Raw genomic sequence first — 56,741 nt, 5'->3', positions numbered from 1 at the left:
AGCGTGCGGCGTACCCCTCGATCATCGCGAAAAAAGTGGATTGGTCGCAGTTGTGAAACCCGATCCAGATGCCGAACCGGTCCGATAGCGACACTTTTTCCTCGGTCGCCTCTGAAGGGTTGATGGCGGTGCTGCGCTCATTCTCGATCATGTCACGCGGCATCAAATGCCGCCGGTTCGAGGTCGCATAGAACAACACGTTCTCCGGACGCCCCTTGATCCCGCCATCCAGCACCGATTTCAATGCCTTATAGTCGGCATCCTCACGTTCGAACGAAAGATCATCGCACAATACCAGAGTTCTGCGTGATTGGGGCCGGATGATATCCAGCAGATCCGGTAATGTCGCGATATCCTCGCGGTGAATTTCAATCAGGGCCAGGCTTTCGGGTAATTCCGCATTCGCCGCCGCGTGCGCGGCCTTCACGAGCGAGGATTTGCCCATGCCGCGCGCGCCCCAGAGCATGGCGTTGTTGGCTGAAAAGCCGCGGGCAAACCGTACTGTGTTTTCGAGCAGGATCTGCTTTTGCCGATCGATCCCGCGCAACAAGCCGATATCGACGCGTGAAACACGCACCACCGGTTCCAGCACGCGGCGTGCCGGATGCCAGACAAACGCATCATGCCCGTATACTGAGGGTGGGGCAGGGGGCGGCGGGGCCAGGCGCTCCAGCGCTGCGGTGATGCGGGCGAGCAGATCAATGGTCGTTTCGTTCATCGGGGTTCCTGACTTGACGCGGCGGGTCGGCAAACTATGGTCCCGCGCGACGCAGGACAACCATCGACTTCATATCAGGATACCACGCATGTTCATTGCTACCGCCTATGCCGCCGACGCCGCCCCTGCCGCTGGCGGTATGTCGGCCATTTTCAGTTTCGCGCCGCTCGTTCTCATCGTTATCGTGTTCTACTTCATTCTCATCCGGCCGCAGCAGCAGCAGGCCAAGGCCCTGAAGGGGCGGTTGGCCGGCATCCGGCGCGGGGACAAGGTGGTCACGGGCGGGGGTATCATCGGCCAGGTCGCCAAGGCGGCGGAAGGTGCTGAGGAAATTGAGGTCGATATTGCGCCGAACGTGCGCGTGACGGTGCTGCGCAGCACGGTTAGCACGGTGCTGACCGAAACCAAGGCGGACGCCAAAATCGCTGAAGTCAAGAAGCCGGCAAAGTAAGGCAGCGCTTCTTTTCTGATCGGAAAAGAAGCGCTTACCCAGCGTCGTTAACCCATCAGATGCTCAGCATAGGCATAATGGGCAATCTTATCGAGCCAGTTAGTCACGTAATCGGGCCGGCGGTTGCGGAAATCCAGGTAATAGGAATGTTCCCACACATCGATGCCGAGGAGTGCGGTGCCCTCTTTGGTGGCGAGCGGGTTGGAGCCATTCGGCGTCTTGGTCACCGCGAGCTTGCCGGACGGTGTCAGGATGAGCCAGGCCCAGCCCGAACCGAACTGCGTGGTGGCCGCGGTTTTGAACGCGTCCTTGAACTTGTCAACCGAGCCGAAATCCTCGATCAGCTTCGCCTCGAGCTTGCCGGGGATCTTGCCGCCGTCGGTCGGCGACATCGCCGGCCAGAACAGATTATGGTTCCAGTGCTGCCCGGCATTGTTGAACACCGGCGCCATATCGGCCTTGCCGTGGGTATGGTGGATGATCTCTTCGAGCGTCTTGCCTTGCAATTCCGCGTTCTTCTCAACGAAGCCGTTCAGCGCCGTTACATAGGCCTGGTGATGCTTGTCGTGGTGCAGTTCCAGCGTTTCCTGGCACATGCCGTGTGCAGCGAGCGCCGCGTGAGAATAAGGTAATGGGGGAAGTTCGAATGCCATGATGGCACCTCCGATCCTGGTTGGGATACTGTGTTCGTGCCGGCGCGCGAACCGCACCGGTTGCGTGCACGGTAGCTATGGTTCAGGCCGTGCCGCGTCAAGCTTCGATCGCGTTCGGCAATGACCGACGATGAACTGGCCGCTCTGGTTCGCCGCGCTGACCCAGATCGGTTTCTCGGCGCGATTTTCGCCCCGGCCCCGCACAGGCGCGATCTGCTGCTGCTTTATGCGTTCAACCACGAACTCGCCCGCGCCCGCGAAGTTGCCAGTACTGCGCCGCTCGCGCTGATCCGGCTGCATTGGTGGCGCGAAGTGGTCGAAGGTGCCGGGCGCGCGCACCCGATCGCCCGGCTGCTGCGGGATGCTTTGAACCGTCATGTGTTCGCGCCGGCCGATCTGATCGCGCTGATCGATGCCAGAGAGGCTGAAGCCGAGCCGATCCCCGATCTTTCCGCCTTCATGCGCTATGTGCGCGGCACGTCCGGCCGGCTTGCCGCGCTGGCCGGCGGACTGCTGGGCATCACCAACGATACCGAAGCGTTGGCGCTGGAATCCGTCGGCACGGGCTACGCCATCGCCCGCATCCTCGCCACGGCGGAGGCGCTGAGCCGGCATGGCCGCGATCTGTTACCGCAAGGGGGCATCGATTCGACCGCGCTGGCCCGGACCGCGGCCGGGTTGGTTTCGATCCGCCTGCCGCGCGCGGCCGCACCGATCGGGACGCTTGCAATCCTCGCCCGGCGCGATCTGTCCCGCCTGGCCCGTGGCAGACCGTCCAACGACCGCGGCATCGGCGACCGTCTTGCCGTGCTGTCGGGCCTGTTCATCGGGGCTTGGCCGTAGACGGTGGCGCACTCGCCCCCACACCCCGAAAATGATATGACACGGATATGACCGACCAATCCGATACCACTGAAGGCCCGCGCGGCCTCTCGCCCGTGACCATCGAGCAGGAAATGCGCCGTTCCTATCTCGATTACGCCATGTCCGTCATTGTTTCGCGCGCGCTGCCGGATGCGCGCGACGGGCTGAAGCCGGTCCATCGCCGCATTCTGTATGCCATGGCCGAATCGGGCAACACGCCGGACAAGCCTTATCGCAAATCGGCTCGCATGGTCGGTGAGGTGATGGGTAAATATCATCCGCATGGCGACTCCGCGATTTACGACGCCGCCGTCCGCATGGCGCAGAGCTTTTCGATGCGCGTGCGGCTGATCGACGGTCAAGGCAATTTCGGCTCGGTCGACGGCGATCCGCCGGCTGCGATGCGCTATACCGAAGCCCGCCTCGCGGATGCGGCAATGGCACTGCTCACCGACATCGACCGCGATACGGTCGATTTTCAACCGACTTACGACGAATCCGATTCCGAACCCCGCGTGCTGCCGGCCTCTTACCCCAATCTGCTGGTCAACGGCGGCAACGGCATCGCGGTCGGCATGGCGACCAACATCCCGCCGCACAACCCCACGGAAATCATCGACGCCACGCTGCATCTGCTCGAACATCCCGAAGCGACGCTCGATGATCTGATGAAAATCGTCCCCGGCCCAGATTTCCCGACCGGCGCGATGATTCTGGGCCGGTCTGGCATCCGGAGCGCCTTTGAGACCGGCCGTGGCTCCATCGTCATTCGCGCCCGCGCCGCGATCGAGGAGATCCGCAAGGACCGGCTAGCCATCGTGGTCAGCGAACTGCCGTATCAGGTCAACAAGGCCAATCTGCTCGAACGCATCGCCGAACTGGTCCGCAACAAGGAAATTGAAGGCATTTCCGACCTGCGCGATGAGAGCGACCGGGATGGCATGCGCATGGTGGTCGAACTCAAGCGCGATGCCACGCCCGAAGTGGTGCTAAACCAGCTTTACCGTTTCACCCAGTTGCAAACCGGCTTTGCCATCAACATGCTGGCACTCGATGGCGGTAGGCCGCGTCAGCTCGGCCTGCGTGATGCGCTCGATTGTTTCATCACCTTCCGCGAAGACGTCATTCTCCGCCGCGCCCGGTTTGACCTGAACAAGGCGCGTGACCGCGCGCATATTCTGGTTGGCCTCGGCATCGCGGTCGCCAACATCGACGATGTCATCGCCCTGATCCGCGCCGCCCCCGATGCCGCCGCTGCCCGCGCCGCGTTGATGGCGCGTGACTGGCCGGCCGGCGATGTCCTGCCGCTGCTTGCGTTGATCGACGATCACGGCAACCAGGTTACCGCGGCGGGCACCGTCCGCCTGACCGAAGCGCAGGCGCGCGGCATGTTGGAATTGCGCCTCCAACGGCTCACGGGCCTCGAACGCGACAAGATCCAGGCTGAATTGCGCGAAGTCGGCGAGAAAATCGGCGAACTGCTTGCGATTATCGGCTCGCGCCCGCGCCGGCTCGAAGTGATGCGCGAGGAACTCCATGCCGTGCGCGCCCGCATCGGCTCGCCGCGGATGACCAGCATCGAAGACAGCGTGGCCGACCAGGACGATGAAAGCCTGATCGAACCCGGCCAGATGGTTGTCACGATGACACGCGATGGGTTCATCAAGCGCACACCGCTCGATATGTTTCGGGCCCAGAACCGCGGCGGACGGGGCAGGGCGGCGGCCTCGATGCGCGGTGACGATGTGATTACCCGCAGCTTCAATGCGCATACCCATCAATTCGTGCTGTTCTTCAGCAAAGGCGGCAAGGTGTTCCGCGAAAAAGTCTGGCGTCTGCCGGAATCGGCGCCGGCGGCGAAAGGCCGCGCGATTGTGAATATCCTGCCCGAACTCAACGGCGATGCGGTCACCACCGTGCTGCCGTTGCCGCAGGACGAAACGCTGTGGAATGATCTCCACCTGGTCTTCGCGACCGCTTCGGGCAACGTCCGGCGCAACCGCCTGGCCGATTTCCGCAACGTGCGCTCCTCCGGCCTGATCGCGATGAAGCTGGATGAGGGCGATCATCTGGTCGGCGTCGCCACCTGTCGCGAGGGCGATGACGTGTTCCTCGCGACCCGCCTTGCCCGCTGCATCCGGTTTCAGATCACCGACGACACGCTGCGGGTGTTCGCCGGGCGCGACTCCAATGGCGTGCGCGGCATCCGGCTGGCGGCAGGGGATGAAGTCATTTCGCTCTCGGTCCTCCGCCATGTCGATGCCACGGTCGAAGAACGCGCCGCCTACCTGAAACTCGCCGCCGCCCAGCGCCGCAACGGTGAAGAGACCGAAGCCGAACCGACCGATCAGGGCGAAGTCGCTGATGAGATCACATTGACCGCCGAACGCGCCGCCCAGCTTGCCGAGCAGGAGGATATGTTGCTCACCGTCACGACCGGCGGCTTCGGCAAGCGCTCATCCGCCTATGAGTACCGGGTGACCGGCCGGGGCGGGCAGGGGATCACCAACATCACGCTGGCACCCCGCAATGGTCGCGCCGTGGCGGCAACCTTTCCGGTCCGCGCCGGCGACGACATCATGCTGGTCACCGATCAGGGCAAGCTGATCCGCGCCCCGATCGATCAGGTCCGCATCACTGGCCGCCAGGCGATGGGTGTCACCCTGGTGCGCGTCGACAAGGACGAACAGGTCACCAGCGTGTTCCCGGTGATCGACGATGGCGAGGATGCCGAGGGGAGCGATGTCGACAATGTCTGATCGCCCCCGCTCCGAGCGCACGGGCCTGACGGGCCTGTACCCTGGTACGTTCGATCCGATCACCAACGGACATATCGACATCATCAGCCGCGCCGCCTCGCTGTGTGCGCGCCTGGTCATCGGCGTTGCGCGCAATGCCGGTAAAGGACCGCTGTTTCCGAGTGACGAACGGGTCGAACTGGTCCGCGCCGAAATCGAGCCGATCGCTGCGCGCACCGGTACGATCATCGAGGTACGCGCGTTCGATTCGCTGCTGATCGCCTTTGCAAACGAGCTTGGCGCGCATGTGATCGTCCGCGGGTTGCGCGCCGTATCCGATTTCGACTACGAGTTCCAGATGGCCGGTATGAATGCCCGGCTCGACCAGAGTATCGAGACGATCTTCCTGATGGCGAGCGAACGGCAACAGTTCATTTCGTCACGCTTCGTTAAGGAAATCGCTCAACTGGGCGGCGACATATCGAGCTTCGTGCCAAAATTGACCTTGGAGAGAACCCTTCGCCGGGTTGGCAGAACCACATGATTACACGACGTACCCTGACACGCACCACCCTGGCCGCCGCGGCGGTTTCACCTTTTGCTGGAGTTCTTATGTCCGAGACTGCTGCTGCCGCCGATCTCGCCAACACGATCTATCTGACGCTGCCTTTCGGCCGCGTTACCATCGTTCTGCGCCCCGATCTGGCGCCGAAAACCTGCGCCCAGATCAAGACGTTGACCGGACAGGGGTTTTATAACGGCTGCGAGTTCTTCCGCGTCATCGCCGGCTTCATGGCGCAGACCGGCGACCCGTCGAACACCGGCACCGGTGGCAGCCCGCTGCCCAATGTGCCTGCCGAATTCACCACGAAAGCCAGTTTCCTCACTGGCGCGCTCGGTATGGCCCGGACCAACGACCCCAACAGTGGCAACAGCCAGTTCTTTATTTGCTTTGCGCCGGCAACCTTCCTCGACGACAAATACACCCTGTTCGGCCAGGTGACGGAAGGGATGGAATTCGTCGATCAGATCAAAAAGGGCCAGGGACAGAGCGGCCGTGTGACCGACCCGACCAAGATCATCAAGATGGAGCTTGCGGCCTGAACCTGTTTGCCAAATGTAAAGCCCAGCCGATTTCATGGCTCCGTTGCAAACCGAAACGGCGGAACGCGGCGTGGCACGGATCGGCTGGGCTTGACGAACCGGCCAAGACTTGGTCATTGCAGCGTTACCGCGACGGCGTCGTTTCGCGGTACATCCTGTTTTGGTGAGAGCCTGTAGCTCAGCTGGTAGAGCACGAGACTTTTAATCTTGGGGTCGAGGGTTCGATTCCCTCCGGGCTCACCAAAATTTCAAAGGGTTATGTGGCGTAACTCTCGGATGCGGACTTATGGTTTCCACTGGTCTCGTGTTTCAGGGAAATAACCAACCGGCCATTGCTGAACGCGCCAGCAGTTTTTGCGCTGCGCCCGGGGTGTAATGGGACGCCATCGCAATCGGTTTGTGCCCGGTGATCGCTCTGATCGCGTCTACGGTGGCGCCGCTCCCGGCTAGCCATGACGCCACCGAGTGCCGCAGCCCATGGAAATACAGATCTTCGGGACGCTCCAGCCGCCTCCGGGTTGCGATGAACACATGCTTGAAATGGTCCGTTATCCACCGTCGATCGGACTGACGAATACAAATCTACGCCGTGGTAGGTTGCAGTCTGTCGAGCGAGCGCCGCAGTGTGGGGTGCGCTGGGATGTGCAGTTCGACGCCGGTTTTCTGCTGCTGACTCACCTGGCGCTGCCTGATCCAATCGCCATCATGGTCCGTCCACGTCATCGCCAGGACATCGCCAGGCCGCTGCGCGCTTAAGAGGCCCACCAGCACGAGGCGGCTACAGGCCCGGACTGTGGCCCGATCATTGTCGCAATCGCAGCGACTGACCAGGCGCGATCCGACTCGGCAGCCACTTTTTTTCGCTAGATCGAGCTGGCCGGGTGATCGGTGCGCCAGCCGCGCTCGATTGCCTCGTTCATCAGAATGGCGAGATCATTCCCACTCGATGGTCCCAGGGGGTTTGCTGGTGATGTCGTAGGTGACGCGGTTGATGCCGCGGACTTCGCCGACGATGCGGCCGGCGACCCGGGTGAGGAACTGCATGTCGAAGGGGTAGACGTCGGCTGTCATGCCGTCGGTGCTGGTGACGGCACGGAGCGCGCAGGCGAAGTCGTAGGTGCGGCCGTCGCCCATGACGCCGACGCTGCGAACCGGCAGGAGGGCGACGAAGGCTTGCCAGATGGCATCGTACAGGCCGGCGGTGCGGATTTCCTCGAGGTAGATGGCGTCGGCCTGCTGGAGGATTTTGACTTTTTCGCGATCGACCGGGCCGGGGATGCGGATGGCGAGGCCGGGGCCGGGGAAGGGATGGCGGCCGACCAGGGTTTCCGGCAGACCGAGTTCGCGGCCCAGGGCGCGGACCTCGTCCTTGAACAATTCGCGCAAGGGTTCGACCAGTTGCATGCGCATCCGCGCGGGCAGGCCGCCGACATTGTGGTGGGATTTGATGACGGCACTCGGGCCGCCGGTGACCGAGACGCTTTCGATCACGTCCGGATAGAGCGTGCCTTGGGCAAGGAAATCGGCGCCGCCGAGTTTGACGGCTTCCTGTTCGAACACGTCGATGAACAGGCCGCCGATGATCTTACGTTTTTGTTCGGGGTCCGAGACGCCTTCGAGGGCGGCGAAGAACAGGTCTGACGCGTCGCGGTGGATCAGCGTGATGTTGAAACGGTCGCGGAAGACGCGGATGACATCGTCGGCCTCGCCGGCACGGAGCAGCCCGTGGTCGACGAAGATGCAGACCAGTTGATCGCCGATCGCTTCGTGGATCAGCGCCGCGGCCACCGAACTGTCGACGCCGCCGGACAGGCCGCAGATGACGCGGCCGGTGCCGACCTGGGCGCGGATTTTGCCGCGCGCGACATCGCGGAAGTTGGCCATGGTCCAGCCCTTCGAGAGGCCGCAGACATTGTGCACGAAATTCGCCAGCAGCTGAGCCCCGTGCGGCGTGTGGATGACTTCGGGGTGGAACATCAGGCCGTAGAAACGCCGGGTATCGTCGGCGATGACGGCGAAGGGTGCGCCGTCGCTGGCGGCGACCGTGCGGAAGCCGGGCGGCGGGGCGGTAATATGATCGCCGTGACTCATCCAGACCTGTTCGCGGCCGCCACGGGTCCAGGCACCGTCGAACAAGGTGCAATCATCGGTGATGTCGACGAAGGCGCGGCCGAATTCGCGGATATGGGCGCTGCTGACATCGCCGCCGAGCTGGGCGCACATCGTCATCTGGCCGTAGCAGATGCCGAGTACGGGCACGCCGGAGTCAAAGACGAGTTGGGGTGCGCGGGGCGAGTTTTCATCGCTGACGCTGGCCGGGCCGCCGGAGAGGATGAACCCGCGCGCTCCGAATGCCGCGATACGGGCGGGATCGGCATCGAAGGGCCAGATTTCGCAATAGACCCCGGCCTCGCGCAGCCGGCGCGCGATCAGTTGCGTCACCTGGCTGCCGAAGTCGAGGATCAGAATCCGTTCGTCGGTCAGCTCATTCATGGAGCGTCATGAGCATGACCGGCGCGGTGTTTCAATAGGTGAAGGTCCGATCGGGGGTCAGACCAGATGTTCGGCGAAGAAGGCGAGGCTGCGCTCTTCGGCGAGCTTGTTGGCCTCTGCGTTGAAGCTCGCCCGCGCGTCGCAGCCGAAACCGTGATCGGCGCCCTCGTAGATGAAGACTGGAACCGCAGACTGGGAGGCCTTGATCGCTTCGACATCGGTAAGCGGGATACCTTTGTCGAGCGCGCCGAAATGCAGTTGCACCGGGCAGGCGATGGTCGCTTCCTTGGTCTGCACGATGCCGCCGCCGTACCAGCCGATCGCGGCCTTGAAGCTCTTGCTGCGGGTTGCACCCCACCAAGCGATGGTGCCGCCCCAGCAATAGCCGATGATCCCGGTCGGGCGCGGGCTGAGTTTTGCGGCGGTTGCCTCGATATCGAGCATGACATCGGCTTCGGCGATGGCGGCACGCAGTTCCAAGCCTTTTTTAATCCCTTCGGGCGTGTAGTCGAGCTCGACATTGCGTTCGGCGCGGTCGAACACCGCAGGGGAGAGCACGCGATAGCCGAAGCTTGCCAGGTGATCCGAGATTTCGCGCATGTGCCGGTTGACGCCGAAGATTTCCTGCACGACCACCAGCGCCCGTTGGGATGTTTCGTCGCCGGCGGCATAGGCGTGGAACTTATGGCCGTCGGCCGCGGTCAGTTCGATCATTTCACCCAAGATCAGTCTCCTTGCGGGGTTGCGAATGCGGCGAAATCGCGCGCGATGCGTTCATAGATGGGACGTTTGAACGGGACGGCGAGGGCGGGGATGGCGGCCAGATCGGTCCAGCGCCAGTCGATGAATTCGGGATTGGGATCGGCATCGAGCCGGATCATGGCGTCGGTGCCGGTAAAACGCAGGGCGAACCAGCGCTGGCGCTGGCCGCGATGGCGATTGCCCAGCTTGGCTGCGATATCGGGCGGGAAATCGTAGGTGATCCAGTCGGGGATTTCGCCGATGATGGCGGCTTCGGTGGTGCCGATTTCCTCGCCGAGTTCGCGCAGAACGGCGGTGCGCGGGTCTTCCCCGGCATCGATACCGCCTTGCGGTAATTGCCAAGGGTGGGTGAAGCTCGCCTGATACCCGGCGCGGCGCGCGACCAGAACCTGCCCCGCGCGGTTGAACAGGGCGGCCCCGACGTTGGGGCGATAGGGCAGGGTGGAGGGGTCGATCATCGCGATCCGGCGGGCAGGGCCAGCGCGCTGACCGGGACGAGGGCGATATGGGCCGCGGTGAGGCTCTTGCACCAGGCTGCCAGGGCGGCGATGGCCGGGCCGGTCGGTCGGTTGAGCACACCGAGCGCGTGGCCGTGGGCGAGCGCGATGGTGCCGAGGCGGTTTAGCGCGGCGGTTTCGGCAGCGATGCCCGTATCGGGGTCGATCACGACGTCCGCCACGCCAGTGACAACGCCGGGTGGTGGGGAAACGTTGGGGCTGGTGACGATCATGAAGACGCCGGCCCTGGCGAGCTGGTCCCCCAGCCAGGCGGCAGCATGTTGATGTTTCAGGAATAATTCCGGCACGGTCAGGCCGATTGTATCGGTGACGCCGGCGTAGCCTGCGGTGCGCGACAGAGCCCAGTCGAGCCGTTTCAGATTGTGCGATGCCGCCGAGCCGGCGCGCAGCGCATCGTCGCCGGCGGTGAAGGTGGGTTCGCCATCGACCTGCATCGGCAGGCCGATGATGGTTTCATGGCCGGCTGCGCGGGCGGTGGCGGCGATGGCTGCATCGTGCGGGGCGTAGGGCGACAAGGCGAGCGAGATCTGCGCGGGCAGATCGTGCACTGCGGCAAGGCTCGGCGTCAGGGCGTAGCCGATGCCGGCGATCATGATCGCGACGCGCGGCTGATCGGCCGCCGCGGTGGAACGGGCCGCGTAATAATGCATCGGGGTAACGCCGTAGGGACCTGGATGCGGGATTTTCCACGCCGGATCGACGCTGGAGGCCGCCTGAAGCATCGGGCTCGGCGCGGGTATTCCATTGCCACGCGCGGCAAGCGCCGGGACTGATTTGATCGGGCCCAGATATTGCAAAGCGGCAACGCCGATCACGAAGACAGCCGCAACGCACCCCCAGAACAGTTTGAGTGAGGTGGGTACGCGCGGCATGGCCGGAAGGGAGATCAGTGTGCTGCGTCCGCCTGGCTGGATGCACCCTGCCGGGCCATGGCGCGCGCGAGTTTCAGCGCCATCTGCAACTGATAGTCGGTTGCGGGTTTCTCAGGGTCGAGCTTCGGCCAGCCGACCGGCGGCCGCGGTGCGATGGTTTTGGCCATGGCGGGAAGCACCAGCTTTGGCGGCAGGATCGGCGCCTTCATGCCGGACGGGTTGTGGAACGCGTTCGGCATGTTGGCTTCGCGGATTTTCGGGAATTGATCCTTCGGGTTGCGGCTCTCGTGCACGACCACATCCGGCTGCACGCCGTAATCCTGAAGTGATTTGCCGGACGGCGTGTAGTAGAGGGCGGTGGTCAGCCGCAGTGCACCGTGGTCCGGGATGGTGAAGATGGTCTGCACCGAGCCCTTGCCGAAGGTGCGCGTGCCCATGACGACCGCGCGGCGGTTTTGTTGCAGGGCGGCGCTGACGATTTCGGCTGCGGAGGCGGTGCCGGAATTGACCAGGATGACCAGCGGTGTGTGTTTGACCAGCGTATTGTCCGGATGAGCGTACCAGACTTCGTCATCGGAGCTGTGGCGGCCGTGGGTCGAGACGATTTCGCCGGTCTGCAGGAAATCGTTGGCGACCGCGATACCCTGGTTGAGCAGACCGCCGGGGTTGTTGCGCATGTCGAGCACATAGGCATCGACATGGCCGTGGCTTTCACGGCGGAGTTTGCGTACGGCGCGGCGGATGTCGCGGCTGGCGTTTTCGGAGAAGCTCGCGAGCCGCATATAGCCGATCTTGCCGTAGAGCTTGTCCTTGACCGCCTGGACATGGATGGTTGCGCGCGTGAGGGTATCGACGATGGGCTTGTCGACTCCGGCACGCTTGATGGTCAAGGTGATCTTGCTGCCCGGCGGGCCGCGCATCGCGGTCACGGCCTTGTCGAGCGTGAGGCCGACCATCGGCTTGCCGTCGATCCCGACGATGAGATCGCCGGGTTTGATGCCGGCCTTGGCGGCGGGCGTGCCATCGATCGGGCTGATCACCTTGATAAAACCGGCGGCCTGCGACACTTCGAGACCAAGGCCGCCGAACTGACCGCTGGTTTCGGCCTGCATGTCCTGGTACTGCCGCTTGTTCATGTAGCCGCTGTGCGGATCGAGCCCGGCCAGCATGCCGTTCATGGAATCGTAGATGAGTTTTTTCGACGGTTCCGGCATCACATAATCGGCCTTCACCCGCTGGAAGATATTCTCGAACAGGCCGAGTTGCTGATAGGTGTCGCTGCCGGCCGGCGCATCGGCCAGCGCGCCGCGCACCACCGGGGCGATGATGCCGATTCCGACACCGGCAATAAAGGTGCCGGCGATCAACAAGCTGGTCCGAAACTTCATCCGCGCCATCCTTTTGCCACGCCCGATCTCCTGTGCCTCAACCAATAATGCGCCCTGACCGGAAGTCCAGTACCGGATTTCGCGCCGTCCCGAAACCTACGTGCCGGCGCCGAAATGACCGGCGGGGTCGATCGCGGTGCCGTGTCGGCGCAGTTCCACATAAAGACTTGGCTGATTGCCTGGGTCGTGCAGATCGTATCGTGCCATGCTGCCTACCGGTTGACCAGCCCGGACCGATTGACCGACGCTGACCGAAAACCGCTCGAGCCCGGCCATCACGAAATCGTATCCGCCGCCGCAATCGAGAATGATCAACTTGCCGTAACTCTCGAACGGTTTGGCAAAGACGACCTGGCCGGTACAGGCGGCGCTGACCACGCCGCCTGGCGATGCCGCAAACGTGTCGCCGGTTGCCGGGCCCGCCGCGGTCGGCGCGCCGAAGGCACGGATCAGCCTGCCGGCCACCGGCGCGCCGCGGAGCGGCTGCGGCAGGACGCCGCCCGGTGCGGGCAAACGCGCGGCGGCGGCCTGCGCGCGGGCCTTAGCCGCCCTACGCCGATCGCTTTCCAATCGGGCGATCACGCCGACCAGATCATGCGCATGTGCTGCCGCGATGTTCGCTGCACGCTGTTCCGCGGCGTGCCGGGCGATCGATGCGGCTTGTTCGGCGCTAACCTTCGCAATATCCCTCTGCAGAGCGGCATCACTTGCCTGCTGGGTCGTGATGGCCTGGGTCAGCGCCGCCTGCTGGGCGCTGAGGTCGGCGGTCAGTGCGGCGTAGCGACGCCGGGCCGCGCGCAAGGCGGTTGCACGGGCGCCGATTTCGCGGGTCAGCCCCTGCATCACGAGCGCGCCCTCCGCCGCGCGGCCGGGTGCGGCATCCGCGGCCAGCAAGGTCGCGGCCGGGTGCAGGGCGAGCCGCGCCATCAACGGCAGCAACGGCGCGATGGCCGCCGAATCGGCCTGTAATGCCGAACGGGCTGCGTGTGCCTGGCGCGTCAGATGGTCGAGCGTCCCGACGAGAGCTGCCGTCGCGGTTTCATCGACGCGCAGGGCGGCGGCGGCCGCGACCTCGCGCGTCACCAGCGCCGCCTGCTGCGCCCGCGCCGCCGCCGTAGCACGCAACGCCGCCGCCGCGGCCGCCTGGTGCTGCTGCGCTGCCCGATTGTCCGCATCAAGCCGTGCGCGCGCCCGATCCAGCGACCCGGCGTGCGCCATGCCGGACAGGATGAGCAGTAGGGCGGCGAGTGGGGTTAAGCAGACAAGAAAACAGGCCAGGGGGCTTTGCCCCGTGGACCCCAACCAAAGGCGGAACCTTTGGAATCCAGTCGTTTTTGGTACGGGGAGGGCGGGCACGGGAGCCGGCACGGCAATCGCCTGGCCTTCTTCCTTGTCTGCGTCACCCCTCAATCGCAGCTGTCCCGATCAACGAGGTTCCGGTCATTTCAGCCGGTTGGGCGATGCCGAGCAGGGCGAGGATGGTGGGGGCGAGGTCGGCGAGGCGGCCGTCGTGCAGGGTGCTGCCTGGTGCCGCGCCGGCGAGCAGGACGGGCACGCGGTTGAGCGTGTGGGCGGTGTGGGGGCCGCCGGTTGCGGGGTCGCGCATCAGTTCACAATTGCCGTGGTCGGCGGTCACGATAAGGCTGCCGTGCCGGGCGGCGATGGCGGCGGCGATGCGGCCGAGACAGGTATCGACGGTTTCAACAGCCTTGACGGCGGCGGCGAGGATGCCGGTGTGACCGACCATGTCGGGATTGGCGAAGTTCAACACGATCAGGTCGAGTTCGCCGGTTTCAATGGCGGCGACGACTTTGTCCGTCAGTTCGGGCGCGGACATTTCGGGTTGCAGGTCGTAAGTGGCGACTTTGGGCGAGGGGACCATGATGCGGTCTTCGCCTTCAAACGGCGTTTCGCGGCCGCCGTTCAGAAAATAGGTGACATGCGGGTATTTCTCGGTCTCGGCGGCGCGGAGTTGGCGTTTGCCGGCGCGGGCGACGACTTCGCCGAGCAGGTTCGTCATCGGGTTCGGGGGGAACAGGCAGTGCATGAGTTTGTCGATATGGTCCGAATAGGGAACCATGCCGAGGGCGGCGGCGAATTTTGGGACCAGGGCGCGCGAGAAGCCATCGAAGCCGGGGTCGAGCAGGGCGGTGAGGATTTCGCGTACCCGATCGGCGCGGAAATTGGCGCAAAGCAGGCCATCGCCATCGCTGATGCCGGCATAGCCGGTCATGACGACAGGCTTGATGAATTCATCGGTGATGTCGGCGCGGTAGCTGGCACGCACGGCTTCGACCGGATCGGTCGCGGCGGTGCCGGCGCCATCGACCAGCAGGTCGAAGGCGCGTTCCACCCGCTCCCAGCGGTTGTCGCGGTCCATGGCATAGTAACGGCCGATGATGGTGGCGATTTCGGCGCCGGAGGGAATGGCATCGATCAGGGTTTGCAGACAGTCGGCACCGCTTTCGGGGGCGGTGTCGCGGCCATCGGTGATGGCGTGGATGAACACCGGCACGCCGGCATCGGCGATGAGGGTGGCGAGGGCGGCGACGTGACGTTGGTGGGCGTGCACGCCGCCCGGCGAGATCAGGCCGAGCAGGTGACAGGCGCCTTCGGATTGTCTCAGGGCGGCGATGAAGCGTTGCAGGTCAGGGTTCGCGGCCAGCGAGCCATCGGTAATGGCGGCATCAATGCGCGGCAGTTCCTGCATGACGACGCGGCCCGCGCCGATATTGGTGTGTCCGACCTCGGAATTACCCATCTGGCCGTCCGGTAGACCGACATCGTTGCCGCAGGTGCGCAGGAAGGCGTGGGGCGAGGCTTGCCAGAGGCGGTCGAAATTGGGCGTCTGCGCCAAGGCGACAGCATTGTCGGCGGGGTCTTCGCGCCAGCCGAAGCCATCGAGAATGGTCAGCATGACCGGATGTTTCATGAAGGTCTCCTGGACGGGCGGCGATGCGGTGCCGGCGGCGGGGCGCGTGGCGGCAGGTTCCGGTTGAGCGATCTGCGGTCTATATAACGGTCATGCTGATCGATTCCCATTGCCATCTGGATTATTTCACGGAAACCGAGCGGCCGGCGGTGCTGGCGCGAGCGGCGGCGGCAGGCGTGGGCGAAATGGTGACGATCGGCACCAGCCTTGCGCAGTCGCAGCAGGCCGTGGCGATGGCGGCGGCGGCCCCGAATGTGTGGGCCTGTGTGGGTGTGCATCCGCATAATACGGGCGGGGAGGGCGGTGTGCCGGCTGCCGAGACGATCGCAGCCTTGACGGTGCATCCCAAGGTGATCGGGATCGGTGAATCCGGGTTGGATTATTTTTACGACAGGGCGCCGCGCGACGTGCAGGCGGCGAATTTTGCAGCACATATCCGGGCGGCGCAGCTTACTGGCCTGCCACTTGCCATCCATGCCCGGGATGCCGATGAGGATATCGCATCGATGCTCGAGGCGGCTCACGCTGAGCAGCCGTTTGCGTTTGTACTGCATTGTTTTTCATCCGGCCGGGGGTTGGCCGAACGGGCTCTGGCGATCGGAGGGTATGTATCGTTTTCGGGGATTTTGACGTTTCCGAAATCGGACGAGCTGCGGGCGATCGCGCGGGATGTGCCAGCCGATCGCGTGCTGGTGGAGACCGATTCGCCCTATCTGGCGCCGGTACCGTTGCGCGGTAAGCGCAATGAGCCGGCCAATACGGTACATACGGCGCGCGTGCTGGCCGACGTGCTTGGGCTGAGCGGACCAGCACTCGCGGATTTGACCAGCCGGAATTTTCGCCGCCTGTTCACCAAGGCCGCATGAAGTTTCGCGTCACGCTGCTCGGGACCGGCGGTTCGGCGGGCTTGCCGCAGATTGGTGGCAGCGATGGTGCGGGCGATTGGGGGATTTGTGACCCTGCCGAGGCGCGGAATGCCCGGACGCGGGCCAGTGTCGTGATCGAGAGCGCGGCGGGACGGTTGCTGGTCGATACGGCGCCGGAACTGCGGTTGCAGTTGACCGCGCACCGGATCGGCCGGATCGATGCGGTGCTGTTTACGCATGCGCACGCCGATCATATCGCGGGATTGGACGAAGTGCGGATTCTGAACCGGATCCTGGACGCGCCGATTCCCGGGTACAGCGACGAGCGGACCTGGGCGGAGTTGATCCGGCGGTTCGACTATGCGTTCAAGCCGTGGCAGCCGCCAGGGTTTTTTCGGCCGGTGATCGATGCCCACAGGATCGCGCCCGGTGAAACGCACCGGATTTGCGGTCTGCCGCTCGGGATCATTGGACAAGATCATGGGTTTATCCCTTCGCTCGGTCTGCGGATCGGCGATTTTGCCTACTGCACCGATGTGATGCGGTTCGACGAGGCGGAGTTCGCGCGGTTGGCGGGGATCGATACCTGGGTCGTCGATTGTTTCACGCGCGGGCCGAAACATCCGACCCATGCCAATCTGGACCAGGTGCTGGCTTGGGTGGACGCGCTACGGCCGCGGCGGACGGTGTTGACGCATATGGGGCCGGACATGGATTACGCGGCGTTGCGGGCAGGGCTGCCGGCCGGCATCGAGCCGGGCTATGACGGCATGGTGATCGAAGGAGAGATAATGTGACGCATGACGAAAAGCTGGACCGGTTTGCCGAGATTGCCGTGAAGATCGGCGTCAATGTGCAGAAGGGGCAGGAATTGATCGTCAACGCGCCGATCGAGGCGCGGGCGCTGGTGCAGCGCATTGTCGCGCATGCCTATGATGCGGGTGCCACGCTGGTGGTGCCACTGTTCGCGGATGATGTGATCCAGCGGGCGCGATTTGTCCATGCGGACGAGGACAGTTTCGACTTCGCACCGGCGTGGTTGTACGAGGCGATGGCAAAATCGGTGGGCGATGGTGCGGCGGTGCTGACCATTGTGGGGTCGGACCCGATGTTGCTGGCGGGATGCGACCAGGCGCGGATCGGGCGGGCGCAGCGGGCGACGGCTGCGGCGATGAAGCCTGTTCGCAATCTGATCAGCAGTTTTTCCACCAATTGGTCGATCCTGTCGTTTGCAACGCCCGGATGGGCGGCCTCGGTGTTTCCCGATGAGCCGCGCGATGCGGCGGTGGCGAAATTATGGGATGCGATTTTCGCGGTCAGCCGGGTCGATCGATCCGATCCGGTGCGTGCTTGGCGGGACCATGCGGCGACGCTGCGGCGGCGCTGCGACGTGCTGAACGAGAAGCGCTTTGCCGCGCTGCAGTTTCGCGGGCCGGGGACGGATTTACGGGTTGGCTTGGCGGAGGATCATCGTTGGGCCGGTGGCTCGGTCGAGGCGCGTAATGGGACGGTGTGTCTGCCAAACATGCCGACCGAGGAAGTGTTTACTATGCCTCACAAAATGAAGGTGGAAGGCGTTGTTTCTGCAACAAAACCGCTGGTTAATGGTGGTGCGTTGATCGAAGGGATATGGGTCAGGTTCGAGGCCGGGCGCATCGTCGAGGCGCAGGCTTCGAAGGGGCAGGACGTGTTCCGAGCGCTGATCGGCACCGATGAGGGGGCGGCGCGATTGGGCGAGGTGGCGCTGGTACCGGAGGCTTCGCCGGTCGCGCAATCGGGGCTGATTTTCCGTAACACGCTGTTCGATGAAAATGCTGCCTGCCATATCGCGCTGGGCCAGGCCCTTTCGTTGAACATGGAAGGCGGGTGTGATGCGGCGCGCGGGGCGAACGAGAGTTTGATCCATGTCGATTGGATGATCGGATCGGGGCAGGTGGAGGTCGATGGCGTTACCATTGCGGGAGAAATCGAGCCTGTGATGCGAGCAGGGGCGTTTACGCTGGGGTGATTATCGCTGTAGCGGGTTATGGTGAGCGGTACACTGAAGGGTCACGTGATCCGGGACATCCCAACTCTGATCCATAACCCAATCCCGCCAATCCCACGCGTATGCAGCCGGACGTTGATCGGCCCAAATCGGTCGCTCGCGCGCGCCAAGTGCAGCTATGAATGCGAGGCGCCACAAGATTGGTATATCGTCAATCCAGATGTACTCACGTTGCCGGCTTGGGGTATGGACCGGCACGATTGCCAGCAGGGACCGTTTTGTGACCCGCCCTTCATGATTGAAACTAGCTGGAACCGTTGTGTTTTGCTGCATCATGATACGTAGCCGTTGTATGAAACGCCGTGAAAATTGGTATGCGCCAGCATCATGATGACCCCCTTAAGCTCGACGACCGCACACGATCGGTACACCGCACACGATCGGTACCAGGCTGTTTGAATTGATTTTGGGATTGGTATAGCGCGGTTTTTTATTATTAATCGTGCTGCGCCTGTGCGTGTAGATTCGGATTTTACCTATATGTTTTCGCACGAGTGGCTCTCAGGCGAACACGCGTTCAGGTTCTGTCGTCCGACAGATGGATTTGCGGGCACCCGCTTTCGCGGGCATGAGTCTCCGTCCGGCCTTCAGGAACCAGGAGACATTTGATGGACGAGCGTGACCCGACATCCTTGCGTAGCTACCGGTGGCTGGGAGCGAGCGATTTACGCAGCTTTGGCCATCGGTCACGCATTCGCCAGCTTGGCTTCGACCTTGAGGAGGTGGCGGGCCGGCCGGTGATCGCGATCATCAACACGTGGAACGGGCTGGCACATTGCCATGGGCATTTTCCCGCACGGGTCGAGGCGATCAAGCGCGGCGTGCTGCAGGCGGGGGGATTTCCGGTCGAGGTGCCGGTGATGGCGCTGCCGGAGAATTTCGTAAAGCCGACCACCATGCTCTATCGGAATTTGCTGGCGATGGAGGTGGAAGAGACCCTGCGCTCGCTACCGGTCGATGGGGCGGTACTGATGGGGGGATGCGACAAGACCACGCCAGCGACCATCATGGGGGCGATCAGCGCCGGTTTGCCGGCGATTTTCATGCCGGCCGGGCCGATGTTGCGGGGTAACTGGGGGGGCAGGATTCTTGGCTCGGGCTCGGATATCTGGAAATTCTGGGACGAAAAGCGTGCGGGCAATATTTCCGAGGCGCAATGGGCGGAGATGGAATCCGGCATTGCGCGGTCTGACGGGGTGTGCATGACGATGGGCACCGCGATGACGATGACCTCGCTCGCCGAGGTGTTGGGGCTCACGCTGCCGGGCGCGACATCGATCCCGGCGCCGGATGCGGGCCATGCGCGCATGGCGGCCGCGACCGGGCGGCGCGCGGTTGATCTGGTGTGGGAGGGGCGCAGGCTGACCGATATTCTGAGCCTGGCCAGTTTCGAGAATGCGATTATTGCGAGTGCGGCGCTGGCGGGTTCGACCAATGCGATCATCCATTTGATTGCAATGGCGAGGCGCGCCGGGATTGCGCTTGAGCTTGGCCGGTTCGACGCGCTCTCTGCGGGGGTGCCGGTCCTCGCGAATATCAGGCCGTCAGGCGCGTATCTGATGGAGGATTTTTTCTACGCGGGTGGGCTGACTGCATTTTTGACCCGGCTGGCGGACCGGCTTGATTTATCAACGCCGACGGTGAACGGGGCGACGCTGGGAGAAAACATTCAGAACGCAACGATCTGGAACGAGGATGTCATTCGCCCGGTGGGAAATCCGGTGTCACAGGCCGATGGGCTGGCGGTCCTGCGCGGCAATCTGGCGCCGGACGGGTGCGTGATGAAGCCATCGGCCGCGGAGCCGCGTTTGCTCAAGCACGAAGGACCGGCCTTGGTGTTTGATGATTACGATGCGATGGCACGCGCCGTGGCGGACCCGGCGCTCGATGTTACGGCCGATCATGTCCTGGTGCTGCGTAATGCCGGGCCGTTGGGTGGGCCCGGGATGCCGGAGTGGGGGATGCTGCCGATTCCGGTAAAGCTACTCCAGCAAGGCGTGCGCGATATGCTGCGGATTTCCGATGCGCGGATGAGCGGGACCAGCTATGGTGCCTGTATTCTGCACGTGGCACCCGAAGCATTCGCTGGCGGGCCGCTCGCACTGATTCGCACTGGCGACATCATTGCGGTGGACGTCGCCGCGCGAACGATCGATGTGCGGCTGAGCGCGGACGACCTTGCCGCACGGCGGGCGGTGTGGGCGGCACCGGCGCAGCGGTATCTGCGGGGGTATGGTGCAATGGCAGCCGCCCATATCGGCCAGGCCGACACGGGCTGTGATTTCGATTTTCTCCAGCGGCCCGGCACGGTGCCGGAGCCGGAGATCCATTAGCCTCAGGGTGTTTTTGAAGTGGCGCCGACCGCCTGGTTCTGATGCGCCGTTTTGTGGCCCATCGTCTTGGAGACGTGCGAATGATGTTTCATGTGCGAGGATGTTGCGTGAATGCGGGTGTGCGACGTGTGTTTGAGCGTCCGCTTATGGCCGCTCATCGCAGTCTGATGGCGGGCAGCCGCACCGGCATCTTTCTTGGTCGAATGCGACATCGCAGTCGTGGTGCTCTGGGCGTGTGCGGGCACAATGACCGCGATCCCGGTGAGCAGCACGCTGGCCGCAAGGGCGAGGATCAGTCGGTTGGGTTGGCGAATGGCTTTGCTTGTCATGATGATCTCCTGGTTGATGTACGGGACTTGGGGAAGGTGAAGGCAAAACAAAGTTACAACCAGGCAAGGCCTGATCTGCCAGGTCAGCGCGCGCACAAAGATCGTAGAAGAAATATTATGGAAAGTAAAAATATATTGAGATTGTGGCCTGGTATGCCGGATCACGCTTTTACCCCGGCATGCGGCACGCACAGATCGGCCACAGATCCGCCTGAATTGGCCAACAAAATGCCTGGAGTTAATCGAATTAGTCAGGAATCGTAGACATGGAACACGCTGCCAATCATCGTATTGCAATCGTCGTGCCGGTGCACAACGAGGCAGCCAATATCGAGCCGTTGTTGCGGGAAATCCGCGCCGCAATGCAAGGCTTCGATTATGAGATCGTCTATGTCGATGACGGTAGCTCCGATGCGTCAGCCGCAATCCTGGCAGCCCAGGCGCTCCTGACTACGGATTTGCGGGTCATTCGGCATCGGGCCAGCTGCGGCCAGAGTGCGGCCATCATTACCGGGGTGCGCGCGGCCGACGCGACGTGGATTGCGACGCTCGATGGTGATGGTCAGAACGATCCGGCCGATATTCCCGCGATGTTCGAGGCCGCGCGCCGCGAGGAGCGCCCGGGTGCGCCCGTGCTGGTCGCCGGGCATCGTCAGCGCCGTCAGGACGACGCCATCAAGCTGCTGAGCTCGCGGATTGCCAACAAGGTGCGCGCAAGCCTGTTGGGCGATGCAACGCCTGATACCGGTTGCGGCCTGAAACTGTTCCGGCGCGAGACATTCATGTCCCTGCCCCAGTTTGATCATATGCATCGCTTCCTGCCGGCCTTGGTGATCCGCGCCGGCGGTGTGGTGATATCGCATCCGGTCAGACATCGGCCGCGTCAGGCCGGGGCATCGCATTATGGCACGTGGGGCAGGCTGAAAGTCGGTATCGTCGATCTGGCCGGTGTGGCCTGGCTGCAGCGCCGATGGAACCGGCCGGACATCATGATTGGCGTAACGGCGCAGTCCCATGCGCCGGCTGACGTTGATGAGCGTATTGCGGCGCGGCCACTTGAACACAGCCATTAGGCGCAAACGACATGGTCGCACGCTCGATCGGTCTGAAGCCGTTCGCCAAACCGGCGCTGCTGGTGGTCGGGTTGACAGGTGGGGCGCTCGCTCTGCGGCTGCTGCCGTTTGGCGATATCCTGAAATCGCATGCGCACAGCCACGCCGATATCAGCGACATCGGCCTGTTCATCGGGCTCGGCGCGCTGGCCTGCGCCGTTGGAATACCAAGGCAGATCGTGGCATTCGCCGCCGGTTATGCCTGGGGGGTGACGATCGGCGCGAGTATGGCGCTGGTGGCTCAGGTAATCGGGTGCGCGGCCGATCTGTACTGGGCGCGGTGGATTGCCCGGGATTTCGTGCAGGCGCGCCTGCGCGGGCGGGCCTTGCGGCTCGACCGGTTACTGACGACCAGCCCGTTCATCAGTGCGCTGACGCTGCGGTTGATGCCGGTTGGCAATAATCTGTTGCTTAACCTTCTGGCTGGCGTATCGGCGGTGCCGGCCCGCGGGTTTTTATTGGGCTCGGCAGCCGGGTTCATGCCGCAGACGGTGATTTTCGCCTTGCTCGGCTCGGGTAGCCGGATTGCGCGTGCAACCCAGATCGAGGTCGGCATCGCCCTGTTCGTGGCCTCCACTTTGATCGGTGTGGTGTTGTTGCTGCGCGGGCGGCATAACGATGCCAAGCCTGCCGTCACGATGCGGTCTGCAGGCTGATCAGCGCTACTGGCAAAGCGCCGTCGCGGCCTCGCTATCCGAACAGGCGACGACGCCGGGCGAGCCCGGATCGATCTGTTCGATCGTGATTTCTTTGCCGGCGCTGATCGGGGCGGCGGTGCCGCCAAGCGCTTCGACCTTGGCAAAGAAGAGTGCCTCGTTGGGTTCCCTGCCCTGCCCTGCTGGTCCGTAAACCGCAAATACGCGGTGGCCGGCAGCAAGAGTTTTGATCGCCCGTTTGAAATGCGTGGTGGTTTGCCAGGGTGTGGCGACCGGATCGCCCGATTTGCGTTCGAACGCGAGCATGGCCGGGGCCGCACCGTCGCTGACCAGAAGCATATCGCCCGCGGCCATCCGGCTGTCCAGCAGGGCGGCCGCCTCATCCCAGCGGGGTTTGGTTTCGGCATGGTAATAGGGGGCCAAATTGAGTAGCAACAGCGGAACAGCAAGCGCCAGCGTCGGTTTCTGCGCACGCTTTGCCAGCACTTCGATGCCGAAGCCCGCCAGAATGCAAAACGGTGCAGCACTCCACAGCAGGTAGCGCGGCAGCAGGACCGGATGGATCAATGAGATCAGCGCCAGACTTAGCGGCAGACCGAGGAAGGCGATGATGAGCACGACCAGTGGTGAAGGCTGGCGGCGCAGGCGCCAGGTGCCGAGCGCGGCGAAGGCAAATGCCAACGCGGTCAGGGCAGCGTAGGCCGTCGGCAGGAGACGCATGGTCACCATGGTGGCGTCGCGCAGGCCGTAAAGACTGGCGACATCCGCCCAGCCGGCGCGTGCTGACAGCGGCGGAATCCAGTTGAAGCTGCGCATGACATGGTCATGGACCGCTTTGAGCATCGCGATGTAACCGGGAGCGGCCGCGATAATGATGACGAACTGGATCATGCTCCAGTTGGCCAGAAACCGCCGGCGCGCGGTCACGCGCGGCAGAATTGCCACCACCATTGCGATATTCGCCGTGATCAGCCATGGAATCGCATCGCCCAACGTCCAGAGGGCAGCAAGCGTACCTAATCCGAAGACTGCCCAGGCGGCGCGCGGTGCGCGGCGATCGCGCAGAGGCAGCCCCAAAGCATCGGGTGCCAGCGCGAGGCCAATCAGACCATCGAGGCCGAGCAGAATCAAGGTCATCATCAAGGTGTAGGAGCGGGCTTCCTGGCTGAAGCCGACCTGCAACGGTGCGAAGGCCATCAACAGGCCCGCGAGCACGGCGGCGGCGCGGCCGCCGATTTTCCATGCGATGGCAAAGACGAGCACGGCGTTGATGGCGCCGGCGATTGCCGGGATGGCCCGCAATGCGGCCGGACCAGCGCCGGCGCCGGAGGCGATCATTGCGTGTTCGAGCAGGAAGAAAGTGGGAATATGATGATGACGGAGGGAATTAGCGATGACGCCCGGCAGCGGGAGGGATGAGCGCTGGACCGTGAAAATCTCATCGAGCCAGAATGGTTTGGCGCCCAGATGATATAGCCGCGCGATCAGGCTGGCGATAAAGACGCCAAGGGCCGCCAGGCTGGCACCGACCGCGGTTTGACGGTGTGCGGCGGCGGCATGGTTGGTGGAAGACGGCGACCTGATCATTGCAACGGTTGCACCATAGGCTTGTAACGGAACGACGGCAGAGTGACCCGGCGCCCCGGATCCCTCAGGCCACGGCGTCGCTGTCGCCAAATTGGGCTTCGGGCATGGCAATCCAATGGCTGGTCAGCCAGTCATCGTCGATTGTCGCTTGCGTCGTGCCGACCGGGTCGACAGCCCCCCGCTGTGACGGAATGGCGGTGCGATGACCAACCGGGGTCAGCCCGATGGCGGCAACGGCGAGGTCGAGCAGGGAGCGATGGTGCATAGCATGAGGTTCCGCGATACCGATGCGATCGTTCAACAGTTGAATCATGGCGGAATGCGGGCGGCAAGGCGGAGACTGTGCGGCGCTTACCGCGCGATCAAAGCCAGGGTGCGGTATATTGCATGGACGAATTTACTGTAGGGCAGCACTATGAACAGCGCGAGGATGAACCCGAGGTGCAGGGCGAGCAGTGGGCCCATAGCCGCAGAGGCGCGAAATAGCAGTAGTGTGATGCCGGTTGCAGCGGCAAACCACAGCAGGGCCAGCAGGGCGAGGTCAGCACCAAGGAGGGCAGGTGCGGTTGCTGTGGGATCGGTAGTGAATTTAAGACCGATCAGGCCGGAGGTGCCGACCAGCAGCCCTGCTCCGCCGACGACGCCGAGAATGACCGGGGCGCTCAACCAGGGATATGGCGCGGGTAGGCCGAGCACGTAGGCTTCAAATGCGGCGACGCTGGTTGCAGCGAAACAGGCAGCGAAGCCATAGGCCATAGCATGGTGAAACCGGCGCCGGAGCGTAGAGAAGGCGCCATCACGATCATTGCAGCCATGGCCGCCACCACCGAGATTTTTCAGGGTCAGTGCGTCGTGCAGACCGCGCAGCACAGCGCGTCCGGTAACCGGGCGGTCCGGTCTGCTCTCCCGCCAGAACGCCATGCCTCCCATCGTCAGTGCCAGCATCGAGAACAACAGCGTGATTGCGGCGATGCCCGACATCGCGGCCCAGGGGATTACCCGGTAGAACGCATCGCGTCCGGTCCAGGCGCGTATCAGAATTCCAGGTGCGGTCAACGAATCCGTCAGGATTAGGACCAACGCGAGGCTAAGGCCGGTGGTAAGTGCGACGACCGTGCCGTTGCGCGCGAAGGCGGCAGCGAGCGGCCGGGGCCAGGCATAGGCCCGGTACGATTCGTCGCGCAGGATCGCGAAAGTCTGCGGCACGTTGACGCCGAACGGGTGCGGCGGCGCGTATTGGCACGCATAGTAGCAGGCTTTGCAGTTGTGACAGAGATTGGCCAGGCGATTGAGATCGGCATTGGCGAAGTCGCGATGGAGCGCCATAGCCGGGAACACGGCACAGAAGCCTTCGCAGTAGCGGCACGCGTTGCAGATTTCCATGACGCGGCGCGCCTCAGTCATGGTCGTCGACAGTGCGCTGTCAGTTTCTGGCATAACGTGCGGCCTCCTCGCCCGCGAGTCGGCCGAACACGGTGCCTATGGTCATGCCGAAGCCGGCAAGATAGCCCTGCCCCAGGATATTGCCGGCCATTATCTCACCGCTCGCCCATAGGTTCGCGGCGGGTCTGCCGTCCTGCATCAGGACCTGGGCGCGGTCGTTCACCTGCACGCCGAGATAGGTGAAGGTGATGCCCGGGCGCAGCGGATAGCCGATGAAGGGCGGCGTATCGATGGCGCGGGCCCAATGGGTCTTCGGCGGATCGAGCCCTTCGGTGCGGCAGAAATCAAGTTTGCTGCTGTCGAACACACCGGGCACCACGGCCGCGTTGTAGGTTTTGACGGTCGCTTCGAGTGCTGCCGGATTGAGGCCGAGCTGGCGTGCCAGTTCGGCGATGGTATCGGCGCGGATCGCGGGAAAGACGGAGGGCATGAACAGGGGTTCTGCCTTCGCATCGATAATAGAGTACGCGATCTGGCCCGGACGTTGCGCCACCAGGCGGCCCCAGATGGCGTAGCGCTTCGGCCAGACGTCTTCACCTTCGTCATAGAACCGTTGTGCGTCGCGATCGACCACGATGCTGAAGGGGACACAATCGAGCCTGGTGACGATGCCGCCGTCGTATTTCGGGGCGCGCGCATCGATGGCGACGGCGTGACACTGGGTGGCATCGCCCACGTGTTGCACGCCTTGCCCAAGCAGGTCACGCAGCACGGTGCCCTGTGCGTAGGGCGTGCCGCGTATGATGAAATTATCGGCCGCTTCGCCCCAGGATTCGCGCATCCAAGCGGCGTTAGCCTGAAAGCCGCCGCTGGCTACGACCACGGCGCGGGCGCGCAGGGTGAGTGGAAAGCCACGGCTGACTGCGGTAACCTCGCGCGCAAAACCATCATCGAGGGTGATACTGGTAACCTCGGTATCGTAGAGGATGGTGACGCCAAGGCGTTCGGCGGTGGCGAAATACGCGTTCACCAACGCCTTCCCCCCGCCGAGGAAGAACGCGTTGGTGCGGCCGAGGCTAAGGGTGCCGGTCAGGGAGGGCTGGAAATTGACCCCGCGCGCAGTCATCCAGGCGGGTGCGGCGGCAGAGGCGCGGATGGTCATGCGGGCGAGATGCTCGTCGGTGGCGCCGCCAGTCACGCGCAGCAGATCATCCCAGTATTCGTCTTCGCCATAGGTATCGACCAGCACGCCGTGCGGTGCATCATGCATGGCGCGTAGATTGCGGGTGTGGCGCGAATTGCCGCCGCGAAATGCCGGTGGCGCGTGTTCGAGCAGCACGACGCGGGCACCGGCTTCGCGGGCAGTAATGGCCGCGCACAGGGCCGCATTGCCCCCGCCCACGACCAACACATCCCACGTCTCGGTTTCGACTTCCGCGGCTAACATCCTACGTGGCGACGTGGTCATGGTTCAGCAGGCGGCAAGGTCTTGCGATCAATCAGACAGGTCGATCCCCTTCGTTTCGCGGGTGGAGAGGATCGCCACGATTGCCATCAGCGCATACGCCATCACGAGCAGGCCGATATAGATAAAGGCGTGCTTGATGCCGACGCTGTGGAGGATGAGGCCGGCCAGAATCGGGATCAGACCGCCGCCATAGACCTGCGAGATCTGATAGCCGGCGCTCGCACCCGAGGCGCGGTAGCGGGTTGGAAAATTTTCGGTGTAGAAGGCCGGGATCGCACCGTAGCCGAAGCCGAACACGAAGCCGAAGCCAATGATTTCGGCAATCGCGGCGAGGACGAGTTGATGCGTGTTGATCAGATAAAAATAGGGAATCGCGAAAATCAGGAATACGATGGCCGACGTGAGCAGGACAGTGCGGCGGCTGAGCCGATCGGCCAGGAAGGCGCCGATAATCATGAATATCAACATTGCGGCGGCAGCGATCAGCCCGATCGCTTCGGCTTGGCCGGCGGTGAAGCCAACCACTTTCATGTAGCTGGTGCCAAAGACAAAACACAGAAAGAATGCGCCGCTGAACATGGCATTGACGACCGACGTGCGCAGGATCCGCAGCGGCATTTCGCGCCAGACACGCGCGGCCGGATAATCGAGCACTTTACGCTCGCTGCGCAACGTTTCAAACAGATAGCTGTCCTCCGTGCGCAGGCGAATAACCAGGCCAACGATGGCGACAGCGAAGCCGATGAAAAAGAAGATGCGCCAGCCATAAGCGATAAAATCGGCCGCGGACATCAGAGATTTAACAAAAATTACCGACCCGAAGCCCAGCAGCAGGCCGATCGGGATCGCGAAGCCGACCCAGGCGCCCCAGAACGCGCGGTATTTGGAATTAGCCGCCTGCTCGATCACCCAGGTGGATGCGGTGCCGAACTCGGCGCCGAAACTGATGCCCTGGGCGAGACGAAACACGATCAGCAGAATGGGTGCGGCGACCCCGATAGTGGCGTAGGTTGGGGTCAGGCCGATCAGCAGGGTACTGACACCCATCAGCACGAGGGCGTAGACCAAGGCATTCTTGCGGCCGGCGCGATCGGCGATATTGCCGAAGATGTAGGCGCCGACAGGGCGGATCATGATACCGATGCCGTAGACGCCGATTGCGGCAGCAACGGCGGCGAGCGCGTGGAGCTTGAAGAAGATGCCGCCCCATACAGTTGCAGCGATGATTCCGGTGACCAGGAAATCGTACTGTTCGATCACCGAGCCGACGATGCTGGCGATCGCGACCTTCGTGATTTGTTTTGTTGTTGGAACGGGTCCGCTGGCGTTGATTGCTTGCACGTTCGTTGTCTCCCCTGGTCGGCGCTATAAGGATGGTGCCGCCGGCGCTATGGCAGATGAACGCCCCGACGGCAATCGCGACACGATCTTAGTTCGTTGTCAAAGCCTCCCCTTATCGATAACGGCTGCTTCAGTTGTATCACCCTCAGTTAGGTTTTATATCCCCGGACTCGAATGCTGTCGTGGTTTTTCCCGGATGGCAGGAGCCATAACAGTCCAGGGTTCGCGGGGCGCAGCGAAAGTCGGACGACGCGAATATCGCCGCGCGGCCTGGCAGACGTTCGGACTGCCTTTCAGCCTGGACCCCTTGGCATCAATGAGGCTCCACTGTTGCGTGCTCGGCGCAATCGATGCGCTGATGACCGATGGCGGAAAACTCAGCCGCAAGGCATGGTAGAGCGTGCGCGGGTCCTCCGCGCAGCGGTGCGTAGCAGTCTCGCGACCGCGTGATCTAGGCGAGCTGCGTCTGGCCCTGCTCGGCTGGCGCTGCAAGTGCTTCGGGGCGCCAGTCGCGGAAGAACGATCGCCCGATCGCGCCGGCCAGTTCGCTCAATTGGATCTGCACCATGTCCAAAAACCCGTGCAGATCGCCTTCCAGCACCTGATCCATCGGCCGCTCCAGAATGAACTCGCGCAGAAACTCCGCCTGCTCCACCGCATCACTGGTGTTGGGTACATGATGTACCCGGCGCAATTCATCCAGATGATACTCCGCACGCCGCACTGACAGAAACACCGAGCGCGGGAACGAGGGATCGCGCAGTAGAAATCCCGCCACGTCCTCCGCTGAAAATTCGGCCCGGGCGAGGCGCTTGAACGCGTGATAGCCCGCAGCGGCCCGCAGCACCGCGTTCCACATGGTCAATTCGGTCAGGCGCCGTGCCTCTCGGTCGCGTGGCACCAGCAGGCGGTATTTGATATCGAGCAGGCGGGTGGTCTGGTCGGCGCGTTCGATCAGCCGACCCAGTTGATAAAACTGCCAACCCTGATCGCGATACATCGTGCCTTCGGTAATGCCGGTATGGGTCTGCACTGACTCCTTGATTTTCGTGCACAGGCGCGACAGCCGGTCACCATCGAGATCGGCGGGCTTCACCCCCATCACGAAGCGATGGAACACATTGATCTGGCGCCACATCTCGGTGCTGATCAGCGGGCGGAGCGTCCGCGCGTTGGTCCGCGCGTTATCGAGGCAGAAGGGAATGCTGGTGGGATTGGTGCGGTCGAGCAGATAGAGTTGTTTGACTGCATCGGGATTGCTCGCAGCCTCGTAGCTGTCGAATTTATCCTGATCGGACATGATGGCGACGAGCGCTGTCCAGGACTCCGCCTCGCGCCCCGGGCTTTCGAAACTCTGCACCACATCGATCAACCGGGCCAGATTCTCAACCCGTTCGAGATAGCGGGCCATCCAGAACAAGCCTTCGGCGTCGCGCGCTAGCAAAACCGGTTCGACTCGCATCGTCACTGCCCCCCCGCCAACACCCAGGTATCTTTCGATCCGCCGCCCTGGGACGAATTGACGATCAGGGAGCCGCGCTTCATCGCCACCCGCGTCAACCCACCGGGTAAGACCCAGCTGTTGCGTCCGGTAATCACGAACGGCCGCAAATCGAGATGCCGCGGCCCAATCCCCTCTTCGGCCAGCGTCGGTGCGACGGAAAGTGCGATCATCGGCTGGCTGATCCACTGGTCCGGATCGGCGATCAGCGCTGCACGCGCAGCCTCGAGTTCCGCCTTGCTTGCGCGCGGACCAATCGTGATACCGTAGCCGCCCGATTCACCGACTGGTTTGATTACCAATTCATCCAGATGCGCGAGCGTATAGGCCAACCCTTCGGGCTCTCGGCAAATATTGGTCTGGACGTTCTGGATAATCGCCTCCTCGCCTAGATAATACTTTATAATCCGTGGCATATAGGCATAAACCGCCTTGTCGTCGGCGACCCCGGTACCGACCGCGTTGGCCAGCGCGACCGTCCCCGCCCGCCATGCGCGGATCAGACCAGGCACGCCGAGCATACTCTCCGGGCGAAACACCTCAGGGTCGAGGAAATCATCGTTCAGGCGCCGGTAAATAGTGTGGACCCGTCGTAGTCCAGACGTGGTGCGCATATAGACCCGGTCGTTCTCGACGGTCAGGTCTGACCCCTGAACCAGCGGCACGCCCATTTCGCGCGCGAGAAACACGTGTTCAAAATAGGCGGAATTATAAATGCCAGGCGACAGGAGAACGACTTGCGGATCTCCGACGTCCGCCGGTGCGATCTCGGTCATCGCGGCGCGCAGGCGGCGGCCATAGTCATCAACCGGGCGCAGTTTGACGCCTGACATTAAATCCGGAAAAGCGCGCAACATCAGATGCCGGTTTTCGATGACGTAAGACACGCCGGACGGGGTGCGGGCATTGTCCTCGAGGATACGGAAGTCGCCACTTTGGTCGCGGATGATATCGATCCCGCAAACATGCACATAGGTGCCGTGACTGACCGCAAAATCGCGCATCTCGGGGCGATAATTCGCATTGCCGAACACCAGATCCGCCGGAATCACGCCATCGCGGATGATCTTCGCCTCATGGTAAATGTCGTTGAGAAATGCGTTCAGCGCCGTGACCCGCTGGATCGCCCCGGTCTCAATCTGCTGCCATTCCGATGGTGTGATAATGCGGGGAATACAGTCGAACGGCAAAATCCGGTCGATCGCGGTTGCATCCGAATAGACTGTGAAGGTGATTCCAAGGTCGATCAGATCGGTTTCGGCAAGATCAGCGCGGGCGCGCAGCGCATCGACCCCGATCCGCCCCAACCGCTCGCGGACCAGCGCCGGCACACCGGCATCGTCGGCGCGCTGGCGGGTCAACTCGCAAAAATATTGTTCGGGAGCGTAACCTGCGAAGATCCCGGCGCGTTCATCGTCCATTATCCGCTCCTCTATGCCTGTCTCATGTTTGTCACGCCACCGCCGCGATGCAACAAGAAAATTGTCCCAAGCGATTAGACACCACGCCGCTCTCGCACGGAACGGGACTGTCTGATATGCCATAACGATGCTTGGAGGAGACGCCATCGGCGGCCTGATCGATGCAAAAGGCCAGATCCGGGCGCCATGGCGGCCGGTGATCAACGCTATGCGGGCGATTGGCCCGGACGAGTTCGCCGCGCGGGCCGCGGCACTCGACCGCCGCGCCCAATACGAATCGCCGAGCGGCATCGCGCGGTCTCTTCGGCTCGATCCGATCCCAATTCCGCTGATGGATTTCGAATTTGCGACCCTGGCCGAGGCGATCGTCGAGCGCGCTGAATTTCTGGCAGACGTTCTCGATGACGTTTACGGTGCCCAATCCTTGATCGCCGATGGGAGCCTACCCGGCGATCCGTTATTCGAGACACCGCAGTTCATTCGTCAACTCGCCCGTCAACCAGGGTTCACCGCACCCCGCCTCGCGTCATACGCCGTCGATCTGATCCGTTACCCCGACGGCGGTTTCCGCGTTCTGCGCGACCATACGGACCGCGCGCCAGGGCTCGGTCTGGCGCTCGCCATTCGCCGGTTCGTCGCCGACGTGATGCCCGAACTCTTTGGCGCCGTAACCCTGGCGAGCCAGCGCCCGGTGATTGAAACGCTGCAGGACATGCTGCACGTCATGGCGGCGGGCGGGCCGATCGGGCTGATCGCGGAAGCGGACGCAGACATGGCCGACACCCGTCTGCTCGCGCGCCAACTCGGCGGCACCGTCCTCCGCCCGGATGATTTATCGTGTTCGGGCGGGGCGGTACGATTGCGTACCCTGGCCGGTTCCACCCCGGTACATCTTCTGCTGCGCCAAGCCTCGAGTCTGTCAATCGATCCGTTGGAACAAGGTGGTCCACCGTCACATGGCGTTCCGGGACTATTCCGCGCATTGCGCAATAACGCGCTGACGATGCTCAACATTCCTGGCAGCGGAGTTCTGCAACTACCTGAATTTAAATCATGTTTCTCAAATTTATTTTATCGGCTACGTGGGCGCCCACTCCAACTGGGGGATCATGAGGGCGCGAGCCTGGGCACCATCGATGCCGACCAGGCACCGATTGCGATCCGTTTGACGCAGGACGGCGCCGCTGCGCGATTCGAGTTCGCAGCCATCACGGTCCGCCTGTATGCCTTACGGATCGACGGGTTCTGGCTAGTGTTGCCCGGCGGATTGGGCCATGCAACCCGCACCGATGGCAGCGTTCTGATCAAAGATCTTTGGGTGATTGATTCCGGCGACCGCGATGCCGAAGAACCAGATCGGGCATCCCGTGGCCCTGCCCACCGCAACGCACCACGGACCACGCGCAAGGCTGCAATGGATCTGCCGAGCCGCCTCGCCGATGACCTGCTCTGGCTTGGCCGCATGGTCGAACGCCTCGATGGCGCAGCACGGCTTCTTGCCATCGCCCTGCCGCGGTTCGTCGATGCCAGCAACCTCCCGCATGAAGCGGCGCAGCGCGAAAGCCTGGCCGCCTGCCTGGTCAGCGCCAAACTGATACCCGATGAGATTATCGGACCATTCCTATCCGCGCGCCGGTTGCACGAAAGCCTCGGGCGCACCAAACCGCTTACCCGGCTGCTGACTGATATACGCCGCCTGCTGGACCAGTGCGGCGAACGCTTCAGCATATCGATGCGGCGGATCATCGAAGGTGCGCTCGATCAAATTCCGCTAGCCCTGAGCGATGATTGCCGCACATTCACCGCCTGCATGCAATTTGTCGCGACATTCAACGGCGTAATTGCCGAGGACGCATCACGCAGCGGTGGGTTCGTATTTCTCGAGATTGGCCGGCGCTTGGAGCGTGCGGAAGCCCTGGCCGAGACACTGACCGTCCTGCTGGCAGGGTCGCTCGCGCGGCTCGATCCCAGCCTGGCACTGGCAATCGAACTTGCCGATGCGCAGCTGACTTACGAATTCGTCAATGCCGGCCCGCTCCTGCCGGAAACCGCGATCGGTCTGCTGATCGGTGCGGCAGATTACCCGCGTAGCTTGGCATTTCAAACAGAAGCGCTGGGTCTCGCCCTGCGCCGCATCGGCGCTTTTGAGAGAGCGGTGGCAGCCGATCGGATTACGGTTGATCTCCGCCGTCTCTCCGGCGCGGTCGCAGCCAGAGATGCGGTCGATCTGACGGAAACGCTCAAACAGTGCATCAGCAGTCTCGATATGCTTGCAGACGACCTCGCAACCGAATATTTCGCACCGATTCCACCCTCCAGGCAGGTGGAAGACGTTCAACAGGCCACTTTGCCGAAGATCTGATAAGCAGTGCAGATCCTGCGCCAATCCGCTAGCGGCCGGGTGTACGCTTTCTCCTCAGTAATGCAATCGCGGCGAGGGCCCCGAGCAGCAAAGCGGCACTCGCCGGTTCAGGGACTGGAACGGGGCTGCTGGTGGGGGCAATCGGCCCCGTTGGCAAGGGGGGCGACACTGAGCTGGGCGTCAGAAAGTTGGCAGGTGTTAAGTTTCCTTGAGGCGCGTACACGTCGCCGCCGGGCGCGTTGGCAAGAGGTATTGCAGCCAAAGCTGCGTTACCGGCCGCATTCATTACTTTCCCATACGTCGCGGGCGTCATCGGCAACGTTGGAGCAACCCAAACCTGGTGGCATCCGCATGGTAGTTGCGGCTTGGGCGGCGGCGATGAAAACATTACGGCGAGGGCCGCGGCCGCGCCCACGGTGGTGACCGCAGCTGGGATACCAACCGCTGCAGGGTGTGCGATGGCGGCGGCTCGGCAAGCCTGGAGACAACGGATGACCCACATGAAAATGATCTTATCGAAATGTTGAAGCTCAAACAGTGTTAGTAAAAATCATTCGCGACCGCAACAGTGAACATGGTCAGATCGCGATAAATTCGAAAGATCTGAGCTGGCAACTACACCGTGAAATTGCAAATCAGCAAAACACCCAAAGCATCGAACAGTAGACGATAAAAAATAGGAAAAATCCAAATGTTAAGACTGCAGTGCCATGATGTTAGGTCAGTCATCGATCGTTGCACCGGTCCTAACGCCAACGGGCGATATGACTCACGGTCATCTTGTTGAAACGGAAACGGCCCCGGGCCGCATTGAACCGAAACCAGCCGTAGCCGACCAACCCGAGTATCATCAGGATCGGCACAGTGAACAGAGCGACCCAAAACGCCAACGCGGCAAACCCGAGCGCGATCGTGAACAGTAACACCCGCAGCACGATGGTCCCCAACGCTGGAGCCGTAATCGGTTCCTGCGCAAACTGCCCTGACGGAGTCATATCGATGATTGGACCCTCGGGATCTTTCATAATGCGCATTTGGTCGCATCACACCGATCGAGCAAGACGATTTGTCTGTGCGAAAATGAAGACTTGGCAATCGAAACTTCATCGCTCTGCATCGTCTCATATTCCAGCGGCCCTGCTTGCGTCCCCCCCCCCCTTTGGATATACCCGCGCGGCGATGCACGACGTTCGGTGCATCGCTCGCGGCGCTGTCATAGCTCAGGGGTAGAGCACCTCATTGGTAATGAGGAGGTCGAGGGTTCAATTCCCTCTGACAGCACCAGCACCTCATCCAATATCAGATAAGGTTGCCCACCCAGGCGAACGCGGTTATGGCCTTGCGGCTTGGTTCGACACCATCATTGAGGAATGGCAACTTTGGTCACTTTGCGTCGCGCAGCCCCCCTTGCCCTTGGTTTGCTGCTCACCGGTTGCGGCGTCACACAGGGTGTGTTCGGCAGCGATCAACCAAAGCTCGGCGAACCCGCGCCTGTAAAGCCGGTCGTCGGTTTTGCTGTCGCACCGGTGCCCCAGGCGGCACTTGCGGCGCGCCAGATCCTTAACGCAGGCGGCAACGCCGCCGATGCCGCGACCGCCGCCGGTTTCGCGCTGGCAGTCGCCCTGCCGTCACGCGCGGGGCTTGGCGGCGGTGCGGCCTGCCTGATCGATCTGCCCACATCGGACGGGGGCAACGCCAAGCCGACTGCCCTGCTTTTTCCGCCAGAGGCCGCACCGGAATCCAGCGGTGGGGCCAGCCGCCCGGCTGCGGTGCCGCAGATGGCGCGGGGGCTGATTGCCCTGCAAGCCCGATTCGGTCGCTTGCCACTCGCGACTGATCTGGCCCCCGCCGAGGCGATGGCGGGCGGCGGTGTCGCCGTCTCGCGCGCGTTTGGCGCCGATCTGGCGGTGGTTGGCGACGCTCTGCTGGCCGACCCTGCCGCGCGCGCGATCTTTGCATCGCCCAGCGGCCAGTTACTGCAGCCGGGCATGATCATGCGCCAGCCCGATCTGGCGGCCACGCTCACCCAGTTACAGTCGAGCGGCGCGCTTGGCCTGACCCAGGGAGCACTCGCAACCGCCTTTGTGGCCGCCGCCAATCAGGCAGGGGCAGGACTGACCATGCAAGACCTGCGCGCCGTCAAACCCGCCTATGCGGCCCCAATCACCATCAGCCGGTTTGGCTATCGTCTCGCGTTTACGCCCAATGCGGGCGGTATCGGCGCGGCTGCCGGGATTGAAGCGCTGGCGCAGAACCCGCAGGCGATCGAGCTTGCGGGGCAGCGCGCGCTCGCCGCCGCCCAAGCCGCGCGGCACGGCGCGGCGCTGACCACCCTGCCGGCTTCGGCCAGCTTCGCCACGCTCGATGATCGGGGTGGCGCGGTCGGCTGCGCCACCACCATGAACAATCTGTTCGGTACCGGCCGCGTCGCGCCCGGCACGGGGATTCTGTTGGCCGCGACACCGGCTCACATCACGCCGCCGCTGCTCGCCGTGGGACTTGCCACGCGCGGTAGTAACTTCCGCGCCATCGCGACCGGTTCGGGCCAACAGGGTGCTGCAATGGCCGTCGCCACCGGGCTCGCCAACGCTGTACGCAGCGCGGCGCCGATGCCCCAGCCCGTTCCGGCGCCCGGCCGGGCCAATGTGATCGCCTGCGCTGGGCTGCTGCCTGGCGCGCCGAAGACCTGTGCCGCCGCCGCCGATCCACGCGCCTTCGGCCTCGCCGTCGGGTCGAAATAATCGGCCGATGGCGCTGAAAACTGGCTCCGGCGCCTCGGTGCCGCCGTTTCTGGTGATGGACGTGATCGCCGCGGCCAACGCCCTCGCCACCACGCCGGCGGCCGCCGATCGACGCGTCATCCGCATGGAAGTCGGCCAACCCGGCGAAGGCGCGCCTGCCGGCGTGCGCGCCGCGGTCGCCGCGGCCATGCAGACCACTGAACCGCTGGGCTATACCGAAGCGCTGGGTCGCGCAGACCTGCGCGCTCGGATCGCGGCGCATTACATCGACTGGTACGATCTCACGCTCCCTGCCGGGCGCATCGCTGTCACCTCCGGCGCCTCGGCGGGATTTCCGCTTGCGTTTCTTGCCGCGTTCGAAGCGGGCGACCGCATCGCCCTCGCGACGCCGTGCTACCCGCCCTATCTGAACATCATGACGGCACTCGGCATCCAGCCCGTGCTGCTGCCCGCCACCGCCGAAACCGGGTTTCAACCCACCGTCACGATGCTCGAAACGATGGATCCACCACCCGACGGGCTGCTGATCGCCTCGCCCGCCAACCCGACCGGGTCGATGCTGTCACCCGACAATCTCGCATCCCTCGCACGCTACTGCCACACCAACGGCATCCGCCTGATCAGTGACGAAATCTACCACGGCCTCACCTATGGCAAAGCTGCCGTCACCGCGGCATCGTTCAGCCCGTCCGCCATCATCATCAATTCCTTTTCCAAATATTTCTCGATGACCGGTTGGCGAGTCGGCTGGATGGTTGTGCCCGATGATCTGATCCGTCCGGTCGAGTGCCTGGCTCAGAACTTCTTTATCTGCGCGCCGCATATTTCACAGACCGCCGCCTTCGCCGCCTTTGACTGCCACGCCGAGCTGCAATCGCGCCACGCCGGCTATGCACGCTCACGCGCCTTATTGCTCGACGCCTTGCCGCGCGCCGGGTTCGATCGCCTCTCACCCGCGGATGGTGCGTTCTACCTCTACGCCGATATCAGCAGCAGCCTTCAGGACAGCAGCGATTTCTGCCGGTCACTGCTGCATGATCAGCACATCGCCACAACGCCGGGTCACGATTTCGATCCTGCGCGCGGGGGTAATTTCGTGCGGTTCTCCTATTGTGCGGCTGAAGCCGATATTGTCGAGGCTGTGCGTCGGCTGACCAGGCAATAGCGCACAAAGGTTGAGCAAGACCGTCTTTTTTTGCAAAAAAAGAAGCAAGAAACTCTTGGTTGTTTCAGGGCTTCATTAGCTTCGGAACCTCACCATTCGACCGTTCGGGTTGCCGATCAGCTGATCGTCCTGCATCACCACCACACCGCCGATCACCGTCATCATCGGCCAGCCAGTGACCCGCTCGCCGGCGAACGGCGACCAGCCGCAGGGGCTCGCGAGCCAATCCGTCTCGATCACGCGGCTCTGCTTCAGATCGACCAGCGTGAAATCTGCATCGTATCCGGCCGCGATCCGCCCCTTGCCGACCGCCCCGTAAATCCGCGCCGGTGCCGCCGCCATCAGATCGACCAGCCGCGCCAGCGACAACCGGCCCCGATGCACCTGATCCAGCATCACCGGCACCATCGTCTGCACGCCGGTCAGCCCCGCCGCGGTATCGGGCCATGGCCGCGCCTTTGCCGCGGCCGGATGGGGCGCATGATCCGAGCCGATCGTGTCGACCAGCCCATCCGCCACCGCCCGCCACGCCGCCTCGACATGGTGTCGATCGCGGATCGGCGGGTTCATCACCGCGTAGGCGCCCAGCCGCTCGTAAGCCTCGGGCGCCGATTGCGTGAGGTGATTGACCAGCACCTCGACGCTCGCGACATCGCGAAAGTCGCGCAGATAGGCAAATTCCTCTGCGGTCGATACATGCAGGATATGCGCGGGCCGGCCGGTGCGGCGCGCCAGCGCCATGATCCGCCTGGTGCCCAGCGCCGCACATTCCGGATCGCGCCACACCGCATGATTGGCGTAATCATCACCCACTGCAAACGCGCCCCGCCGCTCCTGCAGGCGGAACTCGTCCTCGGAATGAAACGCAATTCGCCGCCGGCCCGCCCGCATCACGCGCTCGATCGAGGCATCGTCCTCCACCAGCAGAGTACCGGTCGAAGACCCGGCGAACACCTTGATGGCGCAGACCCCCGGCTCCGCCTCCAGCGCCCCAAGCTGATCGACATTCTCCTTGGTCGCACCGACATAAAACCCGACATCGCACCACGCGCGGCCCGCCACGGAGGCCCGTTTGGTGGCAAGGCTCGCGGTGTCGATTGCAGGGGTCGCGGTATTCGGCATATCGAAAATCGCGGTGATGCCGCCGAGCACGGCGCCGCGCGTGCCGGTTTCCAACGTTTCCACGCTGGGCAATTCAGCCACGCCGGAATCGCGAAAGTGCACATGCGGGTCGATCAGCCCGGGCAGCACATGCAGGCCGCGCGCATCAATGATCCGCGCCGCATCGCCGGTCGCGGCCAGGGTCACGATGCGACCCGCGCGCACGCCGATCCGCGCCTCCGCCTCGCCCCACGGCAGCATCGCAATGCCGCCTTCGATGATCAGATCAAAAGCCTCGCCCATCATCAACGCTCCGCCAACACATCAAACACATCGCCATCGCACGGCAGGCCGAGACCGTGCCGGCGATACCATAACGCGAGGAACAGCAGCCGCCAGCAGGCGACTCCGGCCCGTGGATCGGCCGCGCGCCCGAACAGATCGATGACACGGCCCGGTTGCGTCAATTGCCCGACCATCGGTGATCGTGCCACCAGCGCGCCAAGCCGCGTCCCTTGTCCCGCGATCCATCCCGCCACCGGTACATCGAACCCCTGTTTGCGCGCGAACGGCCGCGCTTGCGGCAAATGCCGCTCCAGCCAGCGGCGCAGCAGGAACTTTCCAAAACCGCGCCGCGCGCGCAAACGATCCGGCAGGGCAAAAGCAAAGCGCGCCACCTCGCGGTCGAGAAATGGCGTCCGCCCCTCGACGCCATGCGCCATCAGGCAGCGATCGAGCTTGATCAACAGATCATTCGGCAGCCATTCTGCAATATCCTCGCGCTGCGCGCGCGCCAGAGCGCTGCCGGTGGCCCGATCATGCGCCTGATCGATGCCGCAGCGCCACGCCGTGCCGGCATCGCGCAGCACATCGAGCCCATCGAACGCGCCGTGCCGGCGCATCCGGCGCGCGAAGGGCCAGCCGCGGGCCGCGGCGCGATACCGGCCATAACCCGCAAAAATTTCATCACCGCCCTCACCCGACAGCACCACCTTGACCGAACCGCGCGCGTGGCGCGCCAGAAACCAGGTCGGGATGATCGCATAATCCGCGACCGGATCATCCAGCGCACCGACGATCTGCGGCAGATGCCGCCACATCATCGCCTCGGTAATCTCGATCCGCTCATGCCGCGCGCCAACCGCCGCCGCGCTGGCCCCGGCGGCATCCCGCTCATCGGCGACGCTGCGGTGATCGAACCCGGCGGTGAACGCCTGCACCCGCCCGGTGTCGAGCCGCGCCATCAGCGCCAGAATGGCGGCGCTGTCGATCCCGCCGGACAGAAACAACCCGTAAGGCACGTCGCTGCGTTGATGTAATTCGACGGTTTCCGCCATGACGCGATCGAGCGCTGCAAGCGCCGAATCCTCGCCCTGCGGTGCGGTGCCGGGTTCGATCGGGTCGTGGTCGGCGCGCGCGACTACGGCGCCATCGCGCAGCGTCAGCATTGCACCGGGGGTGACGCGTTCGACGCCGGTGAACGCGGTGGCGGCGCCGGCGGTAAATTGAAGCTGCAGCAGTTCATGCAGTTTGGCGGCATCGACCGATCGCGCCGCGAGCCCGGCCGCGATGAGCGCCTGCGGTTCGGAGGCAAACGCCAGGCCCATAGGGCCGGCTGCGATGTAGAGCGGCTTGATGCCGAACGGATCGCGCAGCAGCTTCACCACGCGGTCCTCGGCATCATCGATGGCGATCGCGTACATGCCGCGCAGTCGCCCCATGAAATCGGCCGCGGCGCGGGCAAGGTAGAGCGGCGGCTCGCAATCGCTGCCGGTTCGAAACGCGCAACCCGCGAGGTCCCGGCGTAGTTCTGGGTTGTTATAGATCTCGCCATTGCCGATCAGCGCCGCGCCAGCGCCGAACAAAGGTTGATCGCCGGTCGCCAGATCAATGATCGCCAGGCGTGTCTGCACCAGAGCCGCGCGCGCGCTGACATGCTGGCCCGAACCATCCGGCCCGCGATGCGCCAAGGCCGCCGCGAGCGCGGCCAGCCGATCCGGCGCGAGCCGGGCCCCCGCCTTGAGCGCGATGCCGGCGATGCCGCACATCAGCGTGCCACCCGCGCCAGATAGTCGCGCCAGGAAGCGACCACCACGGCCTCGGCGAACTCGCCCTCAAAGCGCGCGCGACCCGCCGCCGCCATCGCCTGACCGCCATCCGCCAGCGTGCGCGTGATCGCGCCACTTAACGCTGCCGGATCATCGATCGGCACCAGCACGCCATCAATGCCATCGGTGATCAGCTCGCGCGGTCCTTCCGCCGCCGCCGCGACCACCGGCACGCCGGCGGAAAACGCCTCCAGCACCATATTGCCGAGCGGTTCATGGCGCGAGGATGACACGAACAGTTGCGCGCTGCGCAGTAACGGCCCGACATCGGTGCGCCATCCCAAAAGGTGCACACGCGCGCCCAAGCCGGCCGATGCGATCAGTGCTTCCAGCGCCGGGCGTTCGGGACCTTCACCGGCGATTACCAGATGCGCAGCCGGGATCGTCGCGATCGCCCGGATCAGGATATCGAACGCTTTGACTGCGTGGAGCCTGCCTAGTCCCAGCACCAGCGGCGCATCATCCGGCACGCCCAGCGCAGCACGCGACGCCGGTGCGATGGTCGCGAAATCCTCAACGAAATTCGGCAGATAAGCGACGCGATCAGCCGGCCAGCCCTGCGCCGCGATCCAGCGCACGATGTCGCGCGTATTGCCGACCAGATGATCGCAGCGGCGAAAATATTTCAGCGGATAATACCCGCCCAGACGACCGACCAGCGTCCAGTTACCGCGCGGCGCATGAAACGCCGCCCGGCTCATCCACGCCACAGCGACCTCGGCACCGAAGGCACGCAGGGCCCTGGCGGCCCGCGGCCGGGTCAGCAGATCGAGCGGTCCCCCGTAGCGCAGTCCCACGGGTTCGAGCCCTGCAGCCCGCAAGCGCGCGACCCTTGCCGGGTCCGGCCGGATCACCGGCAAAACCGCCTCGCCGGCCTGCTGCAGGCCGCACGTCAGGCGCTCGAAGAACAACTCCGCACCTCCCTGCGCCGCGCCGGCCATCAATTGACCGATCCTCACGCGGGCACCGGTTCGCCCATCAGCGCGACCACCGCCGCGCGCACGGCATCGACTGTCAGCAACTCCATCGCCGCCTCCCCCTCGATGCCCGGCGCGGCAACGAATGCGGCCCGTACCCCTGCCGGCGCGTATTCCGACGCGCGGGACCGGCCGAACAACCCGAGCGTCGGCACACGCGCTGCGGCAGCCAGATGCATCAGGCCCGAATCATTGCCGATGAACAGCGCGCAGCGTGCGAGGCACGCCGCCGCTTCGGCCACCGAGACCGCACCGACCAGATCGATCGCGCCCGGCAATCCGGCCAGGACCGGTGCCGCCGCCGCACGCTCGGTTGGCCCCGGGCCGCCGAACACCGCGATCCGCGCGAAATCGAGCCTGCCTGCGAGTGCGATGAAGCGTTCGGCGGGCCAGATCTTGCCTGCCCAATTCGCCGTCGGCCCCAGGGCCAGCACAGGCCCGCCCGGCGGGACGAGACGGTCCGCGCGCGCGTGATCCGCCGGCGCCGTCCACACCACCGGCAGCGGCGGCGGTTCGAACCCGCAGGCACTACCGATCTGGGCGTAGCGCCGGCCGGGCCGGCGGCCGCCGCGCACGATCACACGCTGCCCTGCCCATAACCCGTAGGCCAGTGCCGAGCCCCGGAAATCAACCACCATGTGCCAGCGGTCCCGGACGGCTCGCGACCAAAGCGACAGCCAATGCCCGTCGAGGCGCTGTTTCTCGAACACGATCAACCGTTCCAGCCCGGGCAACCGCGCGAAAACCCCCGCCGCTGCCGCGCCGCACGCGATTGTCAGCCGTGCCGCCGGATGCGCGAGGCGAATCCGCTCGATCGCACCCGAGGAAATCACGGCATCACCCAGCCGCGACGATGTGATGAACAAAATCCGCATGCCGGGCTGCTCTAGCACGGCTTGTCGCATCCCGGCCAAGGGGCCACATCTGCTGCATGACAATCGTTGCATATCTGCCCGACCGCGGCGTGATCGAGCTCAGCGGCCCGGATCGGGTTATGTTTCTCCAGGGTTTGGTAACAAACGACGTGTCGAAGGCGCAGCCCGGCACCTGTGTCTGGGCGGCATTGCTGACCCCGCAAGGCCGTTATCGGGCCGAGTTTTTCGTCTTCGCCACCGGTTCGAGCTTGCTGCTCGATGCGCCGCGCGAAGCCATCGCCGACATCATCACCCGCCTGTCGCGCTTCAAACTGCGCAGCAAGGTGGTCCTGACCGATCGCTCGGCAGATTACGCGGTCCATGCCGCATGGAACGGACCGCCACCACAAAGCGCGGGAATTACCGCACCAGATCCACGGCTTGCCGAAGCGGGACACCGGATCTTGGCGCCGGCGCCAAGGGAGGATACCGCCGAACCCTCGGCCTATCGGGCGCATCGCCTCGCTCTCGGCCTGCCGGACCACAGCGATCTCGAACCCGACAAGACCCTGCCGATGGAAGCCGGCTTCGGTGAATTGCATGGCATCGACTGGCAGAAGGGCTGCTACATGGGCCAGGAACTCACCGCCCGCACGCGCTATCGCGGCCTGGTGAAACGACGGCTCATCCCGATCACGGCAAGCTTCGACCTGCCGGCATCCGGCAGCATTACCAGCGGCGAGCGCAATGTGGGCGATCTGTGCATCGCGCAGGGAAAGCAAGGGCTGGCGATGCTGCGCCTCGATGCGCTGGACCAGCCTTTGCAGATCGGTGACCTTACGGTAACGCCCAGGATACCGCATTGGTTATCCCTGCCCGCCCCCTCCGAAAAGGTCCAAGCATGATCATCGTCCATCATCTCGAAGCGTCGCGCTCGCAGCGGATTCTCTGGCTGCTCGAAGAACTCGGCCTCGAATACGAGGTGAAACTCTACAAGCGGAACCCGAAGACCATGCTGGCGCCGCCCAGCCTGAAATCGGTGCATCCGCTCGGCAAATCGCCGGTAATCACCGATGGCGATACCATTGTGGCGGAAACCGGCGCGATCATCGAATACATCATCGACAAATACGGTGAGGGCCGGCTGATCCCGCCCGCCGGATCGGACGATCGCCGCCGCTACACCTACTGGCTCCACTATGCCGAAGGCTCGGCGATGCCGTTTCTGGTGATGAAACTGATCTTCACCGAAATGCCGAACCAGGCGCCGTTCATCGCCAAGCCGCTGCTCCGCATGATCGGCAACAAGGTCGGCGAGAGTTATCTCGACCCCAATATCGCCACGCACATCCGCTTCTGGGAGGACAGCCTGGCCAATTCCACCTGGTTTGCCGGGCCGGAACTGACTGGTGCCGATATCATGATGAGCTTTCCGGCTGAGGCGGCCAATGCGCGCGGCGCGCTGCGCGGCAATTTCCCGCGCATCAATGCGTTTCTTGCCGCGGCCCACGCCCGCCCGGCGTACCAGCGCGCGCTGGCGCAGGGTGGCCCTTACCCGTACGCGTAAGTCCCGCAGACACCGCGGCCCCGCCGACGATCAGGGCGGCCGCCGCGATGATTGCCCTGCTCATCGGCGCGCGACCGAGCGTGATCAGCAAACCGGTCGACAGTAGCGGCGCCGCGTAGGACAGGGTGCCAAGCAGGGCCAGATCGCCGTGTTTGGTTGCAAAATCCCACAGGAAGAATGCCAGCCCGACCGGCCCCAATCCTAACGCCAGCAGGGCCAGCGCCTGCCCGGAATCGGGGATCACGGTCGGTTCGGTCGCGCCATGCGCGACCAGCGCGAGTGCCGCGACCACACCGCAAACCCCCGCGATCAGATCGCTCGGCACCGCGCTGATCCGCCGATTCGCGACCGAATACACCGCCCAGACGAAAGCAGCGGCCAGGGCGCAGCCATAGCCAAGGGCGGAACCATGACCGTTCAGGCCCTGCCCTCCGAGCAGGATCACCACGGTCCCGGCCAGTCCCATCAGGGCACCGAGCACATGGCGCGCCCGCAGCACGCCACCGGGCAGCATGGCTGCGAACAACACGATCAGCAGCGGCCATAAATAAGCGATCAACCCGGCCTGCGCCGGCGGCGCATGATCGAGTGCGCTGAAATATAGTGCATGATAGGCGAACAGACCCGCCACGCCGATCACCCACGCCAGGGGCGTCTGCCGCAGCCGCCGCAGCTTGCCGCGCAGCGCCAGCCCCGCGATACCGGCCAGAAACGCCACGAAAAAACTGAGCGCGAGGGTCTCGAAAGGCGGAATGCCCCGCGTCGCCGCGGTCAATGCCGCGAGTGTCGACCACAGGAGGATGGCGCCACCGCCGCTCGCGGTTGCGCGTCGTTTCAAGCGCAGAGCGCCGCCTTCGCCGCGCGATACTCCGCGACCAGCCGGGCCACCAGAGTCGCCGCCGGCACCACCGCATTGACCGCGCCGATCCCCTGGCCGGAACCCCAGATGTCCTTCCATGCCTTGGCCTTCGCGCCCTCATGGAAATTCATCGCCGAAGCATCGCTCTCCGGCAAATGATCCGGGTCGAGCCCGGCCGCGATGATGCTTGGTCTCAGATAATTGCCGTGTACGCCGGTGAACAGGTTGGTATAGACGATGTCATCCGCCCCGCTCTCGACAATTGATTGCTTATAAGCCGCCGATGCGTTGGCTTCCTCGGTCGCGATGAACGCGGACCCGATGTAGCCGAAATCCGCCCCCATGGCCTCGGCGGCCAGCACCGCACGCCCGGTCGCGATCGCTCCGGACAGCGCCAGCGGACCATCGAACCAGGCGCGGATCTCCTGCACCAGCGCGAACGGCGAAATCACCCCGGCATGGCCGCCCGCACCCGCCGCCACCGCGATCAGCCCATCCGCCCCCTTCTCGACCGCCTTGTGGGCGAACCGGTTGTTGATGATATCGTGCAGCACCACACCGCCATAGGAATGCACCGCCGCATTCACCTCAGGCCGTGCGCCGAGCGAGGTGATCACCAACGGCACCCGATATTTAACGCAAAGTTCAAGATCGTGTTCCAGCCGCGCGTTCGACCGGTGCACGATCTGGTTGACCGCAAAGGGTGCCGCCGGGCGCTCGGGGTGCGCCGCATCCCAGGCGGCCAGCGCCTCGGTGATTTCGGCCAACCACGTATCGAGCATGGTCTCCGGCCGGGCGTTCAGCGCGGGAAACGAGCCGATAATGCCGGCGCAACATTGCGCAATCACCAGTTTCGGATTGGAGAGAATGAACAACGGCGAGCCGATCACCGGGACCGCCATGTTCTTGCGTAGCCGTGCGGCCATCGACCCTGTTTTATGATTCATGCCGCTTTTGTGCCGATCGTTGCCCTATGCGTCAATCGGTCGCGCGCACCCTACGCCTGAGGGCTCAACTTGTCCCCAGCGCGACACCGACGCCGAACACGATCGCCCCGCCCAGGGCAACCTGCAACGCCGCCTGCAACGGGGGCGCCTCCATATAGCGCGCCCGGATCCAGGAAATCACGCCCAGTTCCACCACCACGACCCCGAACGCGACCGCCATCGCGGTCCAGAAATTCGGGATCAGGAATGGCAGGGTATGGCCCAGACCCCCAACCGTGGTCATGCCGCCGGTAATCGCGCCCCGCAAAATGGGCGAACCGCGGCCGGTCAGACTGCCGTCGTCGGAGAGGGCTTCGGCAAACGCCATCGATATTCCAGCCCCCAACGAGGCGGCAATGCCGACGATGAACGCCTCATGCGGCTTATGGGTCGCGAACGCGGCGGCAAACACCGGGGCCAGCGTCGAGACCGAGCCATCCATCAACCCGGCCAGCCCTGGCTGCACGTAGCGCAGCACGAAATTCCGCTCGGCGGATTTATCCTCGGTCTGGCGCACCGGTTCGGGCACGTTCGCCTCGGTCAATTTATCCGCGATATGCTCATGGTTTTGCTCCGCTTCGGCGAGGTCACCAAGGAGCTTCCGGATCGTCACGTCCGACGTGCGGCTCGCGGCTAAGCGATAGAAATTCGCCGTTTCCGATTCCATGCTCTCCGCGAGCTTGCGCACGTCCCTGATACTCGGCTTCGGCAGTTGCCAGACGGTCTTGCGATGCAGAAATCCCTTTACGTCCTGACGGCGGATCAGCGGAATATGATCGCCGAACTTCTCCTGATACAGATCGATCAGCCGGCGTCGATGGTCGCTCTCTTCAGCCGCCATCTCGAAAAACACCTTGGCCGAGGCAGGAAAATCCGCGTGCAGACCCTCCGCGATATCAGCGTAGATCCGCCCATCCTCCTCCTCGGCCCCGATCGCAAGGGCGAGGATTTCACGTTCCGACAGTTCCGAAAAATTGCGCATGACTGCAAGATGGCGCGCGGGTTTCGATCGGTCAAGGATTTGGTTTTACTTGATATTTATTCGCAATTGCAGTTGCGAACCGCTCGCAGGAGCTGCATCGTTCAGACAACGTTGTAAGCCCTCAATCATGCCCCGCGGCCGTCAGTAATGCCGGTGCCGCCCTTGCACCCCACGCCAAACACGGCATGATCCGGGCATGAGTGCATCCGTAATCTCGCTCCGCCCGGACATTGATCCGACCCTGTGCGCCTGCGGCTCAGGGCTGCGGGCGCTGCGGTGTTGTAGGCTCGAGGCCGCCGCCCTGCCCGACCCGGTCAACCACGCGGTGTTCGATACCCTGATCGAACAGGCCCGAACCGCCCGCGCCGCCAACCGCAATCGCGAGGCCGAGCGCCACGTGCTGCAAATCCTCGATCTCGCGCCTCATCACCGCGAAGCGCTGCGCCTGCTGTTCGAACTGCGCCGCGCGGAGGGCCGCATCACAGCCGCCGAGGCGCTGATCGCGCGCATCGCCTCGATCCCGCCGGATGTCGCGGCCGCCCATGTCCAGCACGCGCAGATCCTGATCAATCAGAACCGCCACGCGGAAGCCGAAATTCCAGCGCGCCGCGCCGTCGCGCTGTTGCCGCGTGATGCCACCATTCACCACATCCTCGGTATCATCTTCACCGAAACCAACCGCCTCGCCGCCGGCGAACGCCATTACCGCCTCGCGCTGGGCTACGCCGAACGGCGCGATGCCGCCCTGCTCGGCAACCTCGCCTGGAACCTCCGCCAGCAGGGGCGGCTCGACGAGGCCGCCGCCACCTACGATGCAACGCTCGAAATCAAGCGCGACAATCCGCGCGCTCTTGCCGGCTACGCCCAGGTCGAGGCCGGCCGCTTCCGGCTCGATCAGGCCGAGGCCCTGCTCGCCGAAGCCACCACGCTGGCCCCGGCCGATCGCATGATCGGGGTGCTGAGCGCCCTGATCCGCCTGCACCGCGACGATCCGGCTGCCGCACTCGCTAAAATCGACGCCACCGCCGCTGCCATTGCGCCGCAATCCCTGGTCGCCACCGAATTTGCCGCCAAGGGCATGGCGCTCGAACGGCTCGGCCGGTTCGAGGAGGCATGGAACGCGTTTCAAGCGGGCCGCGCCTTTCAGCGCGATCGCGCCAACCGCCGGTTCGACCCGGCCCCGATCGCGGCACGACTCGCAACCATCCGATCAACCTATCTGGCCGATCGTCTGTCCGGCCTGCCCCGCCCCGGCCCGATCGCCGGCGGTGCGACACCGGTCTTTCTGCTGGGCACGCCGCGGTCCGGCACCAGCCTGCTCGAGCAATTGCTCAGTCAATGCCCCGGCATCGATCCGGCCGATACGCGCGCGCCGCTGCCCGATCTCGCGCACCTGCTGCCCGCCCTTGCCAACGGACTCGGCGGCATCGCCGAACCTTTTCCGGATGCCCTGATCGCCACCACCGCCGGCGATCAGCGCGACATCCTGCCGATGCTCGCCAACCGCTATCTCGCCCTCCTCCGGGCGTCCGGTGTCAGTACCGCCGAAAGCCGCTTCGTCACCGACCGTCACCCGGATCTGCCCTGGCTACTCGGCTTCGCCGCCACGCTGTTTCCGACCGCGCCGGTGATCCACGTGCTCCGCCATCCGCTCGATGTCGCTCTGTCGGGCTTCGCGCAGGACAAGCTTTACGAAGGCAACGCCGGCGTCACGCTGGCGGGCATGGCAACGCTGTACGACGCGCAGATGAACGCGATCGCCCAGGTGCGCGGCCAGACCACCCTGCGCTACCTGCCGATCCGCTACGAAGACCTCGTGCGCGACCCTGCCGGTACGCTGCGCCTGGTGCTCGACTTCATCGGCGTCACCGCCGATGCGCACGCCCTGCTGGACACGCCACCACGCGCGATACCCCGCGCGCCCGGCCACCGGCTCGTGCAACTGCCGCCGCACCGGCGCAGCCTGTACCGGCATCGCCGCTTCGGCGCGGTGTTCGACGAAGCGCTGCCGATCCTCACGCCATGGATCGACCGCCTCGGCTACGCCCAGCCGCAGGAGACCACGCCATGAGCGGCGCCGCGGGGGTCAAGGTAACGCTTGGCGAGGTTCTGAACGAAATCAGCGCCTATGAGCGTGAGGGCAAGCTCGAAGCCGCCGAAGCGCTCGCCGAACGCGTGCTGCGCGCGGCACCGGAACACCCACACGTGTTGCATCTGTCCGGCATCGTCGCCTACCGGCGCGGCAAGGTGCCGCTCGCGATTGAGCGGATGGAAAAATCGCTCGCACTTTCGCCGACCGTCGCGGTCTATCCCCGCAACATGTGCGAAATCTACCGCGGCGCCGGCCGGCTCGACGATGCGCTGCGCATGGCGCTCCGCGCCGTCGAACTCGCACCCGAGGACAAAAGTGCGCATTTCAACCACGCCCTGATCCGCTACGAACGCCGCGAGCTCGACGACGCGCTCGCCGCCGCGGATCGCGCGATCGAACTCGACCCCGATTTCCCCGAAGCTCATTTCGAGCGCGCCGAAGTCCTGCTGCTCGGCGGCCGCCTTACCGAAGGCTGGGACAGCTATGAGTGGCGCTTCAAGCTCAAACAGGCCGAGGGCATGCTGCCCAAGACCGACAAACCGCAATGGGACGGCGGCACCCTGCCCGACGGCAAACTCCTCATCGTCGCCGATCAGGGCTTCGGCGACTGCATCCAGTTCGGCCGCTACATCCCCTGGGCCGCCGAACGCGCGCCCAAACCGGTACTCGCCTGCAGCGGCGATCTGGTACCGATCATGCGTCAGATCCCCGGCCTCGGCCGCATCGTCACCCGCTGGGAAACCACAGGCGATTTCGACGCCTACATTCCCCTGTCCGGCCTGCCGCGCCTCGCCGGCACCACGATCGACACCATCCCAACCCCCATCCCCTACCTGCACCCCGATCCCCATAAAATCACCGCCTGGAAACAGCGGCTCGATGCGCTGACCCCGGCCGGCAAAAAACGCATCGGCCTGGTCTGGGCCGGCCGGCCGACCCACAAGAACGACCGCAAACGCACGGTCAAACTCGAACAGTTCGCCCCGCTGTTCACCCGCGCCGACCTTGCGATCGTCACCGTCCAGAAAGGCGACCAGATCGCGCAGGTCGGCAATTATTTCGGCACCGCACCGCTCATCAACCTCGGCCCCAGCATCAACGATTTCACCGATACGCTCGCCATCCTGCAAAGCCTCGATCACCTTGTTACCATCGATACCTCGGTCGCCCACCTCGCCGGCGCGTCCGGCGTGCCCACCGCGATCATCCTGCCCTACGCCCCCGATTGGCGCTGGCTGCTCAACCGCGACGATTCGCCCTGGTACCCCTCGCTGCGCCTGTACCGCCAGCAACGCCCCTACGACTGGTCCGGCGTGATCGAACGCATCGCGGCCGCGTTGTGAGGGCTTGTTGGATGGGGTGGGGTCATGGGAAAAAGGAAGGCCAGGGGCTCTGCCCCTGGACCCCGCTAAGGGCTCAGCCCTTAGAACCCGCTAGTTTTAGGGGCAGAGAGGGCGTCCAGACTACGCCGCTTCAGGGTCCGGCAGCCGCCCTCCCTCCCCCTAAAACTAATGGATTCCAAAGGCTCTGCCTTTGGTGGGGGTCCAGGGGGCAAAGCCCCTCGGCCTTCTTCCTCTCATCACCCCACCTCACCCGATGCATCCTCACAGCCTCGATCGCGCTGGGTTTGTTCCTGCCGTATCGGGCGGTTGCGGCGGGGTTGACGTTGTATTCGCGGCTCGATTTTGCGCAGGCGGTGGGGGTCGCGTTCAGCCGCCAGACCGGGATTGCGGTACGGGTGCGGCGGCCGCCGCCCCATGGGTTATTCGCGCGGATCAGGGCGGAGGGTGATCATCCGCGGTGGTCGGTGGCGTGGTTCTATGGGGCGAGTGCTGCGGTTACGCTCGATCGTCACGGTTTGCTGGCGCATGGCCTGGACGCACAGTCCGGACCGACGGCGATGGGGGCGGCGTCGGTGCCTGCCGATGGGTCTTATGTCGCGACCGGGTTGGGCCTGGGTGGAGTCTTGGTGATGCCGAAGGCGGCGCCGTTCGCCCCGCCTGCGACCTGGGCCGCTCTGACGACGCCGGCCTATCGCGGGCTGATCGGCATGAACGATCCGGCGACGTCCGACCAGGGCGTTCCGCCGGTCATGGCGATGGTGCACGCGGCGGGGGGCTGGCCGGCGGCGCAGGGGTATTTTCTGCGCCTGAAGCGGTCCGGGCTGCATATTTACGGCGATACGGGAACGACCTTGGCGGCCCTGCGCAGCGGCGCCATCCAGATCGCGATCATGCGGTCCTCGGCCGCGTTTTGGGCGCGCACGATCGATCCATCCTTGCGCGTGGTGGTGCCGCAGCCGGCGGCTGTGGTGGCAAGCGTGATCGTGATGGCGCGGCATTTGCCGGCATCGCAGCGAGCGGCAGCAGAGCGCTTCATCGCCTACGTCAATTCACCCGCGGCGCTGCGGATCGAAATGCACCAGGGTCGCGCCGACGGCGCGTTCTGGCCGGTAATGAACGATGTGGCGCCGGCGTCATTGATGCCCAGTGCAACATCGCTGCCGCTGGTGATGGTCGATCCGGCGCAGTCGGCGCGCGATCGATCGGCGATCATCGCGTGGTTTTCCAAAACCATTGTCGGTGCCAGCACGTGAGGCCGTGGCGATGATGTCCGATCTACCGGTGATCCTCGCGAGTTTTTTCACCGCCGGCGTCGAATGGGTCGAGGCGTTCACCATCGTGCTGGCGGTCGCGCTGGCGATCGGGTGGCCGCGCGCGATCGCAGCGGGTGGTGCGGCCTTGGCGATTCTGGGGCTGCTCACGCTGTTCGGCGCGCATGCGGTCAGCGCGATCGGCAATTTGCGGATCATCCAGTTCGTGATCGGCCTGTTCCTGACGTTGTTCGGCATGCGCTGGCTTGCCAAGGCGATTGCGCGCGCCGCCGGGTTGCGGCGTCTGCGCGATGAGGATGCGGCGTTCGCGGCGCTGTCCGCCAGTCAGGCTCTGGCGGAAACCCAGGGTGCGATGCTGGTGGCGTTTCAAGGCGTGCTGATGGAGGGGCTGGAAGTCTGGCTGATCGTGGTGGCCCTCGGGGTCCAGACCGGGCAGACCAGGGTCGCGGCGTTATCGGCCGTGGCGGCGCTGGTCGCGGTGATGGGCGCGGGCATGATGCTGCGGGCGCCGCTCTCCCGCGTGCCGGAGAACACCATCAAATATCTGGTCGGCTGCGCGGTGCTCGGTTTCGGTACGTTCTGGATGCTGGCCTCGCTCGGCTATGTCTGGCCGATCGGCGACTATGCGTTACCGGCATTGATGGCATTCTACGCGCTCGGTGGCCTGGTCCTGGTCCGCACCCTGCAGAGCCTGGAGCGATGAAAAAACTGGTGCGATCCCTGATCGGCGACGCCCCCACCCTGGCCTGGGTTGCCGGCAGCGTGCTGCTGGCCAATCGGCTGATCGGCAGCGGCGAACCATCCTATGCCGGGCTGCTGGTGCCACTCGCACTGTTGATCGGCGTCGGGTTTCTCGCGCGGCGGTAACGCTGCTGCCGTTCTGCTCCGGCGCATCCCTTACCCGATGCCCGACCGCCCCCCTTGCATGACCTCTGCCCGCAAGCGATAAAGGGTTAACCAATAGTGCCCCCCAATAAGCACGATCCGAGGAACCATGAGCCAGCCAGTCGTTGATCTCGACATGACCAATGGAATCGCCGTCATCGCGATCGATAGCCCGCCGGTGAACGCGCTGGGCCACGCGGTGCGATCCGCATTGCTCGACGCGCTGACCAGGGCCGAGGCCGATCCGGCCACGAAAATCATTATTCTCGCGTGCCGGGGCCGCACATTTTCCGCCGGCGCCGACATTACCGAATTCGGCAAGCCGCCGCGCGATCCCGGCCTGCATGAGGTGATCGAGCGGTTCGATCAATGCGCAAAACCGACCATCGCCGCGCTGTTCGGCACCACGCTGGGCGGCGGCCTCGAACTCGCGATGGGCTGCCACTATCGGGTGGCGACCGAAACCACACGGATGGGCCTGCCGGAGGTTAAACTCGGCCTGCTGCCCGGTGCCGGCGGCACCCAGCGCCTGCCACGCCTGATCGGGCCGGAAAAAGCCGTCGCCGCGATCGTTTCCGGCAAAATGATCGGCGCCAAATCCGCCTTGGCCGATGGGCTGATCGACGCCATCGTGACCGATCCGGTGCAGGGGGCGATCGATTTTGCCCACACGATCGATCCGGAAGCGACGGTGCGGGTCCGCGACCGCGCGGACAAGATCGCGCCGGCCCAGGCCAATCCCGCCGCATTCGAGCAAGCCGCCGCCGAGGTCACCCGGCGCCTGCGCGGCGTCGAAGCGCCGGCCGCCTGCGTGGAGTCGGTGCGCAACGCCTTCACCCTGCCGTTCGAGCAAGGTTTGGCCGCCGAGCGCGACATGTTCATGCGCCTGGTGGTGGGCGACCAGTCCCGCGCCCAGCGCCATATTTTCTTTGCCGAACGCGAGGCCCAGAAAATCCCGGGCATGGAACCGGGGCTGAAGCCGGCCCCGGTGAAGTCGGCCGCCGTGATCGGCGCCGGCACCATGGGCGGCGGCATCGCGATGAATTTCGCCAATGCCGGCATTCCGGTCACGCTGATCGAAACCGACGAGGCGGCCTTGCAGCGCGGGCTCGACCGGGTGCGTGACACCTACGATATTTCAATCAAGCGCGGCGCCCTGCCCGCGGGTGCGACCGCGCAGCGCATGGCCCTGTTCGCCGGCACCACCGACTGGTCGCGCATCGCCGAGGCGGACATGGTGATCGAGGCGGTGTTCGAGGAAATGGACCTCAAGAAGCAGGTTTTCGGCCGGCTCGATGCGGTCGTGAAACCCGGTGCGGTGATCGCAACCAACACGTCCACGCTCGATGTCGATGCCATTGCGCACGCAACCAGGCGACCCGCCGATGTCCTCGGCATGCATTTCTTCTCGCCCGCCAACGTCATGAAACTGCTCGAAATCGTGCGCGGCAAGGCGACCTCGCACCAATCGATCGCCACCGCCATCGCGGTCGGCAAAGCCATGGGCAAAGTGCCGGTCGTGGTCGGCAATTGCGATGGCTTTGTCGGCAATCGCATGCTCGCGCGCCGCACCACCGAATGCGAGCGCCTGCTGCTCGAAGGCGCCTTGCCACAGCAGGTCGATGCCGTGGTGCTGAACTTCGGCTTCCCGATGGGGCCGTTCGCGATGGGTGATCTGGCCGGACTCGACGTCGGCTGGCGGATTCGCAAACATCGCGGCGTTACCGCGCCGATTTCCGACACGCTGTGCGAACAGGGCCGCTTCGGCCAGAAAACCGGCCGCGGCTACTACATCTACGAGAACGGCAGCCGAACACCGACGCCCGACCCCGAAGTCGCCGCATTGATCGAGGCGACAGCGGCACGCCTCGGCATCACGAGGCGCGCGATCAGCGAGCAGGAAATCCTGGAACGCATGACCTACCCGATGATCAATGAAGCGGCGCGCATTCTCGAGGAAGGCATCGCGATCCGCCCGTCTGACATCGATGTGGTCTGGGTCTACGGCTATGGCTGGCCGGTCTGGCGCGGCGGCCCGTGCTTCCATGCCGACCTGGTCGGCTTGCCGACCATTGTCGAACGCCTCGCGCATTACGCGAAGGCCACCGGCGACGCGGGGTTGCAACCGTCTGCCCTGCTCACCCAACTTGCCGCCGAGGCCAAGGGGTTCGCCGATTTCGGCAAAGGCGCGAAAGCGGCTGGCGCGTGAGCGAGCGGCCGTTCCCCTGGGAGCGGAACTATCCGGTTGGCCTGCCGTGGGACATTGCTGTCCCGCGCGAGACCATCCCCGCGATGCTGGGCAACACGATCGCCCGATACGGGACGGCGCTTGCGCTCGAATACCGCGACGCGCGGATCACCTTCGATGATCTTGGCAGCGCCATAGGCGATGTCGCCAGGGGTCTGATCACCCTCGGCCTGCGCCGGGGCGACCGTGTTGCGTTATATCTGCCCAACACGCCCGCCCATCCGTTCGCATTCTTCGGTGCGCTGAGCGCGGGGCTGGTAGTGGTGCACCTGTCGCCGCTCGATGCCGAACGCGAACTGGCCCACAAGCTGCACGACTCCGGCGCGCGGGTCGTGGTCTGCACCAACCTCGGCACCATGCTCGCCATGGCCCTGAAACTGCTCGATGCCGGGCATATCGATCGGCTGATCGTGGCTGACGATGCGCATTATGGCCCGGTCGGCGGCATGACGCATCCGCCGATCCCGCAGGATGATCCACGAATTATCACGATCGATGCCCTGCGCGCGATGGGGCGCGACGGCACGGCCGAACTGCCGCTGACCGATCCCGATGATCTTGCCTTGCTGCAATATACCGGCGGCACCACCGGCCTGCCGAAGGGAGCGATGCACACCCACGCCACCTTGCGGGCATCGGTTGCGATCTATGCCGCGTTTTTCGACGGCCAGGGACGGTTTCCACCCGGTGAGCGGTTCCGCGCCATCTGCGTCCTGCCGCTGTTTCACATCTACGCCCTCGTGGTGCTGTTGCTGCTGCAACTCTCGCGCGGCAGCACATTGATGCTGCGCCTCAAATTCGATGCCGAAACCACTTTGCGTGACATCGAACTCAACGGCGCGAGCTATTTTCCCGGCGTGCCGACCATGTGGATCGCGCTTGCCAATGTCGCCGATCTCGACAAGCGCGACCTGTCCTCGCTGAAACTGGTCGGTTCCGGCGGTGCACCCCTGCCGGTCGAGATCGGGTTGCGGTTCGAGCGCCTCACCGGCATGCGGCTGGGCGGCGGCTGGGGCATGACCGAGACCGCCTCGGCCGGCACCGGCAATCTGCTCGATGGCATATTCAAGCACGGCTCCGCCGGCATGCCGCTGCCCGGCATCAAGCTCGACGTCGTTGCCCTCGATGATCCGACGCGCGTGCTGCCCTATGGCGAAACCGGCGAGATCCGCATCAAATCGCCCAATTTGTTCAAGGGCTACTGGAACAACCCGGCGGAAAACGCGAAGGCCTTCGTCGATGGTCATTTCCTGACCGGCGACATCGGCCTGATCGATCAGGACGGCATGGTGTTCCTGGTGGACCGCAAGAAGGACATGATCCTTTCGGGTGGCTTCAACGTCTACCCCACCCAGATCGAGCAGGCGATCTACGAGCATCCCGGCGTTGCCGAGGTGATCGTGGTCGGTATCCCCGATGATTATCGCGGCCAGTCTGCCAAGGCGTTCGTCACCCTCAAGCCTGACGCGCCCGCCTTCGATATCGGTGAACTGCGCGCATTCCTCGCCGACAAGCTCGGCCGCCACGAGATGCCGGTCGCCCTCGAAATCCGCGATGCCTTGCCGAAAACATCGGTCGGCAAATTCTCCCGCAAGGAGCTTGCGGCCGAAGCCCTGGTTCATCATCAACAACAATCCGTCAGTCAGGAACGCTAAATGGTCGA

52 protein-coding genes and 2 tRNA genes (2 of these 54 cut by a window edge) are annotated in these 56,741 nt (G+C 64.2%); 27 read left to right on the top strand and 27 right to left on the bottom strand.

Annotated elements, in window-relative coordinates; all coding sequences use genetic code 11:
* A protein-coding gene (locus AruPA_RS05965) for an ATP-binding protein (protein ID WP_265635724.1) crosses the window boundary here: on the bottom strand, positions 1–718 show its 5' portion. The gene continues 155 nt to the left of window position 1, outside the view; 718 of the gene's 873 nt are visible here — the first part of the coding sequence; its start codon is at positions 716–718; the stop codon falls past the left edge of the window.
* An 88-nt stretch (positions 719–806) separates the two neighbouring features.
* Here AruPA_RS05965 and yajC point away from each other — a divergent pair, with 88 nt between their 5' ends.
* On the top strand, positions 807–1,169 hold the full coding sequence (yajC, locus tag AruPA_RS05960) for a preprotein translocase subunit YajC (RefSeq protein ID WP_265635723.1): 363 nt from the start codon (positions 807–809) through the stop codon (positions 1,167–1,169).
* Positions 1,170–1,216: 47 nt separating this feature from the next.
* Here the strand turns inward: yajC and AruPA_RS05955 are convergent, their stop codons facing one another.
* Positions 1,217–1,822 carry a superoxide dismutase gene (locus AruPA_RS05955; RefSeq protein ID WP_265635722.1) on the bottom strand — a complete coding sequence of 202 codons (606 nt, stop codon included), beginning with the start codon at positions 1,820–1,822 and terminating at the stop codon, positions 1,217–1,219.
* Between the two features lie 120 nt (positions 1,823–1,942).
* Here AruPA_RS05955 and AruPA_RS05950 point away from each other — a divergent pair, with 120 nt between their 5' ends.
* From AruPA_RS05950 to AruPA_RS05930, 5 genes are all read left to right on the top strand, one after another.
* Positions 1,943–2,665, top strand: a complete 723-nt coding sequence (locus AruPA_RS05950; RefSeq protein WP_265635721.1) for a squalene/phytoene synthase family protein — start codon at positions 1,943–1,945, stop codon at positions 2,663–2,665.
* A gap of 47 nt (positions 2,666–2,712) precedes the next feature.
* Positions 2,713–5,445 (top strand): DNA gyrase subunit A, encoded by a 2,733-nt coding sequence (gene gyrA, locus AruPA_RS05945; RefSeq protein WP_265635720.1) that lies wholly within the window; start codon positions 2,713–2,715, stop codon positions 5,443–5,445.
* The gene (gene coaD, locus AruPA_RS05940; RefSeq protein ID WP_265635719.1) at positions 5,438–5,968 is read left to right on the top strand and encodes a pantetheine-phosphate adenylyltransferase; all 531 of its coding nucleotides are present in this window, start codon (positions 5,438–5,440) and stop codon (positions 5,966–5,968) included. The genes gyrA and coaD overlap by 8 nt, the downstream gene beginning before the upstream one ends.
* On the top strand, positions 5,965–6,528 hold the full coding sequence (locus AruPA_RS05935; RefSeq protein WP_265635718.1) for a peptidylprolyl isomerase: 564 nt from the start codon (positions 5,965–5,967) through the stop codon (positions 6,526–6,528). The genes coaD and AruPA_RS05935 overlap by 4 nt, the downstream gene beginning before the upstream one ends.
* A gap of 167 nt (positions 6,529–6,695) precedes the next feature.
* A tRNA-Lys gene (locus tag AruPA_RS05930) sits at positions 6,696–6,771 on the top strand.
* Between the two features lie 66 nt (positions 6,772–6,837).
* Here the strand turns inward: AruPA_RS05930 and AruPA_RS21775 are convergent.
* Positions 6,838–7,059, bottom strand: a complete 222-nt coding sequence (locus AruPA_RS21775) for a tyrosine-type recombinase/integrase (protein ID WP_408858573.1) — start codon at positions 7,057–7,059, stop codon at positions 6,838–6,840.
* Here AruPA_RS21775 and AruPA_RS05925 point away from each other — a divergent pair.
* Positions 7,006–7,284: a hypothetical protein gene (locus AruPA_RS05925; protein ID WP_265635717.1), complete on the top strand. Its 279-nt coding sequence runs from the start codon at positions 7,006–7,008 to the stop codon at positions 7,282–7,284. The genes AruPA_RS21775 and AruPA_RS05925 overlap by 54 nt on opposite strands.
* 177 nt (positions 7,285–7,461) lie before the next feature.
* Here the strand turns inward: AruPA_RS05925 and guaA are convergent, their stop codons facing one another.
* The 7 genes from guaA to gpmI all read right to left on the bottom strand — a co-directional run bounded on the left by guaA (position 7,462) and on the right by gpmI (position 15,493).
* Positions 7,462–9,021, bottom strand: a complete 1,560-nt coding sequence (gene guaA, locus AruPA_RS05920) for a glutamine-hydrolyzing GMP synthase (protein ID WP_265635716.1) — start codon at positions 9,019–9,021, stop codon at positions 7,462–7,464.
* Between the two features lie 57 nt (positions 9,022–9,078).
* Positions 9,079–9,744: a dienelactone hydrolase family protein gene (locus AruPA_RS05915; RefSeq protein ID WP_265635715.1), complete on the bottom strand. Its 666-nt coding sequence runs from the start codon at positions 9,742–9,744 to the stop codon at positions 9,079–9,081.
* Positions 9,745–9,746: 2 nt separating this feature from the next.
* Positions 9,747–10,241, bottom strand: a complete 495-nt coding sequence (locus AruPA_RS05910; RefSeq protein WP_265635714.1) for an RNA pyrophosphohydrolase — start codon at positions 10,239–10,241, stop codon at positions 9,747–9,749.
* The gene (locus AruPA_RS05905; protein WP_265635713.1) at positions 10,238–11,173 is read right to left on the bottom strand and encodes a divergent polysaccharide deacetylase family protein; all 936 of its coding nucleotides are present in this window, start codon (positions 11,171–11,173) and stop codon (positions 10,238–10,240) included. The genes AruPA_RS05910 and AruPA_RS05905 overlap by 4 nt, the downstream gene beginning before the upstream one ends.
* 14 nt (positions 11,174–11,187) lie before the next feature.
* Positions 11,188–12,561, bottom strand: a complete 1,374-nt coding sequence (locus tag AruPA_RS05900) for a S41 family peptidase (protein ID WP_265635712.1) — start codon at positions 12,559–12,561, stop codon at positions 11,188–11,190.
* A gap of 96 nt (positions 12,562–12,657) precedes the next feature.
* Positions 12,658–13,779, bottom strand: coding sequence for a murein hydrolase activator EnvC (locus AruPA_RS05895; RefSeq protein ID WP_265635711.1), 1,122 nt, complete (start codon positions 13,777–13,779; stop codon positions 12,658–12,660).
* 181 nt (positions 13,780–13,960) lie between these two features.
* Complete coding sequence (gene gpmI, locus AruPA_RS05890) at positions 13,961–15,493, bottom strand: 2,3-bisphosphoglycerate-independent phosphoglycerate mutase (RefSeq protein WP_265635710.1); 1,533 nt, start codon at positions 15,491–15,493, stop codon at positions 13,961–13,963.
* 92 nt (positions 15,494–15,585) lie between these two features.
* Here gpmI and AruPA_RS05885 point away from each other — a divergent pair, with 92 nt between their 5' ends.
* The 4 genes from AruPA_RS05885 to araD all read left to right on the top strand — a co-directional run bounded on the left by AruPA_RS05885 (position 15,586) and on the right by araD (position 20,739).
* On the top strand, positions 15,586–16,359 hold the full coding sequence (locus tag AruPA_RS05885; RefSeq protein ID WP_265635709.1) for a TatD family hydrolase: 774 nt from the start codon (positions 15,586–15,588) through the stop codon (positions 16,357–16,359).
* Positions 16,356–17,156, top strand: a complete 801-nt coding sequence (locus tag AruPA_RS05880) for an MBL fold metallo-hydrolase (protein WP_265635708.1) — start codon at positions 16,356–16,358, stop codon at positions 17,154–17,156. The genes AruPA_RS05885 and AruPA_RS05880 overlap by 4 nt, the downstream gene beginning before the upstream one ends.
* Positions 17,153–18,367, top strand: a complete 1,215-nt coding sequence (locus AruPA_RS05875; protein WP_265635707.1) for an aminopeptidase — start codon at positions 17,153–17,155, stop codon at positions 18,365–18,367. The genes AruPA_RS05880 and AruPA_RS05875 overlap by 4 nt, the downstream gene beginning before the upstream one ends.
* Before the next feature lie 647 nt (positions 18,368–19,014).
* Positions 19,015–20,739, top strand: a complete 1,725-nt coding sequence (araD, locus tag AruPA_RS05870; protein ID WP_265635706.1) for an L-arabinonate dehydratase — start codon at positions 19,015–19,017, stop codon at positions 20,737–20,739.
* 2 nt (positions 20,740–20,741) lie between these two features.
* Here araD and AruPA_RS05865 read toward each other — a convergent pair whose 3' ends face one another.
* On the bottom strand, positions 20,742–21,233 hold the full coding sequence (locus AruPA_RS05865; protein WP_265635705.1) for a hypothetical protein: 492 nt from the start codon (positions 21,231–21,233) through the stop codon (positions 20,742–20,744).
* A gap of 101 nt (positions 21,234–21,334) precedes the next feature.
* Between AruPA_RS05865 and AruPA_RS05860 the strand changes: the two genes are divergently transcribed.
* Both AruPA_RS05860 and AruPA_RS05855 read left to right on the top strand, forming a co-directional pair.
* Positions 21,335–22,141, top strand: coding sequence for a glycosyltransferase family 2 protein (locus AruPA_RS05860; RefSeq protein WP_265635704.1), 807 nt, complete (start codon positions 21,335–21,337; stop codon positions 22,139–22,141).
* Between the two features lie 11 nt (positions 22,142–22,152).
* Positions 22,153–22,836: a TVP38/TMEM64 family protein gene (locus AruPA_RS05855; RefSeq protein WP_265635703.1), complete on the top strand. Its 684-nt coding sequence runs from the start codon at positions 22,153–22,155 to the stop codon at positions 22,834–22,836.
* A 6-nt stretch (positions 22,837–22,842) separates the two neighbouring features.
* Here AruPA_RS05855 and AruPA_RS05850 read toward each other — a convergent pair whose 3' ends face one another.
* The 7 genes from AruPA_RS05850 to AruPA_RS05820 form a co-directional block, all read right to left on the bottom strand.
* On the bottom strand, positions 22,843–24,423 hold the full coding sequence (locus AruPA_RS05850; protein ID WP_265635702.1) for a hypothetical protein: 1,581 nt from the start codon (positions 24,421–24,423) through the stop codon (positions 22,843–22,845).
* A gap of 64 nt (positions 24,424–24,487) precedes the next feature.
* Positions 24,488–24,688 carry a hypothetical protein gene (locus tag AruPA_RS05845; RefSeq protein WP_265635701.1) on the bottom strand — a complete coding sequence of 67 codons (201 nt, stop codon included), beginning with the start codon at positions 24,686–24,688 and terminating at the stop codon, positions 24,488–24,490.
* Between the two features lie 86 nt (positions 24,689–24,774).
* Positions 24,775–25,860, bottom strand: a complete 1,086-nt coding sequence (tcuB, locus tag AruPA_RS05840; RefSeq protein ID WP_265635700.1) for a tricarballylate utilization 4Fe-4S protein TcuB — start codon at positions 25,858–25,860, stop codon at positions 24,775–24,777.
* Positions 25,847–27,253: an FAD-dependent tricarballylate dehydrogenase TcuA gene (tcuA, locus tag AruPA_RS05835; protein WP_265635699.1), complete on the bottom strand. Its 1,407-nt coding sequence runs from the start codon at positions 27,251–27,253 to the stop codon at positions 25,847–25,849. The genes tcuB and tcuA overlap by 14 nt, the downstream gene beginning before the upstream one ends.
* A 48-nt stretch (positions 27,254–27,301) precedes the next feature.
* On the bottom strand, positions 27,302–28,615 hold the full coding sequence (locus AruPA_RS05830) for an MFS transporter (protein WP_265635698.1): 1,314 nt from the start codon (positions 28,613–28,615) through the stop codon (positions 27,302–27,304).
* A 451-nt stretch (positions 28,616–29,066) separates the two neighbouring features.
* Complete coding sequence (locus tag AruPA_RS05825) at positions 29,067–30,077, bottom strand: alpha-E domain-containing protein (protein WP_265635697.1); 1,011 nt, start codon at positions 30,075–30,077, stop codon at positions 29,067–29,069.
* 2 nt (positions 30,078–30,079) lie between these two features.
* Positions 30,080–31,537 carry a circularly permuted type 2 ATP-grasp protein gene (locus tag AruPA_RS05820; protein ID WP_265635696.1) on the bottom strand — a complete coding sequence of 486 codons (1,458 nt, stop codon included), beginning with the start codon at positions 31,535–31,537 and terminating at the stop codon, positions 30,080–30,082.
* Positions 31,538–31,664: 127 nt separating this feature from the next.
* Between AruPA_RS05820 and AruPA_RS05815 the strand changes: the two genes are divergently transcribed.
* Complete coding sequence (locus AruPA_RS05815; RefSeq protein WP_265635695.1) at positions 31,665–33,899, top strand: circularly permuted type 2 ATP-grasp protein; 2,235 nt, start codon at positions 31,665–31,667, stop codon at positions 33,897–33,899.
* 28 nt (positions 33,900–33,927) lie between these two features.
* Here the strand turns inward: AruPA_RS05815 and AruPA_RS21770 are convergent, their stop codons facing one another.
* Positions 33,928–34,185, bottom strand: coding sequence for a PEP-CTERM sorting domain-containing protein (locus AruPA_RS21770; protein WP_408858576.1), 258 nt, complete (start codon positions 34,183–34,185; stop codon positions 33,928–33,930).
* A 460-nt stretch (positions 34,186–34,645) separates the two neighbouring features.
* On the bottom strand, positions 34,646–34,924 hold the full coding sequence (locus AruPA_RS05810) for a hypothetical protein (RefSeq protein ID WP_265635694.1): 279 nt from the start codon (positions 34,922–34,924) through the stop codon (positions 34,646–34,648).
* Between the two features lie 184 nt (positions 34,925–35,108).
* On the opposite strand from AruPA_RS05810, the gene AruPA_RS05805 reads away from it, so the two are divergent.
* The 3 genes from AruPA_RS05805 to AruPA_RS05795 all read left to right on the top strand — a co-directional run bounded on the left by AruPA_RS05805 (position 35,109) and on the right by AruPA_RS05795 (position 37,805).
* Positions 35,109–35,183: transfer RNA gene (locus tag AruPA_RS05805), tRNA-Thr, on the top strand.
* An 86-nt stretch (positions 35,184–35,269) separates the two neighbouring features.
* A complete protein-coding gene (locus AruPA_RS05800) occupies positions 35,270–36,640 on the top strand; it encodes a gamma-glutamyltransferase (protein ID WP_265635693.1) in 1,371 nt (456 codons plus the stop codon).
* Between the two features lie 7 nt (positions 36,641–36,647).
* On the top strand, positions 36,648–37,805 hold the full coding sequence (locus AruPA_RS05795; RefSeq protein WP_265635692.1) for a pyridoxal phosphate-dependent aminotransferase: 1,158 nt from the start codon (positions 36,648–36,650) through the stop codon (positions 37,803–37,805).
* 75 nt (positions 37,806–37,880) lie between these two features.
* On the opposite strand, the gene AruPA_RS05790 is transcribed toward AruPA_RS05795, so the two are convergent.
* The 4 genes from AruPA_RS05790 to AruPA_RS05775 are packed head-to-tail and all read right to left on the bottom strand — an operon-like array spanning position 37,881 to position 42,866.
* Positions 37,881–39,209, bottom strand: a complete 1,329-nt coding sequence (locus AruPA_RS05790; protein WP_265635768.1) for a dihydroorotase — start codon at positions 39,207–39,209, stop codon at positions 37,881–37,883.
* 2 nt (positions 39,210–39,211) lie between these two features.
* Entirely contained in the window at positions 39,212–40,954 is a 1,743-nt protein-coding gene (gene asnB / locus AruPA_RS05785; protein ID WP_265635691.1) for an asparagine synthase (glutamine-hydrolyzing), read from the bottom strand.
* Positions 40,954–41,955, bottom strand: a complete 1,002-nt coding sequence (locus AruPA_RS05780; protein ID WP_265635690.1) for a glycosyltransferase — start codon at positions 41,953–41,955, stop codon at positions 40,954–40,956. The genes asnB and AruPA_RS05780 overlap by 1 nt, the downstream gene beginning before the upstream one ends.
* A gap of 14 nt (positions 41,956–41,969) precedes the next feature.
* Positions 41,970–42,866 (bottom strand): glycosyltransferase family 9 protein, encoded by an 897-nt coding sequence (locus AruPA_RS05775; RefSeq protein WP_265635767.1) that lies wholly within the window; start codon positions 42,864–42,866, stop codon positions 41,970–41,972.
* A 56-nt stretch (positions 42,867–42,922) separates the two neighbouring features.
* Between AruPA_RS05775 and AruPA_RS05770 the strand changes: the two genes are divergently transcribed.
* Both AruPA_RS05770 and AruPA_RS05765 read left to right on the top strand, forming a co-directional pair.
* Positions 42,923–43,750, top strand: a complete 828-nt coding sequence (locus AruPA_RS05770; protein ID WP_265635689.1) for a folate-binding protein YgfZ — start codon at positions 42,923–42,925, stop codon at positions 43,748–43,750.
* Positions 43,747–44,412, top strand: coding sequence for a glutathione S-transferase (locus tag AruPA_RS05765; RefSeq protein WP_265635688.1), 666 nt, complete (start codon positions 43,747–43,749; stop codon positions 44,410–44,412). Before AruPA_RS05770 ends, AruPA_RS05765 begins: the two co-directional genes overlap by 4 nt.
* On the opposite strand, the gene AruPA_RS05760 is transcribed toward AruPA_RS05765, so the two are convergent.
* The 3 genes from AruPA_RS05760 to mbfA all read right to left on the bottom strand — a co-directional run bounded on the left by AruPA_RS05760 (position 44,330) and on the right by mbfA (position 47,239).
* Positions 44,330–45,250 (bottom strand): DMT family transporter, encoded by a 921-nt coding sequence (locus AruPA_RS05760; RefSeq protein WP_265635687.1) that lies wholly within the window; start codon positions 45,248–45,250, stop codon positions 44,330–44,332. The two genes, AruPA_RS05765 and AruPA_RS05760, sit on opposite strands and share 83 nt — an antisense overlap.
* Entirely contained in the window at positions 45,247–46,218 is a 972-nt protein-coding gene (locus AruPA_RS05755) for a nitronate monooxygenase family protein (protein ID WP_265635686.1), read from the bottom strand. Before AruPA_RS05755 ends, AruPA_RS05760 begins: the two co-directional genes overlap by 4 nt.
* 64 nt (positions 46,219–46,282) lie before the next feature.
* Positions 46,283–47,239 carry an iron exporter MbfA gene (mbfA, locus tag AruPA_RS05750; RefSeq protein ID WP_265635685.1) on the bottom strand — a complete coding sequence of 319 codons (957 nt, stop codon included), beginning with the start codon at positions 47,237–47,239 and terminating at the stop codon, positions 46,283–46,285.
* Positions 47,240–47,435: 196 nt separating this feature from the next.
* Here mbfA and AruPA_RS05745 point away from each other — a divergent pair, with 196 nt between their 5' ends.
* The 8 genes from AruPA_RS05745 to AruPA_RS05710 all read left to right on the top strand — a co-directional run.
* A complete protein-coding gene (locus AruPA_RS05745) occupies positions 47,436–49,310 on the top strand; it encodes a tetratricopeptide repeat-containing sulfotransferase family protein (protein ID WP_265635684.1) in 1,875 nt (624 codons plus the stop codon).
* The gene (locus AruPA_RS05740) at positions 49,307–50,674 is read left to right on the top strand and encodes a tetratricopeptide repeat-containing glycosyltransferase family protein (protein ID WP_265635683.1); all 1,368 of its coding nucleotides are present in this window, start codon (positions 49,307–49,309) and stop codon (positions 50,672–50,674) included. Before AruPA_RS05745 ends, AruPA_RS05740 begins: the two co-directional genes overlap by 4 nt.
* Positions 50,675–50,958: 284 nt before the next feature.
* Positions 50,959–51,927 (top strand): ABC transporter substrate-binding protein, encoded by a 969-nt coding sequence (locus tag AruPA_RS05735; protein WP_265635682.1) that lies wholly within the window; start codon positions 50,959–50,961, stop codon positions 51,925–51,927.
* A complete protein-coding gene (locus tag AruPA_RS05730) occupies positions 51,914–52,648 on the top strand; it encodes a hypothetical protein (RefSeq protein ID WP_265635681.1) in 735 nt (244 codons plus the stop codon). Before AruPA_RS05735 ends, AruPA_RS05730 begins: the two co-directional genes overlap by 14 nt.
* Positions 52,645–52,812, top strand: coding sequence for a hypothetical protein (locus AruPA_RS05725; RefSeq protein WP_265635680.1), 168 nt, complete (start codon positions 52,645–52,647; stop codon positions 52,810–52,812). Before AruPA_RS05730 ends, AruPA_RS05725 begins: the two co-directional genes overlap by 4 nt.
* 127 nt (positions 52,813–52,939) lie before the next feature.
* Positions 52,940–55,039, top strand: a complete 2,100-nt coding sequence (locus AruPA_RS05720) for a 3-hydroxyacyl-CoA dehydrogenase NAD-binding domain-containing protein (protein ID WP_265635679.1) — start codon at positions 52,940–52,942, stop codon at positions 55,037–55,039.
* A complete protein-coding gene (pimA, locus tag AruPA_RS05715; RefSeq protein WP_265635678.1) occupies positions 55,036–56,733 on the top strand; it encodes a dicarboxylate--CoA ligase PimA in 1,698 nt (565 codons plus the stop codon). Before AruPA_RS05720 ends, pimA begins: the two co-directional genes overlap by 4 nt.
* Positions 56,734–56,741, top strand: the beginning of a protein-coding gene (locus AruPA_RS05710; RefSeq protein WP_265635677.1) for an acetyl-CoA C-acyltransferase. 1,174 nt of this gene lie beyond the right edge of the window; the window shows 8 of its 1,182 coding nt (coding positions 1–8); its start codon is at positions 56,734–56,736; its stop codon lies off the right edge, out of view.

The sequence above is a fragment of the Acidiphilium sp. PA genome (assembly GCF_026191915.1).
Lineage (GTDB): Bacteria > Pseudomonadota > Alphaproteobacteria > Acetobacterales > Acetobacteraceae > Acidiphilium.
This window is presented reverse-complemented; position numbering and strand designations above follow the sequence as displayed.

What these genes read in the sequence shown, in the direction of transcription:
- yajC (WP_265635723.1), top strand. Translation starts at nt 807, where the DNA reads ATGTTCATTGCTACCGCCTATGCCGCCGACGCCGCCCCTGCCGCTGGC.
- AruPA_RS05955 (WP_265635722.1), bottom strand. Translation starts at nt 1,822, where the DNA reads ATGGCATTCGAACTTCCCCCATTACCTTATTCTCACGCGGCGCTCGCT.
- AruPA_RS05950 (WP_265635721.1), top strand. Translation starts at nt 1,943, where the DNA reads ATGACCGACGATGAACTGGCCGCTCTGGTTCGCCGCGCTGACCCAGAT.
- gyrA (WP_265635720.1), top strand. Translation starts at nt 2,713, where the DNA reads ATGACCGACCAATCCGATACCACTGAAGGCCCGCGCGGCCTCTCGCCC.
- coaD (WP_265635719.1), top strand. Translation starts at nt 5,438, where the DNA reads ATGTCTGATCGCCCCCGCTCCGAGCGCACGGGCCTGACGGGCCTGTAC.
- AruPA_RS05935 (WP_265635718.1), top strand. Translation starts at nt 5,965, where the DNA reads ATGATTACACGACGTACCCTGACACGCACCACCCTGGCCGCCGCGGCG.
- AruPA_RS05925 (WP_265635717.1), top strand. Translation starts at nt 7,006, where the DNA reads ATGGAAATACAGATCTTCGGGACGCTCCAGCCGCCTCCGGGTTGCGAT.
- guaA (WP_265635716.1), bottom strand. Translation starts at nt 9,021, where the DNA reads ATGAATGAGCTGACCGACGAACGGATTCTGATCCTCGACTTCGGCAGC.
- AruPA_RS05910 (WP_265635714.1), bottom strand. Translation starts at nt 10,241, where the DNA reads ATGATCGACCCCTCCACCCTGCCCTATCGCCCCAACGTCGGGGCCGCC.
- AruPA_RS05905 (WP_265635713.1), bottom strand. Translation starts at nt 11,173, where the DNA reads ATGCCGCGCGTACCCACCTCACTCAAACTGTTCTGGGGGTGCGTTGCG.
- AruPA_RS05900 (WP_265635712.1), bottom strand. Translation starts at nt 12,561, where the DNA reads ATGAAGTTTCGGACCAGCTTGTTGATCGCCGGCACCTTTATTGCCGGT.
- AruPA_RS05895 (WP_265635711.1), bottom strand. Translation starts at nt 13,779, where the DNA reads ATGGCGCACGCCGGGTCGCTGGATCGGGCGCGCGCACGGCTTGATGCG.
- gpmI (WP_265635710.1), bottom strand. Translation starts at nt 15,493, where the DNA reads ATGAAACATCCGGTCATGCTGACCATTCTCGATGGCTTCGGCTGGCGC.
- AruPA_RS05885 (WP_265635709.1), top strand. Translation starts at nt 15,586, where the DNA reads ATGCTGATCGATTCCCATTGCCATCTGGATTATTTCACGGAAACCGAG.
- AruPA_RS05880 (WP_265635708.1), top strand. Translation starts at nt 16,356, where the DNA reads ATGAAGTTTCGCGTCACGCTGCTCGGGACCGGCGGTTCGGCGGGCTTG.
- araD (WP_265635706.1), top strand. Translation starts at nt 19,015, where the DNA reads ATGGACGAGCGTGACCCGACATCCTTGCGTAGCTACCGGTGGCTGGGA.
- AruPA_RS05860 (WP_265635704.1), top strand. Translation starts at nt 21,335, where the DNA reads ATGGAACACGCTGCCAATCATCGTATTGCAATCGTCGTGCCGGTGCAC.
- AruPA_RS05855 (WP_265635703.1), top strand. Translation starts at nt 22,153, where the DNA reads ATGGTCGCACGCTCGATCGGTCTGAAGCCGTTCGCCAAACCGGCGCTG.
- AruPA_RS05850 (WP_265635702.1), bottom strand. Translation starts at nt 24,423, where the DNA reads ATGATCAGGTCGCCGTCTTCCACCAACCATGCCGCCGCCGCACACCGT.
- AruPA_RS05845 (WP_265635701.1), bottom strand. Translation starts at nt 24,688, where the DNA reads ATGCACCATCGCTCCCTGCTCGACCTCGCCGTTGCCGCCATCGGGCTG.
- tcuB (WP_265635700.1), bottom strand. Translation starts at nt 25,860, where the DNA reads ATGCCAGAAACTGACAGCGCACTGTCGACGACCATGACTGAGGCGCGC.
- tcuA (WP_265635699.1), bottom strand. Translation starts at nt 27,253, where the DNA reads ATGTTAGCCGCGGAAGTCGAAACCGAGACGTGGGATGTGTTGGTCGTG.
- AruPA_RS05825 (WP_265635697.1), bottom strand. Translation starts at nt 30,077, where the DNA reads ATGCGAGTCGAACCGGTTTTGCTAGCGCGCGACGCCGAAGGCTTGTTC.
- AruPA_RS05820 (WP_265635696.1), bottom strand. Translation starts at nt 31,537, where the DNA reads ATGGACGATGAACGCGCCGGGATCTTCGCAGGTTACGCTCCCGAACAA.
- AruPA_RS05815 (WP_265635695.1), top strand. Translation starts at nt 31,665, where the DNA reads ATGCTTGGAGGAGACGCCATCGGCGGCCTGATCGATGCAAAAGGCCAG.
- AruPA_RS21770 (WP_408858576.1), bottom strand. Translation starts at nt 34,185, where the DNA reads ATGAATGCGGCCGGTAACGCAGCTTTGGCTGCAATACCTCTTGCCAAC.
- AruPA_RS05810 (WP_265635694.1), bottom strand. Translation starts at nt 34,924, where the DNA reads ATGAAAGATCCCGAGGGTCCAATCATCGATATGACTCCGTCAGGGCAG.
- AruPA_RS05800 (WP_265635693.1), top strand. Translation starts at nt 35,270, where the DNA reads ATGGCAACTTTGGTCACTTTGCGTCGCGCAGCCCCCCTTGCCCTTGGT.
- AruPA_RS05795 (WP_265635692.1), top strand. Translation starts at nt 36,648, where the DNA reads ATGGCGCTGAAAACTGGCTCCGGCGCCTCGGTGCCGCCGTTTCTGGTG.
- AruPA_RS05790 (WP_265635768.1), bottom strand. Translation starts at nt 39,209, where the DNA reads ATGGGCGAGGCTTTTGATCTGATCATCGAAGGCGGCATTGCGATGCTG.
- asnB (WP_265635691.1), bottom strand. Translation starts at nt 40,954, where the DNA reads ATGTGCGGCATCGCCGGCATCGCGCTCAAGGCGGGGGCCCGGCTCGCG.
- AruPA_RS05780 (WP_265635690.1), bottom strand. Translation starts at nt 41,955, where the DNA reads ATGGCCGGCGCGGCGCAGGGAGGTGCGGAGTTGTTCTTCGAGCGCCTG.
- AruPA_RS05775 (WP_265635767.1), bottom strand. Translation starts at nt 42,866, where the DNA reads ATGCGGATTTTGTTCATCACATCGTCGCGGCTGGGTGATGCCGTGATT.
- AruPA_RS05770 (WP_265635689.1), top strand. Translation starts at nt 42,923, where the DNA reads ATGACAATCGTTGCATATCTGCCCGACCGCGGCGTGATCGAGCTCAGC.
- AruPA_RS05765 (WP_265635688.1), top strand. Translation starts at nt 43,747, where the DNA reads ATGATCATCGTCCATCATCTCGAAGCGTCGCGCTCGCAGCGGATTCTC.
- AruPA_RS05755 (WP_265635686.1), bottom strand. Translation starts at nt 46,218, where the DNA reads ATGAATCATAAAACAGGGTCGATGGCCGCACGGCTACGCAAGAACATG.
- mbfA (WP_265635685.1), bottom strand. Translation starts at nt 47,239, where the DNA reads ATGCGCAATTTTTCGGAACTGTCGGAACGTGAAATCCTCGCCCTTGCG.
- AruPA_RS05745 (WP_265635684.1), top strand. Translation starts at nt 47,436, where the DNA reads ATGAGTGCATCCGTAATCTCGCTCCGCCCGGACATTGATCCGACCCTG.
- AruPA_RS05740 (WP_265635683.1), top strand. Translation starts at nt 49,307, where the DNA reads ATGAGCGGCGCCGCGGGGGTCAAGGTAACGCTTGGCGAGGTTCTGAAC.
- AruPA_RS05725 (WP_265635680.1), top strand. Translation starts at nt 52,645, where the DNA reads ATGAAAAAACTGGTGCGATCCCTGATCGGCGACGCCCCCACCCTGGCC.
- AruPA_RS05720 (WP_265635679.1), top strand. Translation starts at nt 52,940, where the DNA reads ATGAGCCAGCCAGTCGTTGATCTCGACATGACCAATGGAATCGCCGTC.